General features: G+C 39.3%; 52 protein-coding genes, 2 tRNA genes and 3 rRNA genes (1 of these 57 running past the window's edge). 47 read left to right on the forward strand and 10 right to left on the reverse strand.

Annotation, left to right across the window (positions count from 1 at the left end):
- Window positions 1-4 precede the first annotated feature (4 nt).
- The 13 genes from dnaA to OZX63_RS00065 all read left to right on the forward strand — a co-directional run bounded on the left by dnaA (window position 5) and on the right by OZX63_RS00065 (window position 14,411).
- Window positions 5-1,372 (forward strand): chromosomal replication initiator protein DnaA, encoded by a 1,368-nt coding sequence (gene dnaA, locus OZX63_RS00005; protein ID WP_277132393.1) that lies wholly within the window; start codon window positions 5-7, stop codon window positions 1,370-1,372.
- Window positions 1,373-1,542: 170 nt separating this feature from the next.
- Complete coding sequence (gene dnaN, locus OZX63_RS00010; protein WP_277143508.1) at window positions 1,543-2,673, forward strand: DNA polymerase III subunit beta; 1,131 nt, start codon at window positions 1,543-1,545, stop codon at window positions 2,671-2,673.
- 211 nt (window positions 2,674-2,884) lie between these two features.
- Window positions 2,885-3,106 (forward strand): S4 domain-containing protein YaaA, encoded by a 222-nt coding sequence (gene yaaA, locus OZX63_RS00015; protein ID WP_277143510.1) that lies wholly within the window; start codon window positions 2,885-2,887, stop codon window positions 3,104-3,106.
- Window positions 3,107-3,112: 6 nt separating this feature from the next.
- Window positions 3,113-4,249, forward strand: a complete 1,137-nt coding sequence (gene recF, locus OZX63_RS00020; protein WP_277143512.1) for a DNA replication/repair protein RecF — start codon at window positions 3,113-3,115, stop codon at window positions 4,247-4,249.
- The gene (gyrB, locus tag OZX63_RS00025; protein ID WP_277143514.1) at window positions 4,242-6,206 is read left to right on the forward strand and encodes a DNA topoisomerase (ATP-hydrolyzing) subunit B; all 1,965 of its coding nucleotides are present in this window, start codon (window positions 4,242-4,244) and stop codon (window positions 6,204-6,206) included. Before recF ends, gyrB begins: the two co-directional genes overlap by 8 nt.
- Before the next feature lie 10 nt (window positions 6,207-6,216).
- Window positions 6,217-8,697, forward strand: coding sequence for a DNA gyrase subunit A (gene gyrA / locus OZX63_RS00030; RefSeq protein ID WP_277143517.1), 2,481 nt, complete (start codon window positions 6,217-6,219; stop codon window positions 8,695-8,697).
- Between the two features lie 201 nt (window positions 8,698-8,898).
- Window positions 8,899-9,195, forward strand: a complete 297-nt coding sequence (rpsF, locus tag OZX63_RS00035; RefSeq protein WP_277143519.1) for a 30S ribosomal protein S6 — start codon at window positions 8,899-8,901, stop codon at window positions 9,193-9,195.
- A gap of 47 nt (window positions 9,196-9,242) precedes the next feature.
- Window positions 9,243-9,776, forward strand: a complete 534-nt coding sequence (gene ssb / locus OZX63_RS00040; protein WP_277132406.1) for a single-stranded DNA-binding protein — start codon at window positions 9,243-9,245, stop codon at window positions 9,774-9,776.
- A gap of 22 nt (window positions 9,777-9,798) precedes the next feature.
- Window positions 9,799-10,035, forward strand: a complete 237-nt coding sequence (gene rpsR / locus OZX63_RS00045) for a 30S ribosomal protein S18 (RefSeq protein WP_090093298.1) — start codon at window positions 9,799-9,801, stop codon at window positions 10,033-10,035.
- Window positions 10,036-10,183: 148 nt separating this feature from the next.
- Window positions 10,184-12,202 carry a DHH family phosphoesterase gene (locus OZX63_RS00050; protein WP_277143521.1) on the forward strand — a complete coding sequence of 673 codons (2,019 nt, stop codon included), beginning with the start codon at window positions 10,184-10,186 and terminating at the stop codon, window positions 12,200-12,202.
- 12 nt (window positions 12,203-12,214) lie between these two features.
- The gene (gene rplI, locus OZX63_RS00055; RefSeq protein ID WP_277143523.1) at window positions 12,215-12,670 is read left to right on the forward strand and encodes a 50S ribosomal protein L9; all 456 of its coding nucleotides are present in this window, start codon (window positions 12,215-12,217) and stop codon (window positions 12,668-12,670) included.
- Between the two features lie 39 nt (window positions 12,671-12,709).
- On the forward strand, window positions 12,710-14,095 hold the full coding sequence (gene dnaB, locus OZX63_RS00060; RefSeq protein ID WP_277143525.1) for a replicative DNA helicase: 1,386 nt from the start codon (window positions 12,710-12,712) through the stop codon (window positions 14,093-14,095).
- Between the two features lie 157 nt (window positions 14,096-14,252).
- Window positions 14,253-14,411 carry a CsbD family protein gene (locus tag OZX63_RS00065; RefSeq protein WP_277143527.1) on the forward strand — a complete coding sequence of 53 codons (159 nt, stop codon included), beginning with the start codon at window positions 14,253-14,255 and terminating at the stop codon, window positions 14,409-14,411.
- Window positions 14,412-14,485: 74 nt separating this feature from the next.
- Here OZX63_RS00065 and OZX63_RS00070 read toward each other — a convergent pair whose 3' ends face one another.
- Complete coding sequence (locus OZX63_RS00070; protein ID WP_277143529.1) at window positions 14,486-15,685, reverse strand: DUF2974 domain-containing protein; 1,200 nt, start codon at window positions 15,683-15,685, stop codon at window positions 14,486-14,488.
- Window positions 15,686-15,794: 109 nt separating this feature from the next.
- Window positions 15,795-16,496, reverse strand: coding sequence for an MgtC/SapB family protein (locus tag OZX63_RS00075; RefSeq protein ID WP_277143531.1), 702 nt, complete (start codon window positions 16,494-16,496; stop codon window positions 15,795-15,797).
- Between the two features lie 166 nt (window positions 16,497-16,662).
- On the opposite strand from OZX63_RS00075, the gene OZX63_RS00080 reads away from it, so the two are divergent.
- Window positions 16,663-16,735 (forward strand) — tRNA-Thr (locus tag OZX63_RS00080).
- Window positions 16,736-17,005: 270 nt separating this feature from the next.
- Here the strand turns inward: OZX63_RS00080 and OZX63_RS00085 are convergent.
- Window positions 17,006-17,827 (reverse strand): helix-turn-helix transcriptional regulator, encoded by an 822-nt coding sequence (locus tag OZX63_RS00085; protein WP_277143533.1) that lies wholly within the window; start codon window positions 17,825-17,827, stop codon window positions 17,006-17,008.
- A 163-nt stretch (window positions 17,828-17,990) separates the two neighbouring features.
- Here OZX63_RS00085 and OZX63_RS00090 point away from each other — a divergent pair, with 163 nt between their 5' ends.
- From OZX63_RS00090 to OZX63_RS00135, 11 genes are all read left to right on the forward strand, one after another.
- Window positions 17,991-18,419 (forward strand): hypothetical protein, encoded by a 429-nt coding sequence (locus OZX63_RS00090; RefSeq protein WP_277143535.1) that lies wholly within the window; start codon window positions 17,991-17,993, stop codon window positions 18,417-18,419.
- 13 nt (window positions 18,420-18,432) lie between these two features.
- Complete coding sequence (locus tag OZX63_RS00095; protein WP_277143537.1) at window positions 18,433-18,972, forward strand: hypothetical protein; 540 nt, start codon at window positions 18,433-18,435, stop codon at window positions 18,970-18,972.
- Window positions 18,953-19,756: an AAA family ATPase gene (locus OZX63_RS00100; RefSeq protein WP_277143539.1), complete on the forward strand. Its 804-nt coding sequence runs from the start codon at window positions 18,953-18,955 to the stop codon at window positions 19,754-19,756. The genes OZX63_RS00095 and OZX63_RS00100 overlap by 20 nt, the downstream gene beginning before the upstream one ends.
- Window positions 19,757-19,874: 118 nt before the next feature.
- Window positions 19,875-20,666: a replication initiation factor domain-containing protein gene (locus OZX63_RS00105; protein ID WP_277143541.1), complete on the forward strand. Its 792-nt coding sequence runs from the start codon at window positions 19,875-19,877 to the stop codon at window positions 20,664-20,666.
- The gene (locus tag OZX63_RS00110) at window positions 20,647-21,045 is read left to right on the forward strand and encodes a hypothetical protein (protein ID WP_277143543.1); all 399 of its coding nucleotides are present in this window, start codon (window positions 20,647-20,649) and stop codon (window positions 21,043-21,045) included. The genes OZX63_RS00105 and OZX63_RS00110 overlap by 20 nt, the downstream gene beginning before the upstream one ends.
- Window positions 21,045-21,239: a hypothetical protein gene (locus OZX63_RS09705; RefSeq protein ID WP_348535257.1), complete on the forward strand. Its 195-nt coding sequence runs from the start codon at window positions 21,045-21,047 to the stop codon at window positions 21,237-21,239. The genes OZX63_RS00110 and OZX63_RS09705 overlap by 1 nt, the downstream gene beginning before the upstream one ends.
- The gene (locus tag OZX63_RS00115; protein WP_277143544.1) at window positions 21,240-22,472 is read left to right on the forward strand and encodes a tyrosine-type recombinase/integrase; all 1,233 of its coding nucleotides are present in this window, start codon (window positions 21,240-21,242) and stop codon (window positions 22,470-22,472) included.
- 121 nt (window positions 22,473-22,593) lie between these two features.
- On the forward strand, window positions 22,594-23,055 hold the full coding sequence (locus OZX63_RS00120; RefSeq protein WP_277143547.1) for a MarR family transcriptional regulator: 462 nt from the start codon (window positions 22,594-22,596) through the stop codon (window positions 23,053-23,055).
- A 52-nt stretch (window positions 23,056-23,107) separates the two neighbouring features.
- Entirely contained in the window at window positions 23,108-24,874 is a 1,767-nt protein-coding gene (locus OZX63_RS00125; protein ID WP_277143549.1) for an MFS transporter, read from the forward strand.
- Between the two features lie 622 nt (window positions 24,875-25,496).
- Window positions 25,497-25,847 (forward strand): type II toxin-antitoxin system RelE/ParE family toxin, encoded by a 351-nt coding sequence (locus OZX63_RS00130; RefSeq protein ID WP_277143551.1) that lies wholly within the window; start codon window positions 25,497-25,499, stop codon window positions 25,845-25,847.
- Window positions 25,840-26,121 (forward strand): helix-turn-helix transcriptional regulator, encoded by a 282-nt coding sequence (locus OZX63_RS00135; protein ID WP_277143552.1) that lies wholly within the window; start codon window positions 25,840-25,842, stop codon window positions 26,119-26,121. The genes OZX63_RS00130 and OZX63_RS00135 overlap by 8 nt, the downstream gene beginning before the upstream one ends.
- A gap of 189 nt (window positions 26,122-26,310) precedes the next feature.
- Here OZX63_RS00135 and OZX63_RS00140 read toward each other — a convergent pair whose 3' ends face one another.
- Both OZX63_RS00140 and OZX63_RS00145 read right to left on the reverse strand, forming a co-directional pair.
- Entirely contained in the window at window positions 26,311-26,976 is a 666-nt protein-coding gene (locus OZX63_RS00140; RefSeq protein ID WP_277143554.1) for a CAP domain-containing protein, read from the reverse strand.
- A 522-nt stretch (window positions 26,977-27,498) separates the two neighbouring features.
- Window positions 27,499-27,657 (reverse strand): hypothetical protein, encoded by a 159-nt coding sequence (locus OZX63_RS00145; RefSeq protein ID WP_277143556.1) that lies wholly within the window; start codon window positions 27,655-27,657, stop codon window positions 27,499-27,501.
- 277 nt (window positions 27,658-27,934) lie between these two features.
- Here OZX63_RS00145 and OZX63_RS00150 point away from each other — a divergent pair, with 277 nt between their 5' ends.
- The 12 genes from OZX63_RS00150 (at window position 27,935) to OZX63_RS00205 (ending at window position 38,464) form a co-directional block, all read left to right on the forward strand.
- Window positions 27,935-28,726, forward strand: a complete 792-nt coding sequence (locus tag OZX63_RS00150; RefSeq protein ID WP_277143558.1) for a TraX family protein — start codon at window positions 27,935-27,937, stop codon at window positions 28,724-28,726.
- A 101-nt stretch (window positions 28,727-28,827) separates the two neighbouring features.
- Window positions 28,828-29,121 (forward strand): type II toxin-antitoxin system Phd/YefM family antitoxin, encoded by a 294-nt coding sequence (locus OZX63_RS00155; RefSeq protein WP_277143560.1) that lies wholly within the window; start codon window positions 28,828-28,830, stop codon window positions 29,119-29,121.
- Window positions 29,102-29,368, forward strand: a complete 267-nt coding sequence (locus OZX63_RS00160; protein ID WP_277143562.1) for a Txe/YoeB family addiction module toxin — start codon at window positions 29,102-29,104, stop codon at window positions 29,366-29,368. Before OZX63_RS00155 ends, OZX63_RS00160 begins: the two co-directional genes overlap by 20 nt.
- 120 nt (window positions 29,369-29,488) lie before the next feature.
- Window positions 29,489-30,403 (forward strand): ABC transporter ATP-binding protein, encoded by a 915-nt coding sequence (locus OZX63_RS00165; RefSeq protein WP_277143564.1) that lies wholly within the window; start codon window positions 29,489-29,491, stop codon window positions 30,401-30,403.
- Complete coding sequence (locus OZX63_RS00170) at window positions 30,403-31,176, forward strand: ABC transporter permease (protein WP_277143566.1); 774 nt, start codon at window positions 30,403-30,405, stop codon at window positions 31,174-31,176. The genes OZX63_RS00165 and OZX63_RS00170 overlap by 1 nt, the downstream gene beginning before the upstream one ends.
- Window positions 31,177-31,179: 3 nt before the next feature.
- Window positions 31,180-31,824: a TetR/AcrR family transcriptional regulator gene (locus OZX63_RS00175; RefSeq protein WP_277143568.1), complete on the forward strand. Its 645-nt coding sequence runs from the start codon at window positions 31,180-31,182 to the stop codon at window positions 31,822-31,824.
- 116 nt (window positions 31,825-31,940) lie between these two features.
- Window positions 31,941-32,804 (forward strand): NAD(P)-dependent oxidoreductase, encoded by an 864-nt coding sequence (locus OZX63_RS00180; protein WP_277143570.1) that lies wholly within the window; start codon window positions 31,941-31,943, stop codon window positions 32,802-32,804.
- 14 nt (window positions 32,805-32,818) lie between these two features.
- Window positions 32,819-33,670 (forward strand): aldo/keto reductase, encoded by an 852-nt coding sequence (locus OZX63_RS00185; RefSeq protein ID WP_277143571.1) that lies wholly within the window; start codon window positions 32,819-32,821, stop codon window positions 33,668-33,670.
- A 130-nt stretch (window positions 33,671-33,800) separates the two neighbouring features.
- Window positions 33,801-35,660: a cation:proton antiporter family protein gene (locus tag OZX63_RS00190; RefSeq protein WP_277143573.1), complete on the forward strand. Its 1,860-nt coding sequence runs from the start codon at window positions 33,801-33,803 to the stop codon at window positions 35,658-35,660.
- 395 nt (window positions 35,661-36,055) lie between these two features.
- Window positions 36,056-36,760, forward strand: a complete 705-nt coding sequence (locus OZX63_RS00195) for a YjjG family noncanonical pyrimidine nucleotidase (RefSeq protein WP_277143575.1) — start codon at window positions 36,056-36,058, stop codon at window positions 36,758-36,760.
- A 53-nt stretch (window positions 36,761-36,813) separates the two neighbouring features.
- Window positions 36,814-37,674, forward strand: coding sequence for an aldo/keto reductase (locus OZX63_RS00200; RefSeq protein WP_277143577.1), 861 nt, complete (start codon window positions 36,814-36,816; stop codon window positions 37,672-37,674).
- 25 nt (window positions 37,675-37,699) lie between these two features.
- The gene (locus OZX63_RS00205) at window positions 37,700-38,464 is read left to right on the forward strand and encodes a pyrroline-5-carboxylate reductase dimerization domain-containing protein (RefSeq protein ID WP_277143579.1); all 765 of its coding nucleotides are present in this window, start codon (window positions 37,700-37,702) and stop codon (window positions 38,462-38,464) included.
- Between the two features lie 126 nt (window positions 38,465-38,590).
- Here OZX63_RS00205 and OZX63_RS00210 read toward each other — a convergent pair whose 3' ends face one another.
- A complete protein-coding gene (locus OZX63_RS00210) occupies window positions 38,591-39,601 on the reverse strand; it encodes a D-2-hydroxyacid dehydrogenase (RefSeq protein ID WP_277143581.1) in 1,011 nt (336 codons plus the stop codon).
- Between the two features lie 140 nt (window positions 39,602-39,741).
- Between OZX63_RS00210 and OZX63_RS00215 the strand changes: the two genes are divergently transcribed.
- From OZX63_RS00215 to OZX63_RS00225, 3 genes are all read left to right on the forward strand, one after another.
- On the forward strand, window positions 39,742-40,584 hold the full coding sequence (locus tag OZX63_RS00215) for a fructosamine kinase family protein (RefSeq protein ID WP_277143583.1): 843 nt from the start codon (window positions 39,742-39,744) through the stop codon (window positions 40,582-40,584).
- Between the two features lie 42 nt (window positions 40,585-40,626).
- On the forward strand, window positions 40,627-41,454 hold the full coding sequence (locus OZX63_RS00220) for an exodeoxyribonuclease III (protein WP_277143585.1): 828 nt from the start codon (window positions 40,627-40,629) through the stop codon (window positions 41,452-41,454).
- 321 nt (window positions 41,455-41,775) lie between these two features.
- Window positions 41,776-44,616: a DEAD/DEAH box helicase gene (locus OZX63_RS00225; RefSeq protein WP_277143587.1), complete on the forward strand. Its 2,841-nt coding sequence runs from the start codon at window positions 41,776-41,778 to the stop codon at window positions 44,614-44,616.
- Between the two features lie 87 nt (window positions 44,617-44,703).
- Here the strand turns inward: OZX63_RS00225 and OZX63_RS00230 are convergent, their stop codons facing one another.
- Together OZX63_RS00230 and OZX63_RS00235 are read right to left on the reverse strand one after the other, a co-directional pair.
- Window positions 44,704-45,153 carry a hypothetical protein gene (locus tag OZX63_RS00230; protein WP_277143589.1) on the reverse strand — a complete coding sequence of 150 codons (450 nt, stop codon included), beginning with the start codon at window positions 45,151-45,153 and terminating at the stop codon, window positions 44,704-44,706.
- 140 nt (window positions 45,154-45,293) lie between these two features.
- Window positions 45,294-46,307 carry a serine hydrolase domain-containing protein gene (locus OZX63_RS00235; protein ID WP_348535266.1) on the reverse strand — a complete coding sequence of 338 codons (1,014 nt, stop codon included), beginning with the start codon at window positions 46,305-46,307 and terminating at the stop codon, window positions 45,294-45,296.
- 267 nt (window positions 46,308-46,574) lie between these two features.
- Between OZX63_RS00235 and OZX63_RS00240 the strand changes: the two genes are divergently transcribed.
- The 5 genes from OZX63_RS00240 to OZX63_RS00260 all read left to right on the forward strand — a co-directional run bounded on the left by OZX63_RS00240 (window position 46,575) and on the right by OZX63_RS00260 (window position 52,438).
- The gene (locus OZX63_RS00240) at window positions 46,575-46,988 is read left to right on the forward strand and encodes a peptide deformylase (protein ID WP_277143593.1); all 414 of its coding nucleotides are present in this window, start codon (window positions 46,575-46,577) and stop codon (window positions 46,986-46,988) included.
- A 469-nt stretch (window positions 46,989-47,457) separates the two neighbouring features.
- Window positions 47,458-49,025: ribosomal RNA gene (locus OZX63_RS00245) — 16S ribosomal RNA — on the forward strand.
- A gap of 216 nt (window positions 49,026-49,241) precedes the next feature.
- Window positions 49,242-52,156: ribosomal RNA gene (locus OZX63_RS00250) — 23S ribosomal RNA — on the forward strand.
- Window positions 52,157-52,237: 81 nt separating this feature from the next.
- Window positions 52,238-52,354 (forward strand): 5S ribosomal RNA (gene rrf, locus OZX63_RS00255).
- The 16S, 23S and 5S rRNA genes sit together here with 1 tRNA gene alongside, the layout of an rRNA operon.
- A gap of 11 nt (window positions 52,355-52,365) precedes the next feature.
- Window positions 52,366-52,438 (forward strand) — tRNA-Asn (locus OZX63_RS00260).
- 48 nt (window positions 52,439-52,486) lie between these two features.
- On the opposite strand, the gene OZX63_RS00265 is transcribed toward OZX63_RS00260, so the two are convergent.
- Entirely contained in the window at window positions 52,487-53,413 is a 927-nt protein-coding gene (locus OZX63_RS00265; RefSeq protein ID WP_277143595.1) for a LysR family transcriptional regulator, read from the reverse strand.
- 115 nt (window positions 53,414-53,528) lie between these two features.
- Between OZX63_RS00265 and OZX63_RS00270 the strand changes: the two genes are divergently transcribed.
- Window positions 53,529-55,409: a flavocytochrome c gene (locus OZX63_RS00270; RefSeq protein WP_277143597.1), complete on the forward strand. Its 1,881-nt coding sequence runs from the start codon at window positions 53,529-53,531 to the stop codon at window positions 55,407-55,409.
- A 57-nt stretch (window positions 55,410-55,466) separates the two neighbouring features.
- On the opposite strand, the gene OZX63_RS00275 is transcribed toward OZX63_RS00270, so the two are convergent.
- Window positions 55,467-56,288: a triphosphoribosyl-dephospho-CoA synthase gene (locus OZX63_RS00275; protein WP_277143599.1), complete on the reverse strand. Its 822-nt coding sequence runs from the start codon at window positions 56,286-56,288 to the stop codon at window positions 55,467-55,469.
- A 223-nt stretch (window positions 56,289-56,511) separates the two neighbouring features.
- Here OZX63_RS00275 and OZX63_RS00280 point away from each other — a divergent pair, with 223 nt between their 5' ends.
- Window positions 56,512-57,671, forward strand: the 5' portion of a protein-coding gene (locus tag OZX63_RS00280; protein ID WP_277143601.1) for an SLC13 family permease. It continues 139 nt past the right edge of the window; the window shows 1,160 of its 1,299 coding nt (coding positions 1-1,160); the start codon lies at window positions 56,512-56,514; the stop codon falls past the right edge of the window.

Below are 57,671 nucleotides of genomic sequence, written 5' to 3' on the forward strand. Positions count from 1 at the left end.
TACTTTGTTTGATATTAATAAATTTTGGCAGCATTTTAATAATGAAATGCGTGAGCATTTTAATGAAGTTGCCTACAATGCTTGGTTCAAAAATACTAAACCACTTTCCTACAATAAGGATACGCATGAATTAAAAATTGCCGTGCAAAATCCGGTAACTAAAGGATATTGGGAAAAGAATTTGGCATCGCAATTGATCCAGTCAGCATACGGCTATGCCAATATCGAAATCACGCCTGTTTTTCAAATTGAAGGTGAGCGCAGTACTGAACGAATTGTCACGCCCAAACCGCAAACACAGATTACGCAGCAGCGCCAAAGCGAGCGTACTCATAATGCGTTCGTGCGCAACCTGAAATTAAATGAAAAATATACTTTCGATAATTTTGTTCAAGGTGAGGGCAACAAATTAGCTGCGGGTGCCGCTTTAGCAGTTGCTGACAGTCCCGGCAGTTTTTACAATCCGCTGTTTATCTTTGGCGGTGTCGGACTAGGAAAAACACACCTAATGCAGGCCATCGGTCACCAAATGCTGGCCGAGCGGCCGAATGCCAAAGTCGTTTACATTCAAAGCGAAACTTTTGTTAACGATTTTATCAATTCAATCAAAAATAAGACACAAGATCAATTTCGCGAAAAATACCGCACTTGCGACTTATTATTAGTTGATGATATTCAGTTTTTTGCCAAAAAAGAGGGCATTCAGGAAGAATTCTTCCATACTTTTGAAACTCTTTATAATGACCAAAAGCAAATCGTAATGACAAGTGACCGCCTGCCGACTGAAATTCCGGATTTATCAGAACGGTTAGTTTCCCGGTTTACTTGGGGTCTGCAAGTTGAAATCACGCCGCCAGATCTTGAAACACGGATTGCCATCTTGCGCAAAAAAGCTGAGGCCGAAGATTTAACAATCGATGACAGCACCTTAGATTACATTGCTTCACAGGTCGATACGAATATTAGAGAACTCGAAGGTGCTTTGGTTAAAGTTCAGGCACATGCAACAATCGAACGCGAAGATATTAACGTCGGTTTGGCTCGCGAAGCTCTTGCGGACCTAAAACTCGTCCAAAAAAATCGCGGTTTGCAAATATCTAAAATTCAGGAAGTTGTTGCTAACTACTTTCAGACTTCTACTTATGAATTAAAGGGCAAAAAGCGGGTGCGACAAATTGTGGTCCCGCGGCAAATTGCCATGTATCTTTCTCGTGAACTAACGGATTCAAGCCTACCTAAGATTGGCCAGGAGTTTGGCGGCAAAGATCACACCACGGTCATGCATGCCTACGAAAAGATCAGTCGGGCAATCAAAACCGACTCGGACATTAAAACTGCCGTTTTTGATCTTAAGCAAATGCTTGATCGCTAAAAGTTAAAAAATGTGGACAACTTTTAGCTTTATCCACATTTTTTAAACCGCCCTAATTACGTTATTTTAGGCCTTGCATAACTTCTCAACAGAAATCACAAGACCTACTAATACTACTAAATAAATTATATAATTAAATAAATAAAACATACCTGAAACAGGAGGCCTTCATGAAATTTACAATTAATAGAAATCTTTTCGTTGATAACCTAAACAACGTTATGCACGCCATTTCTTCACGTGCAACTATTCCAATCTTAAGCGGCATTAAGCTTAACTTGACAGATGATGAATTAATTTTAACTGGTAGCGATACCGATATTTCAATTGAATTAAAAATTCCAGTTAGCGAAGATTTAACTGTTGAATCAACCGGTGCAATTGTTCTACCTGCTCGCTTCTTTAGTGAAATTATTCGGCGTTTACCTGGGAAAGAATTTTCACTTGAAGTAAAAGAAAGTTTTCAGACGCAAATTATTTCTGAAAATAGTGAATTCACGATTAACGGTTTAGATGCAAATAACTATCCAAGATTACCGGAAATTCCCGACGAGTCCTCTTTTGTTATTTCAGGAAAAACTTTCCGTGAAATTATCACGGAAACGCAATTCGCTGTTGCCACGCAAGAAAGTCGTCTAGTTTTAACAGGTGTCCACTTCACTTTCAGTCCTGACCGAATTCACGCTGTTGCAACTGATTCACACCGTTTATCTAGTCGAGCATTAACTTTAGAAAATGGTCCGCAAACCAAAACTGATTTGATTATTCCAGGAAAAAGTTTACTAGAACTAGCCCGGATTATTGGTGAAACTAATCCGGAAGTTCGCGTTTGCCCTGGAGATAGTCAAGTACTGTTTGAAATTGGCAACATTCTATTCTATTCACGACTACTTGAAGGCAGTTATCCAGATACTGAACGTTTAATCCCGACTGAAAGCACAACCAGTGTCGAATTTGACCTAGTTGAATTATCAAGCGCGCTTGATCGTGCAAGTCTGTTAACTCATGCTGGTCGCAATAACGTTGTTGATTTAACGCTTGATGTTGAGGAGCAAACGGCAAAATTATCCGGTGAGTCCGCTGAAATTGGTAACGTTGAAGAAGATGTAAGTTTCAAAAACTTAACTGGTAAAAACTTAAAAATTTCGTTTAACCCCGATTATTTGCGTGATGCCTTAAAGGCATCGGTAACTGATTCGGTTGTTATGGAATTTACGCAGCCGCTAAGACCGTTTACGGTTAATCCAGACCAAGCCGACATTGAATTTGTTCAACTAATCACCCCAGTTAGAACTTTCTAAATAAAAAATTATGAACTAAAGGTCATCATCCGATGACCTTTTTTATGTGCCTTTTTTGTTAACGGACAAAATAAGCACGTTGTACTGTTTTAATGACCGTTTACTATAAAATGTTTATTCTGCTAAAAACCGTTTATATGGCTTTATATTAGCTTTTTAAGTTGTCTTTTAGCCTTAAAACGAATATACTTAAATATAGGAAACTAGCGCGATGAAGGTGAGTATTATCAAAGAATTTACAGTAAAAGGTGAGTACATTACCTTAAGTCAATTTTTAAAAGAAGAAAGTATTATTTCTTCTGGTGGTCAAGCAAAGTGGTATTTGCAAGATAATCCAGTTTTGCTAAATGGTGTTAAAGAAAATCGCCGTGGTAAGAAGTTACGTTCAGGTGACCGAGTTGAAATTGCCCACGAAGCATATATTTTTCGGTAGTCTTCAATGTATTTGAAGCATTTTGTGGCGCAAAATTACCGTAATTTGCAGCAATTAAACGTTGAGTTTGATCCTAACGTCAATATTTTTATTGGGCAAAATGCGCAAGGTAAGACAAATCTGCTGGAAGCAATCTATTTTTTAGCATTGACACGTTCACATCGAACTAGCAGTGACAAGGAATTGATTGCCTTCAATCAAGAATATGCCAATGTCACCGGTCATATTTATAAAAGTCAGCTTGATTTAACTTTACGTGTCTTAATTACCAAAAAAGGTAAAAAGGTCTGGATTAATCGTGTTGAGCAGGCAAAATTATCTAAGTACGTGGGGCAATTAAATGCAATTCTGTTCTCGCCTGAGGATTTGGACTTAATCAAGGGGGCCCCGGCCTTAAGACGCCGGTTTATGGATCAAGAATTTGGTCAAATTAATCCGGAGTATTTGTATTTTGCTAGCAAGTACCGGCAGGTTTTGCAGCAAAAGAATAATTACTTGAAGCAATTAGCCAAAGGTCAAGCTCATGATCAACTATTTCTTGATGTCTTAGCCGATCAATTAGCTGGAATTGCTGCCGAAGTAATTGTGCGCCGGTTTAAGTTTCTTAAATACTTGCGCACGTATGCACGTGATGCCTACGCACACATTAGCACTGGTGGTGAGGAATTAACGGTAACTTATCGGCCATCTGTTCCTGAAGTGACAGCTGATGATAGTACGGAAGAGATTTATCAAAAACTCTTGGCAAACTTCAAGAAAAATAAGGCTGCAGAAATGCGAAAAGGAACAACTTTGTCTGGCCCGCATCGTGATGATATTGAATTTGCCTTGGATGGCAAAGATGCTCATTTTTATGGCTCACAAGGCCAGCAACGCACCATTGCACTGAGTGTTAAGCTAGCAGAGATTCAGTTGGTACATCAATTGACTGATGAATATCCTTTGTTATTACTTGACGATGTAATGAGTGAGCTTGACCATAGTCGCCAGAGTGCGCTACTCAATTATATTCATGGTAAAACGCAAACGTTTATTACAACAACAGATCTTACAGGTATTTCCTGGGAAATAATTAAAAAGCCTCAGGTTTACCGGATTAAGTCTGGAAAAATTTATTTGGAAAAAGGAGAATTGAATGGCTGATCATAACGAAGAAAAACTTGATCAAATCAAGCAATACGAAAAAGAAGCTGATAAATATAATGCCAGTCAAATTCAGGTTCTGGGTGGACTTGAAGCTGTTCGCAAACGGCCTGGGATGTATATTGGCTCAACTAGTTCTCAAGGCTTACACCACTTGGTTTGGGAAGTAATTGATAATAGTATTGATGAAAGCTTAGCTGGATTTGCAACTAAAATTGAGATAACGGTTAATGCTGATGGCAGTGTAACTGTTCAAGATGATGGTCGGGGAATTCCAGTTGATATTCAAAAGAAAACTGGTCGGCCAGCTCTAGAAACTGTTTTTACTGTTTTGCACGCCGGTGGTAAGTTTGGCGGTGGCGGCTATAAAGTCTCTGGTGGACTTCATGGTGTTGGTGCTTCGGTAGTTAACGCCTTGTCAACTGAACTTGATGTTACCACGATGCGTGATGGTAAAAAGTACTACATCGATTTCAATCGTGGTCGTGTTAAGACTGAAATGAAATTGGCTGGTACTGTACCTTTGACTGAGCACGGGACCATTGTACATTTTTATCCGGATCCAGATATTTTTACTGAAACCACCAGTTTTGATGACAAAGTTTTGAAAAACCGGATTCGCGAACTAGCCTTCTTGAATAAGGGTCTAAAGCTAACTTTTACCGATAAACGTAAAGAAACCGCTGAAACTGATGTCTATCACTATGAAGGCGGAATTAAGGAATACGTTGCCTTTTTGAATCATGGCACAGAAGTTTTGTTTGATGAGCCAATTTATGTCGAAGGTGACTACAACGAAATTAATGTTGAAGTATCTTTACAATATACAAATGGCTACAAAACAACGTTAATGACCTTTGCTAATAACATCCACACTTATGAAGGTGGGATGCACGAAGCTGGCTTTAAGACCGCATTAACGCGGGTGGTAAATGACTATGCTCACAAAGCCAAAATCTTGAAGGACAAGGATGATAATCTTTCCGGTGAGGATATTCGTGAAGGGATGACAGCAGTTGTTTCTGTTAAACACCCGAACCCGCAATTTGAAGGGCAGACGAAGACTAAATTAGGAAACTCTGATGCCAGAACTGCAGTCGATAAGGCCTTTTCAGAAACTTTTACTAACTTCTTGATGGAGAATCCGCAAGTTGGCCGCAAAATCGTTGAAAAAGCACAGCTAGCTGAACGGGCTAGGACTGCTGCTAAGCGTGCTCGCGAAGTAACGAGAAAGAAATCAGGACTTGAGATTGCTAATTTGCCAGGTAAACTGGCTGATAATACCAGTAACGACCCAAGCATTTCAGAATTATTTATTGTTGAAGGTAACTCGGCCGGCGGTTCCGCTAAGCAAGGCCGTTCTCGGTTAACGCAGGCAATTTTACCGATTCGTGGGAAAATTTTGAACGTTGAAAAAGCATCAATGGACAGAATTTTGGCTAATCAAGAAATTCGGTCATTGTTTACTGCTTTGGGAACCGGATTTGGTGCGGACTTTAATGTTTCAAAGGCTCGCTATCACAAGTTGATTATTATGACGGATGCCGATGTCGATGGCGCCCATATTCGGACGTTACTATTGACGCTCTTTTACAACTATATGCGGCCAATGATTGAAAAGGGATATGTTTATATCGCACGTCCGCCTCTATATCAAGTCCGTCAAGGTAAAGTTGTTAAGTACCTTGATACTGATGAGGAGCTGCATGATTATTTAGGTGCACTGCAGCCAAGTCCTAAGCCACTTGTTCAACGCTATAAGGGACTAGGTGAAATGGATCCAGAGCAGTTGTGGGAAACAACGATGAATCCTGAAAACCGCCGCCTTGATCGCGTTAGTCCAGAATATGCTAAGAATGCTGATGAGGTCTTTGAATTATTGATGGGTAATGAAGTTGCGCCACGGCGGAAGTTCATTGAAACTAACGCAAAATACGTTGAAAACTTGGATGCTTAGGAGGTTTTAAATGGATAACGACAATCAAGGTCAAGATCATAGAATTAGAAATGTTGATCTGACTAGTGTAATGAGCAGTTCCTTTTTGGATTATGCGATGTCAGTTATTGTTGCCCGGGCTTTGCCTGATGTGCGCGATGGTTTAAAGCCTGTCCAAAGGCGAATTCTTTACGGAATGAGTGAGTTAGGAGTTACTCCTGATAAGCCTTATAAGAAGTCTGCCAGAATCGTTGGGGAGGTTATGGGTAAGTTCCACCCCCACGGCGATTCTTCGATTTATTTGGCAATGGCGCACATGGCTCAAGACTTTAGTTATCGCTATATGCTAGTTGATGGTCACGGTAACTTTGGTTCCGTTGATGGCGACGAGCCTGCCGCAATGCGTTATACTGAGGCGCGAATGAGTAAAATCGCCGTTGAAATGCTGCGCGATATTAACAAAAATACGGTTGATTGGCAACGGAACTATGATGATTCTGAAAACGAACCAGTAGTTTTGCCAGCGCGGATTCCGAACTTACTAGTTAACGGGACAAGTGGGATTGCCGTCGGGATGACGACTAATATTCCACCACATAATTTATCCGAAGTTATCAGCGGTTTGCATATGCTGATGAACAATCCGGATGTCACTACCAAGGACTTAATGAAGGCAATTCCGGGTCCTGATTTTCCGACTGGCGGGATTATCATGGGTCGCGGCGGTATTTATCGGGCATACGAAAGTGGTCGCGGTAATATCGTTGTGCGGGCCAAGACCAATATTGAAACTGAAAAAAGTGGTCGGGAACGAATCGTTGTTACTGAACTGCCATACTTGGTTAACAAGGCTGAATTAGTTAAGAAAATTGCTGATTTGGCACGCTCTAAGACAATTGATGGGATTACCGGTGTTCGTGATGAATCCGACCAGACAGGGATGCGGATGACAATTGACATTCGTCGTGATGCAAGTGCCAGTGTTGTTTTGAATAATTTATTCAAATTAACGCAAATGCAGGCTAACTTTGGGATGAACATGGTTGCCATTGTTGATGGTGCACCACATTTCTTGAGTATCAAGCAGATGCTGTCGTATTACTTGGAGCACCAAGAGGACGTTGTTACACGTAGAACAAAATTTGAGCTGGCCAAGGCTGAAGCAAGAGCCCACATTCTTGAAGGTTTGAAGATCGCTTTGGATCACATTGACGAAATTGTTCATATTATTCGTCAAAGCAACTCCAGTGATATTGCTAAAGCTGCCTTAATTAGCCGCTTTGGACTGGATGATAAGCAGTCACAAGCTATTTTGGATATGCGGCTTGTTCGCTTAACAGGCTTGGAACGCGACAAGGTTGAGGCCGAATACAAGGATTTGCAAGAAAAAATTGCGGATTACAAGGATATTTTGGCCAAGCCTGAACGGATCAACGAGATTATCTACAATGAATTGCTCGATATTCAAAAGCGCTTTGGTGATAAGCGGCGGACTGAAATCGGTGCTAGTGAAGTTGTCTCAATTGAAGACGAAGACTTAATTGAAAAGCAAGATGTTTTGCTAACCCTTACCCATAGTGGCTATATCAAGCGGATGCTGATTAATGAATTTAAGACGCAAAACCGTGGTGGTAAAGGTATTAAGGGCATGGGTGTGAAGTCTGGCGATTTCATTGAAAAGCTGATCTATTCAAGTACCCACGACTTACTGCTGTTCTTTACCAACAAGGGTAAAATCTATTCCAAGAAGGCATACGAAATTCCGGAATTTAGCCGGACTGCTCGGGGCTTACCAATTGTTAACCTATTGCAACTTGAAAAAGGCGAGAAGATTCAGACAATTATTAATATTCCTGAAAATGCTGATGACCAGTACCTGTTCTTTATCACGAAGATGGGGACGGTTAAGCGGACACTTGTCAGTGAATTTGCGAATATTAGAAACAGCGGCCTGATTGCCTTGACTTTGCGTGATGGCGACGAATTGACGAATGTTCTAACCACTGATGGCAACAAGGATATTATGATTGGCACGCATCTTGGCTATGCTGTTCGCTTTAATGAGCAGACTGTCCGGGCAATGGGTCGAACTGCTGCCGGTGTTCGCGGGATTAACCTGCGTGATGGCGATTATGTTGTTGGCTCGGGTGTCATTGAAGATAGCGATGAAGTCCTAGTAATTTCTGAAAAGGGGTATGGTAAGCGGACTTCTGCTGCTGAATATCCAGTTAAGGGTCGTGGTGGTAAAGGAATTAAAACCGCTAATATCACTGAGAAGAATGGTCCGCTATCTGGTGTGACAGTTGTTGATGGTACCCAAGATATTATGGTGATTACCAATGACGGCATCATGATTCGCTTCAAGATTGCAGATGTTTCGCAGACCAGCCGCAGCACCTTGGGTGTACGGTTGATTAAAGTTAACGACAACAGTAAGGTTGCTAGCTTAACAGTTGTTCCTGCTGAGGAAGATCAGGAAGTAGCGGCTGATTCTGAGACCGAAGAAGAATAAAAGTGATTTAAATTTAAAAATTATCAGACTTTTAAGCGTACCTATTAGTCGGAGAAATAAAATTCTCTTAGGATCACGTGAATATAGTTTGGTAATTTTTTTGTTTATGTGCTAGAATTAGAGATTGCGAGTAATAAAATTGATTACTCCTTGTTCTTGATTTTAGCAAGAACCATTTAGACCAAAAGGAGGTGCACTAGAATGACAACTACTAAGTACGAAATAACTTACATTATTAAACCTGATATTGATGAAGAATCAAAGAAGGCACTTGTTGAAAACTACGATAAAGTTATCGCAGACAACGGTGGTACAATGGTTGAATCTAAAGACTGGGAAAAGCGTCATTTTGCATATGAAATCGAGAAGTATCGTGAAGGTACTTACCATATCATGACTTTCACTGCTGATAACGCAGACGCAGTTAACGAATTTGACCGTTTGTCAAAAATTGACAACGCAATTTTACGTTCAATGACTGTTAAGTTAGACAAATAATATTACGTTATCGTGATCGTGATTTAGGAAAGGAAGGACCTTGGAGTATGATTAATCGAGTTGTACTTGTTGGCCGTTTAACACGTGATCCTGAATTACGTACTACTGGGAGTGGAATCTCGGTTGCTACGTTTACTCTTGCTGTTGACCGTCAGTATACTAACGCTCAAGGTGAGAGAGGTGCGGATTTTATTAGCTGTGTCATTTGGCGCAAATCAGCAGAAAACTTCTGCAATTTTACGTCTAAAGGATCATTGGTTGGTATTGACGGCCGGATTCAAACCAGAACTTACGATAATAAAGACGGGCAAAGAGTATATGTAACAGAGGTTGTCGTTGACAACTTTGCATTGCTCGAGTCACGCAAAGACCGTGAATCCCGCAGTCAAAATGGTGGTTACACACCAAATAATAATGGGAATTTCAATGGCAACTTTGGTAATCCAAATGCCAATAATTCTCAAAATATGGGACCATCTAATCAGAATAACCAAAATAATAATCAATCAAGTATGCCAAAGGATCCATTTGCTGGATCTGGGGATACCATTGATATTTCTGATGACGATCTTCCATTCTAAACTTATAGAAAGGACCTAGGATATGGCTCAACAAAGAAGAGGCGGCCATCGTCGTCGTAAGGTTGACTTTATCGCAGCCAACCATATTGATTACGTTGACTACAAGGACGTTGATCTGTTGAAACGTTTTATCTCAGAAAGAGGTAAAATCTTACCACGTCGTGTCACTGGCACTAGCGCTAAGAATCAACGTAAGGTAGCTAAGGCAATTGAAAGAGCTCGCATTATGGGCTTGTTGCCATTCGTTACTGAAGACTAATCAGTTGAATAAAAATAAAAATGCGGGAAGTTATTTTCCGCATTTTTTTGTACGCTATTTTAAGCTGGATATTAGGGAGTTTCTTATCAGTTGAATCCAAGGTATAATAATAGTGATGTATTTTACATTAATTTAGGAAGGATCTTGCATGAAAGATTTTTTGCGTAATGGATTTCCTGCTTTTATCAAGGATTCACGGCTGACAGCTTCGGTAATTATTATTTTGGCGCTGTCGCTCTTGGGCAGCATTGTTGCCATGATTATGAATCCGTTGTTTGGTTTGGCAATGGTGCTGATTTTTATTCTTACCGTTGCCTTTACCGTCTATGGAGCGTATGTTTTGGCAGGTAATGCCAATAATTTTGCGGTTAGTCTGTCCTATCGCATTAAGCGTAGTGAACAAGAGGCAATGATTAAGATGCCGCTGGGGATTTTGCTCTATGATGAAGACAGGCAAATCCAGTGGGTCAATCCATACTTGCAGCTTTATCTAAAAGACGATGACTTAATCGGGCGAACCATTGAGGCAGTTGACCCAGATTTAAATAAGTTAATTGATGAGTCGCTGGCGGCCAAGACTGCTGAGAATCAAACAGTAAATTGGGATAATCATCAATTTGAGATGGTTGTTCAAGATAATTTAGGCGTGATTTATCTACTTGATATCACGCGTTATGCCCAGATTGAAGAAAAATACAATGATGAGTTACTGGCAATCGGGCAAATCTTCATTGATAATTATGATGAGCTAAGCGAAGCAATGCATGATCAGGAATTGACCAGCATGAGTTCGTATGTACAAAATACCTTGAGCGACTATGCTAAAAACTTTAATGCTTATCTTAAACGAATTGATGAGGATCACTTTTTATTATTGGTGCATATGCAGGATTTAGCTAAAATGGAAGATGATAAGTTTTCTGTTTTGGATAAAATCCGCCAAGAAACCAGTCGGAATAATACCCCGCTAACTTTATCAATTGGGATTGCCTTTGGCAGCAGTTCAATTACGGAATTGGCTGATCAAGCACAATCTAATCTTGATCTGGCCTTGGGCCGCGGGGGCGATCAGGTTGTCCTGTGCCAGCCGGGTAAGGATGCACGCTTTTACGGCGGAAAGTCGAACCCGATGGAGAAGCGGACACGAGTCCGGGCACGGATGGTTTCACAGGCAATTAGTGAACTGTTCAAGGAGGCTGACCGCGTATTTGTTGTTGGTCATGCCAATCCGGATATGGACTCAGTCGGTAGTGGTATCGGCGTTGTTAAAATTGCCCAGCTGCATGACGTTAAGGCTAATTTTGTTCTAGATGTTAATAAGACCAACTATGATGTTGGCCGATTAATCGTTAAGATGCAGCAGGCAGAAGAAGATGCGGACTTGTTCATTGCGCCTAAAGACGCTCTGGAAAAGGTAACAGATAAATCAATGCTGGTCATGGTAGATCATTCTAAGTACTCAATTACTTATTCTAAGGAATTGTATGACCGGTTGAAGAATCGAATTATCGTAATTGACCACCACCGCCGCGGCGAGGAATTCCCAGAAAATCCGATGTTAACGTATGTCGAGCCGTATGCTTCATCTGCGTGTGAGCTGGTGACAGAAATGATTGAGTACCAGCAGCCAAGTTCTGGTAAGCGGGTCTTAACCGACTTAGAGGCAACGGCAATGCTTGCCGGAATTACCGTTGACTCTAAAGAATTTTCACTAAGAACGGGAACCAGAACCTTTGATGCGGCGAGTTATTTGCGCTCAATCGGTGCAAGTTCAACTGGGGTCAGTGAGCTGCTCAAGGAAGATATTGATAGCTTCTTGGAGCGCACAAGTTTAGTTGCCAGCTTAAAGATTATCAACTCCAACATGGCCGTCATGTGTGGTCCAGAAAAGAAAATTATCGATCCCATTGTAACGGCGCAGGCAGCCGATACGGCACTTGACTTAGAAAACGTTGAAGCAAGTTTTGCGATTACGCGGCGTGACAAGGATACGGTTGGGATTTCTGCACGCTCGATGGGCAGTATTAACGTTCAAGTGATTATGGAAAAGCTTGGTGGCGGTGGTCATTTGTCCAATGCGGCGACGCAGATTAAGGACGTGACGATTGAACAAGCTCTTGCAAAATTGACGGATGCAGTTGATACTTATGAGAAAGAAAACGAATAAAGGAGATTACAAATGAAGGTTATTTTTACTCAAGACGTAAGAGGCCGTGGTAAACGCGGTGAAGTTAAGAATGTTCCTGATGGCTATGCCCAAAACTTTTTGATTAAGCGCGGCCTAGCTAAGGCTGCCACTAAAGCTAATATGCACACGCTGGAACGGGTTGCTGCCAACGAGCAAGCTGCTTATGAAGCCGATAAAGCTGAAGCCGAAAAGGTTAAGGCAGAACTTGAAAAAGACGAAACAGTTGTTAACTTTAAGTCAAAGGCCGGAACAGATGCTCGGTTGTTTGGTTCTATTTCAGGTAAAAAAATTGTCGAAGGCTTGGAAAAGCAATTTGGCATTAAAATCGACAAGCGTAAATTAAACCTGCCTGAGCCGATTAAATCTTTAGGTTACACAAATGTACCTGTTAAGTTGTTTAAGGGCGTAGAAGCTAAAATTCGCGTTCATATCACCGAGCAAGATTAGTGTCCGGTCTAGATTTTAATAAAAAAGTGGTCATAACTAATGGATAATATTGTTTCGCAACAAATACCGCATGATGATGAGGCGGAACAAGCAGTTTTAGGGGCAATTTTTATTGATCCAGAGGCAATTGCGGATGCAAGTGCCATATTACAGCCCGCCGATTTTTATAAACGAGCAAACCAGCTGGTTTTCCAGGCGATGCTGGATCTGTCAGATCGTGAGGATGCAATTGATCCATTAACGCTGCAGGATGAATTAACCAAAAAGAAGCAGCTGGAAGATATTGGCGGGATTGCGTATGTTTCGGAATTGGCGTTAGCAACGCCGACCGCCGCCCACGTTACTTATTATGCTAAGATTGTTCACCGGAAAGCACTGCTTCGGCGGCTAATTTCTGCTAGTCAAAAGATTATTACAACCGCCATTCAAGATTCCGATGATGTGACTGACATTTTGGATAATGCCGAAAGCGAGATTATGAATGTCTCCTCGGAAAACAGTGCAAGTGGCTTTCGCGGAATTAAGGAAATTGTTAATTCAACGATTGAAGAAATTAACAACATACCCGAAGACGGCAACATGGTCACGGGATTGCCAACGGGTTTTGCTGAGCTCGATAAGATGACGACGGGATTTCACGATGATGAATTGATTATTATTGCGGCGCGTCCCGGTGTCGGAAAAACGTCCTTTGCATTGAACGTTGCCCAGCACGTTGGTCTGCATACTGATAAATCGGTTGCCATGTTTTCCCTAGAAATGAGTGGCGAGCAGCTAGTCCAAAGGATGCTAGCGTCTGAAGGACTGATTAACTCCCAGCATTTGCGGACAGGTCAGCTGGATGAAGAAGAATGGCGCAAGCTAATTGTGGCCTCGGGCTCACTTGCGACGGCTAATGTCTATATTGATGATACGCCGGGAATTAAGATGAGTGAAATTCGGGCACAAGCACGGCGTTTGGCCAAGGAAAAGGGCAATCTGGGATTAATTGTGATCGATTATTTGCAGTTAATTGAAGGTCCCCGCAGTGAATCGCGCCAGCAAGAAGTTTCGGCAATTTCACGACAGTTAAAGAAGTTGGCGAAGGAACTGCATGTGCCTGTAATTGCCTTGTCGCAGTTGTCACGGTCAGTTGAGCAGCGGCAGGATAAGCGGCCTGTACTGTCAGATATTCGGGAATCTGGGTCAATTGAGCAGGATGCCGACATTGTTTCTTTCTTATATCGGGATGATTATTACCGTGATGAACAAGATGACGATGATCATAATCAGGGTGAGGTCGAAGCAGAAGATGATAATGGCGAGGTTGAGGTCATTATTGAAAAGAACCGGTCAGGTAGCCGGGGAACGATTAAGCTCATGTTTTCTAAGCCATATAACCGTTTTTCTAATCTCGACTATAGTCACGATCAGCCAAATGAATAAAAATGATAAAAGTCATGGAGTTTAGATAATTAATTCCATGACTTTTATTGATTTAGCAACTTTTGTCAAAAATTAAGGCCTTTTAAATGACATTATTTAATTATCATTGTATTATAAAAGTATGGTTGTAAGATAAATTTAGAAAGGACTTAAAATTATGGCTAACAAAGGTTTTAAAGATAAAATTGCTGGCAAAGCAAAAGAGGTTGAGGGCAAAGCTCAACAAGCCGCTGGTGATGTTAAGGATAAGGCAGCTAAGGCTGCAGATGATGCCAAAGATAAGTTCGATGACGTCAAGGACAAGATTAAAAAATAATAATTACTAGTAAAAGAGCTCAGAAACAATTAAATTTCTGAGCTCTTTTTGTTACACATGAAACATGTGCAAAATCAGTGTAATTTTTGTTCAACATCTGGTGGCAATTTTAAGTCAGGATGCTGAGAATCATAGAATTCGTAAAAGATAGGGCCTTTATTTGAGTCGTTGCTCTTAGGATAAAGTTCATAATTGTTGACCTTCAGTGGCAAAGTCATGTTGTTTTTGTAAGAATTCCAAATATTACTGAAAATTTGGGTAATCAGCTTACGTTCATCGGGCTCAAGTGACATTAAAATTCGTCCGAAACGATAAGTTCCCAGCAGTTTGTTGCTAGTTAATTGGTGCAACTCATTGATATCGGCATTTTCAAACGCTTCAAACAATGCAGAAAACGATTCACCACGGTCGGATTTGGGGATCGAACGATTGAAGGTGATTAAAGCATGGCGAATGACGCGACTGCCAGCTGTTAACCCATCGGCAAGTGTGAAACTGTCGCGGCCAACTGACCAGCGCCGCGGGTCATGCTGATTGCGCATGGCGGCGTTGCTCTTAACAACTAATGTGTGCTCAGGGTGATCTAGCATGGCGCCGAAGATTGAGGCTTGAGGGATGTAAGTTTTCATCTTGGACATTGAGCGAATGAAGCCAGGACTAGTGTAGACTTCACGGAAGAAGCCAAGGCCATCAAAGCTCAATGCCTTAATGATTCGGTCTTGAATCTCTGGCTTGACAGCACTTAAGGCATATTGGGCAAAGTTGCCGCCCTTGGAATGCCCGACAAGATAGATACGCTGGTCGGGAAACTTCTGGGCAATGTCTTCAAGATATTCAGCTGCCACGTTCTGCCCGTAAATTTCCGGCAGATAATTCATCCGCATGTCCTCGTTCCAGCCAATCATTGAACCATCGGTGCCGCGATAAGCAATAACCATTGTCTGCGGATTGATGGCAAAAGTGGCAGCGGTAAATTGTAAAGGATGCGGCTCTTTTTCTAAGCGATCAGTCCAATCGAGGATTTTCATACCGCCAATGCGTGGACTTTCCGGCAATAATAGCACCTCAGCGCCAGTTTCAGAGTGCATTTGGTGCTGAAACGAAGGCAACTGCCGCAACTGCTGTGCAACGTCACCCAAGGTGTGTCCGACAGCCGAGGTATCAGCGGGGAGGTAAACAATTGATGAAAGCAGCGCTGCATCAACACTATTAAAAGGTTTCTCTTTGAATGAAAGATCACCGCGCCAACGTAAATAATCGAGTGAACCAGCCATAAAATTCTTCCTTTCTGATTAGGTAATAATTACTATTGTAGTTAATTTGATTTGTAAATACCAAAATAACGGTATAAAAAAGGCAATAGTTAGACTATTGCTTATAATTTTATTTACCCATGCTTGTGTAACTAATCCGCTTGATGTCAGGATATTTACGCAGAGACATGATAATATCATTTTCATCAATGTTATTGTTAATAATCCCATCAACAAAAAAGATAATTCGTTCATCATTAACGTACAAAATTTTAACAGAAACATTTTGGACATGACTGGCCTTTAGCTCATCCTCAATTGTCTCCAAAATATGGTGCTTGTTGACGGCTTCAATCTGAATATTGAACCGAATGTGCATGATGATTTTATCAATCAAGCTATCATCATGGAATAGCATTTGGATAAGAAAGAGAAAGGCGGTCAGGGAAATCCCTAAGAAATACAGCCCAGAGCCAATTGCCATCCCAATTGCGGCAGTTGCCCAAATTCCGGCAGCGGTTGTCAGACCGGAAACCTGTTGCTTTTTAATTAAAATCGTCCCGGCACCAATAAAGGAAATCCCAGAAACAATCTGGGCCGCGATTCTTGACGGGTCAACCGCCACATCGTTAAGTTTTAATAAATCGTAAAATCCATATTTGGAAATAATCATAAATAATGCTGACGAAAAAGCGACGACAATGTGGGTTCTGACCCCAGCGCTCTTTCGTTGAATTGCTCGTTCGTAACCGATTAATGCTCCGCAAAGCGAGGCCACAATGACCCGCATTAGCCATGGTAGCTGCGAATTAATCGGTGTTAAGTTAGCCATCATATCACTCCGTTCTTAAATTATATTTTATAATTATACTCTATCCTTTACGTTGTGAGAATAAAGATCAAAGAATAGTTATAACAAAAATTTAGAAAAAGTCAAAAAATACTTGCGTAATTGTTACGAATATGGTTTAATTAATATCGTTGTCAAGTAAGACAATGCTGACTTAGCTCAGTTGGCAGAGCACGTCATTAGTAATGATGAGGTCGGAGGTTCGAATCCTCTAGTCAGCATAAATTTTTATAAATTAGCTTTAAGAAGTCTATTATTGAGGTTCTATAAATACCTTGATGATAGGCTTTTTTTCTTGTTTTTGATTTTTAGTTGATACTTATGCAAAGTTGTTAATATTTAATTTTTGCCACACAAATACCACAAAAGTTAAATTTGATAATTTTTGTGTGGTGAAGATATTATTAAGCTGCTATAAATACTGGTATAACAGAATTTATAAGATATATTTCTGTGTGGTAAGAGATATAGCATAATAAAAAGCCCGAGCATTATTGCTCGGACTTGACATTTTTTCCAAAACCTAATTTAGAAATTGCTTTGTTTAGCTTATAAATCTTTTCGTCAATATTTTCATCTAATTCATCTTTTGTTTTTTTGCTATTTTGCCATTCATACACATCTAGTTTTAAGTCCGAACTAAATTTTTCAATTGTGTTAAGAAGGCTATCAGTATCATATTTTAACTTATCTTGTTTGTATTGCTGTTCTATTCTTTCAGTGACTTTTTCAGAAAATTTTTCTTTATTTAAACCTATTAATGTTTTTTTGAATTTGAAATCATTGTATAAAAACTCAAAAGTTTTTTTCCAAAATTTATCAATTTTTTTAGAACGAGGGAAATGTGCCTTTATTGCTTCCCTACTAACCTCTCCTGTGTTGTCTTGATAAAAGATGAGGGGATTGAATTTTGGTGAATCATATAAAATGTTTGAATAATACATGCGTTGGTTAAGATCCAGGTAAGAATCGATTAATCTTTTAAGTTTATAAGGCATTTTTTGAGGATCTTCTTCAAGTGTAATTACATAATTTGAATATGAATTAAAATATGCGTTATGCAAAGTATTAGTTAATGTTTCATCAATATCCTCTTCATTTATACCTTTCCCTGCTAAATAGTTTTGAGGAACATTTAGTGCTTCAGAAAGTTTATTAAGAGTATCATCACTGGGAGTATTTATACCTAATTCGTATTTTGCTATTCTGGCTCTTGAAATATTTATATTTTTTTCTTTTGCCAAATAATCTGAAAATTCAGCTTGAGTCATACCTAATTTTTGTCGAATTTCTTTAATTCTTGGTAATGCCATAATTTTCTCCATTCTCGGGTTAAATAAATTATATCATGATTGCAAAATGATAGTTAAAGGTATATATTTAGTTTAGCGAACAAAAAGTTCGCAAATGTAATATTTTTTATTTATTTTTAATTTTTTGTGATTAAAAAGCAACTGTAGAAAGAAAGGAAAATTTATGTCAAGTAAAGAATTCTCAACAGAAGCTGAACAAATTGAAAGTAAAAGTACACCAATTTTAAGTAAGCGATTGGAATCTGCGTCAGTATTATCAGTAATTGGCAAGGTATTTATTTTGCAAGGAGGCTATATTGATAAAAGTCAAGATTTTAAAGATAAAAGTAAAATCAATACCAGTGCAATTCATGAAGTTGCGGTAATTTCTAAAAATGCTAAATTACCACTTGCCACACGATTACAAGTAAAGGTCAAAGAAGGTGATCTATTAAAAGAAGAAAAAGATGCAGCAAGTTTATTGTTGGGTGTTAAGCATGTAGTAGTTGCATTCGATGAAATTAATCATTGGATTTATAACGGTAAGGAAGGATTGAATGCCAAGAGTGTTCGAGTTTTAAATATGACACCAGAAGAAGCAATGAAAATTTAAGGAGTTGGTAAAAATGAAAAATAAGAAGATTATTTTTGATACAAAAAACCCGTTGTGGTTAAGCAACGGGTGGAGAATATTAGTATTTGTGACTGCAGCAATCGTAATTTTGGTCGATTTCGGCTTGCTGACAGTTCATATCATCACCATTAGAAATATATCTAATTTGGTATATCCTCTACTATTTATGATACTACCATTTTCGTTAGTTTTGATAAAATTTTTGCTTCAAGTCAAATACTACTTTCCTTTAAAAAAAGTTGTTAGATCAGCAGGATTAATTGATTATGAACAGGATGGTACTGATCAAGGTATTAAAAGGATTGTTAATGCTGTAAAAATTGAAGTCGAGCAACATAACAATAATATTTATATTACTTTTCTTACTGATGGTATTAAAAATAGTGAAAATGCTAGGCAGCTTTCAGGTATTTTGTCTGATGTATTTAAGATGAATTGTACGAAAGTAGACGATTTTTTTGGACAAATCACTTATAAGTTATACAAAATATCAGATCACGGAGAGAAGGTCAGTGACAGTGACTTTTTCTAAAAGTAAAGGGTATATCACTCTAACATCAACAATTAAACTTAATTTTCGAGGAAGCCCTGGGCTTCTTCTTGTTGGTCGTTCTGGTATGGGTAAAACGCAACTGGCAACATATATTTCTTTAAAATTTATGTCGCAAATGCAAGGCGGTTTATTAATCGTTGACAATAAACGTTCAGATTTATCTACTTTAAGTAATTATCTTAATAACGGCGAACAAGTTGTTGCTACTACTGTGGGGCAAACTGCAAGGTTATTAAGAAATATGGTTGATAATATGAACAACCGTGCTAGTCATTTTAGGGGCAAATTTGGTCAAGATTGGTTTGATTATAATTTGCGACCATATTTGATTTTAATTGATGAAGTCGCAGCATTAATGGCAGAAGCGACTACTAAAGAAAAAAATGAATTAATGTCCTTATTACGTCAATTAATTTTAAAAGGACGGCAGGCAGGAATTTTTGTTATTCTTTCTGCACAACGATTAGAAGCAACGGTAATAGATCGTTCTTTAACTTTACAATTAGGCAATCGCATTATTATGGGCAATGCTGACAGCGAGACTTATCGCATGGTATTTCCTGGAATTGATACAAAAGAATTGCCTAAAATACCAAATAAACCAGGTTTTGGCTTAATTGAGATGGATGGACAAGCTAATATTTTGCCCGTTCCTTTTGTCGCACCTGATATGTCTAATGTTAATGTACCTAATGTAATTAGTAAGCTAGAAAATAATTTGAATTTAGATAGCTTTGCTGATGAAACAGGTTATTGGCAGTAATTAAAACGTTAGGTAGCCCGCTGGCGGGAACTGTGTTCCCGAGTAGCACGTCCAAGCGGAGCGTGCGGGCTACCCCCGTATAATAATATGGGGGTAACGGAAAATCTTTGAGGCAAAAATGCAAGAAATTAATATGATTAGCATTGACCAAATTAGATTTTACATTCCGTATGTCGCAAATAAATTTCATATCGAAGATATAGATGAATTACGGTTAGCCAATAAAATTTTTGCTCTTTCAGATTATTTTGAAATTAAAGCTGAAAGTAAGGGGCAAAATGGCTATTCAAAAAGCTATAATTTTGGTTCTAATGAAAAGAAGTATATTTCGGTAATGTGGAACCCTGACAGAAAAGACATGGGAATTTCAATTGATTTTACTGCTGTTGGCAAGGCTGTCTATGAAGCATTGGTTGCTGATTATACCGGTTTAAAAGTTGATTGGCAGAATCTTATTAAGCAGGTTTGTTTAGAATATCAAGGTCATATTTCGAGAATTGATATTGCAACTGATTTAATTGACTATAATTTTTCAGTTGATTCAATTGCTAAAAGAATTATGAATCAAGAATTGATATTTTTAAATAAACAAGGCAATCGAATTCCGTCGGGACGTTTGAAATTTATTAGTAATGCTGAAAAAGTAGAAACTATTTATGTTGGTGCTAGAACCAGCGATTGCTTTCTAAGAATTTATGATAAAAAGATTGAGCAAGATCGACCTGATGGACGTTATCGGAGTATGGCTAAAGGCTGTCATGATTGGTTACGTTTTGAAGGTGAATTTAAAGGTAAGACTGCTCATCAAATAGGTGAGTTAGTAGCTAAATTGAATAAGCAAGATATTTATTCAGACTTGTTAGGAATTGTGTTAGAGCGGTGGTCGCTAGTTGAATACAAAAAAGATTAATGAAAAATACAATCTTGCACCAGAATGGAAAGTTTTAACAGAATTAGCGAGTGGACTAGGAATTAATAACTTGGATCAAGAAAAAGCTAATTTAGATTTGTCGTTAAATAAAACAATAATGTGGTTTTTACTAGGTGGAGCTGCAGGTGTTTTGTATTTAATTAAAGATAATTACGGACAGGTAGGTTTAAATCAGTTTTACCAATTTTTAAATTCATATCTTGATAAACCTAACCAAATAGGCGGTATTAAGTTATCAGATTCGTTAATTAGAAAATCGCAATTCATTAAAACTGAAAGCGTTAGGCAAGATTTTTCAAGAATATTAAACAATTTACAACAAGAATTAAAAGATAGAGATACAGGAAAGGAAAAATAATGTTTGGTGATACATTATTGAACGCACGTCAAATAGCACAAAAGTTAGGCGTGAGTTATACATATTTTTTTAAATTAATTGATAACGGGTGCCCATATCATCAATTAACAGAAGATGGACGTAAATATTATGTCTTTGATGAAGTTCAAACTTGGCTTCTCTCTAAGCGAACATGTAAGGTCGTGAAGAAGTAGATGGCAATCACGTTAATTAAGACTGGTAAGAATGCTGGTAAATATCGCGTTAGAATACAACCAACAGATAATGAAACTGGCAAGACTATTTCTGTACCAAGTAGAATTACTAAAACGACTAATAAACGTGAGGCTAAGCAATTAGAAGAGAAGATGTGGGTAAATTATCGTGAACGCAAAAATCTTGCGTTAGACGTGTTAAATCAGCCACTTGCAGAGGCTTTAAATCGATATGTTGAAGAAGAATATCGTTCAGGTCGTTGGTCGTCAATTACTACGTATGATAATTGGAAGTATACGGTTAAATTAGTATCACACTTCTTTGGTAAAAAGAAGGTTTATGCAGTTAAAGAAAAAGATATTCGTAATTTCGCAAGAGAATATGTTAGAACACACAAGGTGACTGTTACAGCACATAGTACGATCGCTAGGCAATTACAAAATTTACGAGGCTTCTTTTTCAGTTTGCAAGATTATGGCTTGGAAAAGAATCCAGTACCAATTAAGGCATTATCAAAATTTTTTAGACGTGATGAAATGGTGTCACCAACTAAAAAATATGTTTTTACAAAAGATGAAATTGCTAAGATTGAAGCGGAAATTTATCGCCAGTTAAATGCAACTAGTGTCAGTTATTGGACTACAAAAATTGCAATTTTAATTGCTTTGCAAACTGGTATGCGACCACAAGAAATTCAAGGACTTAAATGGTCTAATTTGATTGATGATGGCAAGTACAAAGTTTTTAGAATAAATAATTCATGGAATGAAAAAGAGAAGCAATTTAACGGTCATTTGAAGAGTAGGCCTAAAGGTGAATTTCGGCTAACCTTGCCCCTTCCTGAACCACTTTTGCAGTTGTTGGAGAAGTTTAAACATTGTCAGAATAGATTTCTTTTTGAGCATGATATGGCTAATAAAAATGATTTGATCATGTTGAACATTAAAGATTATCGTTTGTGTGCTTTAGGCTATCCAATAGTTCAACATAGTATGAACGATATGTTGAAAGAAATTTGCAACAAAGTGGGAATTGATAGTAAAGATTGTAATATTAGCATGTACACTTGTCGTCATACGGTGGCAACTAAATTGGGTAATACTCCAGGTATGTCTTATCCATGGGCAGCAAGTCGCATGGGTCATACAGTTAAAATGTTTATGAAAACTTATGTGCATGTTGATGAGGACAGAAATGTTGAAATGTCAGATTTAGTTATGAATGATAATTAAATATAATTTGTTAAATGACAGACTTAGGTCTGTCATTTTGCTATAAAGGTGTAGACAGCGATAATTAAAAGATTTATAATTATTTTGTTTCATAGTGAATCAAAAAGAAAGAGAGAAACTTATGTCTTTAGATCTAACTAAACAACTAATTGCTACGTTTAAAAAAGCAGTAAATTCGTATAATCAACTAGAACAAACGACACTAAAATTTGGTACGAAATATGAATTGCATCCTGCGGAGATAGATACAATTGAATTAATCGCACAAAATGAAAATTGTAATTTAATTACTTTAGCTAAAATTTCTGGTGTTACGCGGGGGACTACATCTAAGATGGTTCGACGTCTTGTAGATAAGAGAATGGTCATAAAAGAATATGCTCCAGATTCAGAAAAAGAATACATCTTGCAATTGACACACCAAGGCAAAATTGCCCAAAGTAATCATCAAAAATACGTTAATGAAATTGATGAACAAATTAGTGTTATTTTTGCTGATTTACCAGATAGTGTTTTAAAAGAAATTTTAGCTAAAAGTAATGAAGCGGCCAAGTTGTTAAAACAGATTGCTGACAAAAGATAAAAAATTTTATTATTTTTGTTGCATTATGAATCAAAAGCCGAGGAGGAAATTTATGAATACGAAATTCAAAAAAATAGGTGGCATAATTGCACTAGCTCTGATGATGTTTATGACAACGTTGGATACAACTATTGCAAATATTGCTTTGCCAGCAATTAACAAGGCTTTTTCAAGTAGTTTAACTGATAGTAATTGGATTAGTACAGTTTATCTTTTAGTATTATCTGTTTTTATGATTCCAGGCTCAAAATTAGCCGATCAATTTGGTAGAAAAAAGTTAGCGGCTATTGGTTTAATAATTTTTGGAATTGGTTCATTGGTAAGTGGTTTGGCACAATCATTAAGAATATTAATAATTTCTAGGTGCTTTCAAGGCTTTGGTGGTGCTATTTTAGCTCCAATCGTTGTGCCGCTTGCTGTCAGTCTTTTTGGTACTAGAGAAAAAGCTCAGGGTAGTATTGGTCTACTAGGTGGAATTTCGGCAGCTGCAGCAGCTAGTGGACCACCAGTAGGTGGCTTATTAATTCATTTGTGGTCTTGGCGGACAATCTTTTTTATTAATTTACCGTTGGCAATCATCGCGTTTTTATTGCTCTTATCATGCTTTACAGAGTCTTACGATTCAAGTATTTCTAAGAAAATAGATTGGTTAGGATTAATCTTCTTTAGTTGGAGCTTATTTGCACTAACTTTAGTACTGTTAAAAGCATCAACTTGGGGTTGGTCTTCCAAAACAGTAATTTGGCTTTTAATAAGTTCAGTTATTGCTTTTGTCTTTTTTGGACTAGACGAGCATTATAATACTGAACCATTAATTGACTTATCCTTGTTTAAAGATATGACTTTTACTTCTTCAGCGTTGGTCTATTTAGCGTGTGGATTTACTATTGTCTGCTCTAGTGTTGTCTTTAATCTATATTTAGAAAATATCCTAAATTATTCTACGCTGAATGCAGGTTATATTATTATGTTTAGCTCATTGACGGTGATGGTTGTTGTCCCGCTTGGAAATAAATTAGGTAAAGAATTTAATTATCGTTGGCCAGTGACAGCGGGAGCCGTCTTGATGTTTGCTAGTCTGGTGCTTTTAACGCAGCTTAATTATCAAATGACACGCTTTCAAATGATCTTTACGATGATTGTTTTAGGAGCTGGTTTTGGTTTAGCAGGGCTTTCACAGATTTCTGCAGTGTTACATATCTCTGCTCAAAAGGTTGGAATTGGTTCGGGAATTGTTAATGCAATTAGACAGCTAGGGTCTTGCTTAGGAATAGCTTTATTAATTGGCGTCTTGAATAATAATATGACTTCATCTGTCAAATCTGTTAGACAAAGTGCTTTGCAGGAAGTTCAAACAAGTTATCTAGCTCCGGATATTAAGCAGGCAGTAAAAAAAGAAATAAAAGAAACTGCTTCTTCTGATGGTAAAATAACCAATTACACAATTGATTACAAGAAATTAAAACATGCGATTGTTTCAGAAAAGACTGTTCCTAGATTTCCTAAAAAAACACAGATTAACAAAATTATCCAAGGTAATCAAAAAATGTCCAAGGTAGAAATTAACTTGGGTAGGTTAACTAAAAATAATCCGATGTTATCAGGAACATTAAATAAATTGGCAAGTAAACAAAATTTAGAAACACACTATTTAGTTATGATCAAACAGAAACAAATATTACAATCAATTTTGTCAAAAATATTTTCTATGAAGCATAGAGAAACTACTAAAGCATTTAATAAAACATTTATATTAGGTGCATTTTGTTTAATTGTATTTATTCCAGTAGGATTATGGTGCGATGTAAAGCGTCAATAGCTAGATATATAGCCACAATTAATACCACAGCTAAATATTATGACTAATTTCAAATATTGAAGTGATAATAGTATTGTTTTATAGCCTCTATGCTTCTAGTCAGCATAGAGGTTAATAGACTTAAGTAAGATAATCTTAACTAGTTGATAGTTAAGATTATTTTTTTGTTTATGAAAACCTATATGCATGTTGATGAAGATAGAAATATTGAAATTGTCAGTTTTAGTTATAAATGAGAGTTAAAGTAGCAAAGTAAATTTAACAATTTATTTTTTAATTGAAATTGTTTATCATGATATTAAGAACAGGTAACTAGAGTATCTGTTAGATGTTGATCTAAGATAGGTGGGTTAGACTTAATTGCACTTACTTAGGGAATCTTAATAGGGTTGTGTGTGAACACCTCAAGCTAACAATAAAACACTCTTTATGGAAATATTTTATAAACTCTTAACTCTTTTGGGGTAAGAGTTTTTTGGTTCTTTGTCAAATTTTGTTGATGAAGATAAATAATGAATTAGATGCACTTTAAGCCACACAATTATTTTATTAGTGACTAAAGATATATTACTTTGAGGTAAATTAGTTTGCTATATGATAGCAAGTAAGCTATCATATAACTATGAAAAAGATTGAATTTGAATATTATAACTGGCAAGAATTTAAAGTGTTTTTAGATAGTTTACCTGTTAAAGAAGCAGCAAAGTTATATGCCACGATTAATAATATTGAACTCTATGGTTTGCAAATAGCTAGTCGGCAAAAGTGGATTAAAAAGTTAGAAAGTAATTTGTTTGAAATTCGCAGCCAATATTCTTCGAATATTCAAAGAGCGATTTATTTTCATTTTGAAAATAATCATTATGTTATAACTCATGCCTTTACTAAAAAGGATCAAAAAACTCCTGTAAAGGAAATAAATAAAGCTAAGACTAGACGTATGAGTTTTGAAAGAGGTAAAAATAATGAGTAAGATTGATGAATATGCGCGTGAACGTAGTAAACATGATCTTGAATTTGCTAAAGAAGCAGCTCAAGATAATATAAATTTTGAAGTTGCGGTTCAGGTAAGAAATTTACGAGATAGTTTGGGATTAACACAAAGAAAATTTGCTAAATTAGTAAATAAACCGCAGTCGACTATTGCACGAATTGAGAATGGTTCGATGAATGCTTCAACAAAATTATTGAGTGAGATTGCTCAGGCTACTAAGCAAAAGGTAAAGATCGAATTTATGCCTGCGTAATCCACTGAATGTTTAGCAAGCCACAAGCATTAGTTTGTAGCTTTAGCCAGCATAGAGGTTAATAGACTTAAGTAAGATAATCTTAACTAGTTAATGGTTAAGATTATTTTTATTAGTAAAAGTAATTTTTGGAATAGCTATAAAAAAGCAACAACTAGGTTATCTAGATGTTGCTAATGATGAAACTAATTAGTATTCTGTTACTGATTCTGAACTATGGATTGATGGTGTGGGGTTTAAATGATCGTTTACTAATCTTACGCCAATACCAATGCGTTTAGCTTTTGGATTAAGTAGTGTATCTCTATGTGCCCAGTATGGTCCATCATTATAAATATATCCCATTATTGATTCATGTGCTGCTATTTTGTTGGTGTATTTGGATGGATCCATTACGTATAATTTCGTTTTATGTTTGAAATTCAGTCCTACAGCACCTTGATTGCATACTTCACCAATAAAATCATGTTGGATATTATATTTGTCAAAATATTTATTAATGTATGGTGTTTTATCTTTATCTAAGTGTACTATATCGGCATCATTTTCACTTTCAGGATTGGCAAATGCTTTTGATAATAGGACAGTACGATCTTGTGTTGCTTTATCATATTGAGGGTCTTCCTTTAGAGGTTGTAATCCTCGATTAGTTCGTTCTTTGTTTAATTCTTTAAGAAATTCTTTTCTAAATGCTGGAACGCTTAGCTTAAATTTCTTTGTTTTTGCCTTATGCTTTTTAGATTTAGCTGCTTGTACAATAGTTGGCTGTATGCTAGCCAATAAACTCGGTGCTAATGATCCACTAAATAATAAAATAGTAGCTGTAATTTTAGTGATATTTTTTATTGTTTTCATGATTATTGTCCTTCCATGGATAGTTATTCTTATTATATATTAATTTTTAAGGAGTGTTGAATTTTTTATGAATTTAAATAAAGATCAGTATAATTTAAAAGTTTGCTGATAGGTTTTAGCTTTATGCTGCCTAAAGCAACAATTTTTAAACTAAACCGCTGATATCATGATAACTATAGTGAAGATTATTTTGCTTTAAATTTCTTTTAGACAGTTTTTGATTTATTAAAAGTATTTAACCTTTGAATGCAAAAGCGTTTAAAAGTATTAAATTTCCTAATGTTTTCAGCGTTCAAAAGTATTAAATTTTCTGATGTTTTCAGTGTGTAAAAATATTAGATTTTTTAAAGTTTTTCGGCATGTAAAAGCATTGTTTTCTTAAAGCTTTCTGTGCTAGAATGACTTTATAAAACAAAAGAAGCCCTGATACCAACAGGACTTCTCAACATGAGTTTCCGCATTAAGCGGTGACTTAACAGTAATTTGATTAATAACCGTTAGTGTCTTAAGCTAAAGCGGTTATTATTTTGCCCTAAATTTCTTCCAGGCAGCTTTTAATTCACTCAAAGCGTTAATTAACTTAGCAATTTCAGTAATCAACAAATTTAATTGTCTAACCACTGTTACCAATACCAAGATAATCACTGCAATGATTGAACCCAAAGCAATAACAGTATCCATGTGGGTACCTGACTAATCCTTTCCACCGAATTCTAAGGTTTATAGTTGTTACACCATAAGCACCACATCCTCAGTCTAAAAATTAGTCACCGCTATCTAGCTTCTACTCATGTTCGCTAATATTATAGCAAAGATAGAATTAAAGAAATAGATATTATGGCAATTTGCTAGTAATAGTAAGCTTTCAATTAATTCACATTCTGAGCCCTAACATTTGGGTTCACCTATCTCCCTATGCTACACTTGAACGGCTATGTGTTAGGAAAAGGAGAGTACTATGCAAATTGCTAAAAAAGTACGAGGATTAACTACTTTTGATTTAAAAGTAATTGGTGTTATTTTAATGGTGGTTGACCATGTCCATCAGATGTTTTATCCGTTAGGTGCACCGAATTGGCTGGACTGGTTTGGTCGGCCAGTGGCCACTATTTTCTTTTTTACCAGTGTAGTTGGCTTTAGTCACACGCATGACAAGAAGAAATATATGGAGCGGCTGTATCTTTCGATGGTACTAATGGCGCTGTTAACAACAGTTTTACAAAAAACGATTAGCTTCGATCAGGTACAGTTAATCAATAATATTTTCCGTGACTTGTTCATTGGAACAATGTTTATGGCTGGTGTTGATCAATTTGCGGCCGCTAAGGATGGCGATAAGGCGAAACATATTAGTTTAGGAATTTTATGGTTTGCCCTACCATTTATTTTTTCAGTTATTACAACAATGATTGTTGGTGCGCAGAGTGTACCACTCTTAATTAAACAAATTGCGATTGGCATTTTTCCCGCAATTCTTCTGGCCGAAAATAATATTATGGTGTTGCTGATCCCGCTGCTGTATGTTTTTAGAAATAACAAGAACATTCAATGTCTCTTGATTGCAATTACTGCTTTGCTTTATGGCCTAAGTGGAACAACTCAATGGATGATGATTTTTGCAATTATTCCAATTTGGCTTTATAACGGCCAAAAGGGCCCGGGCATGAAATATTTCTTTTATATTTTCTATCCAGCTCACATTGCATTGCTGTACTGCCTCGCCGCATTTTTATATAAAACAATTGCTTAATAATATTTATGGGTGCTCCTTTAAGGGAGTGCCTTTTTTAATATTGTTAGTAATTGCTATAATGTACAATTATTAGTACAATTAATATAGAGGTGATTGTAATGGATGCGGTAAACTATAGTAATTTTAGAAAGCATTTGAAAGATTATTTTAAGCAAGTTAACGATCATAGTGAGCCATTAATTGTGACTAATAAAGAGCCCGAAGATAATGTTGTGGTGATGAGTAAGCAAGAATATGATTCTTTAGTTGAAACTCTAGATATTGAGTCGAATAAATATTTAATGGCTAAAATTCGCAATGGCCAAAAACAGGTTGATGCAAATAGAGCTGTTCATCATGAATTAATTGATCCAGATTATGAGGTAGATACTGATGATATTAAGCTGGACTGACGAATCATGGGATGACTATGTTTATTGGCAGAAGCAGGGAGATAAGAAAAAAATCCGGCGGATTAATAAGTTAATCAAAGATATTGAACGGCATCCTTTTGAAGGACTTGGGAAGCCAGAGGGATTAAAGCATGATCTGTCTGGGTACTGGTCGCGAAAGATAGATGCAAAAGATCGAATTATCTATAAGTGTTCGGTGAATGAGCTAGTTATCTATTCTTGTAAAGACCATTATGATGATCATTAAGAATAACCTTAATTTACATTTGTAAGTTAAGGTTATTTTTTTCTTGCATCTTTTTCCTTATAAGTTTACACTGTAAATTATTAAATTTATGTTTACGATGTAAACAAGAACGGAGAAATTATGGTAGAAGCTATTAAATTAACTAATGTTCATAAAAAGTTTAAGGATCATCAGGTGCTGAACGGAATCAATTTCACGATTCAGGCTGGACAAATCATTGGCTTGCTTGGTGCTAATGGTGCTGGGAAATCCACGCTGATTAAAATAATGACGGGGTTGCTCAAGCCTGATTCCGGCAGCGTGGAGTTGTTTGGACAGTCCTTCAAACATAATTCGCGTAATTTGCGCAAATATTTAGGAACTGCCCCGCAGACTTTGGGTATCTACGATCAACTAACAATTAAGCAAAATTTGATGAATTTTGGTCGTCTAAGTGGCTTGAATGGTCAAAAGCTGCAAGACAAGTATCAGGAAGTTTTACCAATTTTTGATTTACAAAACTTAAGTAATGACAAAGCTGCCAACCTTAGTGGTGGGCAGAAACGGCGACTGCACTCAGCAATTGCACTGATGAACGAAGCAAAAATTGTTTTCTTAGATGAGCCGACCGTTGGCGCCGACATTGATTCGCGTAACCGAATTATTCACGCTGTGCAATCACTTAGCAAGCGCGGCATAACAGTAATTTACACGACGCACTATTTGCAGGAGATGGAAAGTTTAAATGCCGATATCATGTTTCTCAATCATGGGCAAATTATGGCGCAGGGCAAGATGGACGAAATTATTAATCGGTACGCTAAACCCACAATTAAGCTGTATTTTCAGGGACAGCCACCTCAGATTAAGGGCTGGCAAAAGGAGAAAAATTGTCTGATTAATAAGCATCTATCAAGCGGCCAAAATTATTTGGAATTAGTTAAGGGTGTTTTGAATCAGCCAGAACTTCAAGATCAGCAATTATTGGATTTGAAAATTATCCCGGCAAATCTGGAATCAGCCTATCATTCACTATTAAAATTGGAGGTAAGATAATGAGTATTAAGCAAATTTGGAATGTTATGAAGTTAAATTTACGGTTGCAGCTTAGTGATCCCACAATCAAGTTGATTATGATCTGTGTTCCCTTAATCATGGTGCCGTTCATGCGGCCAGCTGCCAAAATGCAACTAATTGTTCAAGGCTATATGCATGCAAATGGGGCCGAGCAGGTAGTACCAGGATTGGCAATTATGTTTTCTTTTTTGTCAGTCCAAGTAATTGTTCAAATGTTCTACCATGAGAGTGACTGGAATACTTGGGACCGGCAACAAGTATCAGCGACGACAGTTAACGAAATTATTTTTGGTAAAGTTGCAGTTGCATATCTAATCCAAGTCTTTCAATTGGCAATTGTGATTTTACTGAGTCAATGGCTATTTAATTTTAAAATTAACGGTAGTTGGCCAGCATTTATTGCGATCATCATGTCTTTTGCGGCAACGTTAACCTTTTTCGGTGTTTTAATTGTCAGTTTGACTAATTCCGAAGAAGTTGCACTGTCGCTGTCGAATCTGTTGGGGATGCTAATGTCGGGACTAGGCGGCAGTTTATCGCCAACTAGTACCTTTCCTCATTGGGCTAAGCAGCTGGCTAAATTTGATCCAGCATATTGGGCAATGACAGGAATTAAAAAGATTAGTCTTGATGCCGGAACAATGGCCAATATTCATAAAAATTTGCTTATTTTATGGATTATCACGGGAATTTTTTGTATAGTTGCCATAATTGGGTTTCACTTTAAACCGTTAAAAGAGGGTAACAACTAAACAATGAAAGCAACGAAGTCTACTAAAAAGCCATTAACAGAAGAGATAATTATCAATGCCAGTCTAGCGCTAATTAAGGAAATTGGATTGGAAAAATTTTCAATGCGTAAATTGGGTCAAAAATTAGGTGTTTCACCAATGGCAATTTACCGCTATTTTCCTAATCAAGGGCAGCTATTTGACCGCTTGGTAGAGAAGGTTTGGCAACAAGCCTTAACTATTTCTAGTGACTTGTTTGCACACGCGACAACATGGCAAGATAAAGTAGTAGCTTTGATGTTACAGGTTAAGCAGACTTTGATTGCTTATCAAGAATTAATGCCCCTAATTTCGACACACCCACTAGCAACTAAGAAGGAATTTGTTTTAATTGAGCAGGTTTTGCTTAAGCTAAAGGAAGGTATGGCAGAATTCAATAAAAATACTGTCTTTTTATTGAATTCATTGGTCTTCTATACTATTGGTTATGTCTGGGCAGAAGCAGTCGAGCCTAAAGAGGGCGGCGAGGTGAACGTTGACTTAATGGCAGAATTGCAGCAGGGCTCGCCGATTTTTCAAGAATTATTTTCAGCTTTATTAGGAGAAGAGCGCCATGATGACCAGCAATTCCTAATGGGAATTAATGCAATTTTAAATGGTTGGCAGTAGGCAAAAGCAAACGGCAAAGATGGTCCCAAATTAATCGAATAGTTAAAAATCAAAAAGAAAGTGCTATCATTAAGTAAAACCATTGATATTTTGATGCTTTTAAGGAGGGAATTATCATGAAAATTGGTTTTATCGGAACGGGTGTCATGGGTAATGCTATTTGTCTAAATCTACTTAAAGCTGGCTATGAGCTGCTGGTTTATAATCGCACTAAGTCTAAAACTGATAATCTGGTTGCCAAGGGTGCAACTTGGTGTGACAATCCGCAGACTGTTACAGAGGGAGCCGATGTGATTTTCACGATGGTTGGTTTCCCGCGTGATGTTGAGCAAGTTTATTTTGCTAAAAATGGCATTATGGCTGCAAGCGTTAAAGGTAAGATTTTAGTTGATATGACAACGTCCAAGCCTAAATTGGCGCAAAAGATTTATCAAGCAGGTGCTGAGGCAGGCGCTCAGGTACTGGATGCACCTGTATCTGGTGGTGATTTAGGCGCTAAAAACGGTACTTTGACCGTGATGGTTGGTGGTGATAAAGCAGCCTTTACGACTTTAGAACCAGTTTTTAAGGCAATTAGTAGTATGGCACAATATTTTGGCCCAGCAGGTGCCGGTCAAAACACGAAGATGGCCAACCAGATTATGATTGCTGGTACGATGACGGGCATGACCGAAATGCTAGTTTATGCGCAAAAAGCAGGATTAGATCTACCGGCAGTGGTCAAGACGGTTGGCGGCGGCAGTGCTGCTAATTGGAGTCTTAGCAACTATGGCCCGCGTGTCTTAAAGGGCGACTATACGCCAGGCTTTTTCAGTAAACACTTTTTGAAAGACTTACGGATTGCTCTTGAAACCGCTGAGGAAATGGATATTGAATTGCCAGCAACGCAAAAGGCCAAAGATCTGTATGAAATTTTAGTTGATGAAAAAGACTTGGGTGACTTGGGCACGCAAGGTTTGATTAAGTTGTGGTGGAAGTAGACTAGGAGAATTGAATGAAACAAGTAGAAATTAATAACCAAATGGTGCCAGCAATCGGAATTGGTACGTGGCACATGGGCAGCGACCAAACTAAGGAAGCTGCAGAGCTTGCCGCAATTCGTGCCGGAATCGAAGCAGGTGCCAAGCTGATTGATACCGCGGAAATTTATGGCAAGGGTGCATCTGAAACTCTAGTAGGTAAGGCAATTAAGCCATACAACCGTGAAGAATTGTTCGTTGTTTCAAAAGTTTGGCCCGAAAATGCGACTAAGCAGGACTTAGAAAAGCACCTAGATGCCAGTTTAGAGCGGCTGCAGACTGATTACCTAGATATGTATCTGCTTCATTGGCGCGATCAGGTGCCATTAGAGGAGTCCATTGCCGAGCTTGATCGGATGCGTGAAAAGGGCAAGATTAAGTCATGGGGTGTGTCCAACTTTGACGTAGCAGACTTAGAAGAAGTCGAGGCACTTCCTGCTGGCAAGTATTTAGCTGCTAATGAAGATCTCTATAATCTGAATGCGCGCGGGTTAGACTTTGATTTGATTCCGTGGCAAAAGGAACGCAATATTCCACTGCTAGCTTATAGTCCTGTTGGCGGATTGCATAATAACTTGCATGCCGATATGTTAGATAATCCGGTAATTAAGCAAATCGCCCAAAAGCACAACGCTTCAGTCTACCAAGTGTTACTTAGCTGGACAATTCGCGATGGAATAACGATTGCAATTCCGCAAACAGCCAATGCAGAGCACATGAAAGATAACTTTGCTGCTGGAAATTTGGAATTAACAGCTGATGATTTTGCGGCGATTGATGAGCAGTATCCACGGCCAACACATAAAATTCCACTTGACTTAGATTAATGTACTAAAGAACTCGATTTGAGTTCTTTTTTTATGCATCTTTTCATAAATAGATATTATTTTTTTAGTTATTCAGTATTTATTTTGGTAAAATATATAAGTTAACAAATTTTATTGGGGGAGTAAATTAATGGATTTATCGCTTGTTATTGTGTCTGTAGCTGCTTTTTTGACACCGACACTGCTGGCGCGGTTCAAGGTGTCACTGATACCCACAACCGTTGCGGAAATTATTGTGGGCGTAATTTTAGGTAGAAGCTGTTTTAATATTATTCATATTAATTCTGTTTTGAATACTTTGAGCACGTTGGGCACGATCATGTTGCTGTTTTTAAGTGGGATGGAGATTGATTTTTCATTATTTAAAAAGAGCAAGCCAACGACTGTCTTAGCTGCTAAAAAAGCACAAAATAAGACAAAAGAGACACCTTTAAAAAGCGCAATTATCGCCTATTCACTAACAATTGTTTCGTCTATTGTTTTGGGAGTTTTGTTTAAAGTTTGCGGCTTATTTTCAGATGTCTTTTTGTCAGTGATTCTATTTGCGACGGTTTCGCTTGGCGTAATGATTAGTATTTTGAAAGAAAATAACTTACTTGGCCAATCATACGGCCAAACCTTGCTGCTGTTTGGTGTGCTAGGTGAAATCATTCCACTGCTTGGATTAACGATCTATTCTTCAATTAAAAGTGGCAATGGTGGTACGTTATGGCTACTCTCACTAGTGTTTTTAGCTGCGGCATATTTGCTAGCACGGTTTCGCAATTTCTTTAATGTGTTTGGCAAATTGACTAAATCGACTACGCAACTTGATATGCGTTTTGCCTTTTTGGTAATTGTGATCTTGGTTGTTTTGGCAACATCCGTAGGTGCTGAAAACATCTTGGGAGCGTTTCTTGCGGGGATTGTAATCAAGCTGCTGGAGCCTGAAGAAGCAACCGAAGAAAAATTAAATGCAATTGGTTATGGCTTTTTAATCCCATTTTTCTTTATTTTAACGGGTGTGAAATTGAACTTAATTGCGTTACTTGGCTCAAAAGCAACGTTAACACTGATTCCACTGCTATTAGTTGCATTCTTAGTGGCTAAAATGCCGGCATATTACAGCTTTAAGCAGTTATTTTCTCAGCGTAATGCATTAGCTGGGACCTTTTTAGTTGAAACAACGATGACACTAGTTATTTCTGGTGTGGCAGTTGCGCAAAATATTCATGCGTTGAATAATCAGCAAGGTGGTGCCCTGACTTTAGCTGCAGTGCTAACCTGCTTAATTGGGCCAATGCTTTTTAAGAAGTTATACCAACCGAAAGACGAGCAATTACCGAAGACAATTGTTCATATTATTGGTACTACAGTAACTTCTGTTGCCACGTGTCACCAATTACCACACGATTGGTATGATACGAGCTTGTATACGCGGCATCCAGAAAGCTATGAAACTTATAAAAACTCGGCACCAGTCACCCTGTTAGATACGATGGAACCAGCTGCCTTAATTAAACAGGGCATTTTCGATACCGATATTTTGGTAATTACGGACTTGCATTCCAAGATTAATTATAGCTTGGCCGTAGCCGCTAAAAAGTATGGCGTTGAACGGGTTTTAGTCAGACTTGATGACCCTGATCCTAATGAAATTGATGTCATGAAAAAAGAATTAACTAACTTGAAAATTGAATATTTCAATACTTTCGATACAGGAGTTGGCGTTTTTCGAACAGCAATCGAATCGCCAGAAGTTTTACGCTTTATTACTTCAACGACGTCAAGCTTGTTTGAAGTAACGATGACTAATGCACGCTTTGATGGTAGTTTGATACCAGATTTACCTGAAACTGATGAGGTCGTAATTAGTAAAATTGTTCGTAATGGCAAGTTTGTTGATCCACGAGATGATTTGCGCCTGCAACTTGGCGATCACTTGATTATGGCGGGACCACGTGAGGTGGTTTCGCGCTTGCGATTACTACTTGATAACCAGTTAGGATAAAAATAGCAGCTCACGATTGAGCTGCTATTTTTATATGATTGCAAAGGCAAGGCAAATGATTGCTGCTAAGATAATTAACGGCAGTACCAAGTGAATGAAAAAGGCGATGATAATTCCACAGGCTAGCAGAAAAAAGAAAATTTTAAATACTCCAACACCAAGCCTAAGTAACAGCCAAGTTATTAAAAAGATCAGTAAAAGCGTTAGCATAATCAATTCCTCCAATTAAATTAAGAACTATTATAACTGGTTTGAGTAAAAGAATGCAGAAAAAAGAACAACTTTAAAAATAGTTAATCATCTACTTTTGGACAAAAAATTGTTATAATATTATCCCAACCATTTTTGGGGCAAGCAATTATTACCCAGGAAATAATGTGAAAGGATGACAGCTTTTGAAATATCAACAAATAATTTTTGACGTTGATGATACTTTAATTGATTCAGCTGCTACCGAAAATTTTGCACTACATCATCTTTTTGCTGCACATCATTGGCAATTAACGCCAAAACTGCAGCAGACTTATCATAAATATAATCAGGGACTGTGGCGCCAGCTTGAATTAGGTGAGATTACCTACGAAGAATTAAGTAAGATTACGTTTAGTCATTTTCTTAAAGCTAATTTAGGCTTAGAAGTTGACGGCTTAAAAATCATGGACGAGTATCGCTCATATTTTGGTGAAGCACATCAGCTTTTGCCGGGAGTTGAGCACACATTGAAGTTAGCTCGTAACCTTGGCTATCAGCTAACTGTTTTGAGTAATGGCGAACGATTAATGCAAAATCACCGTTTGGAACTTGCTGGAATTAAAGATTATTTTGACTTGATTGTTACTTCACAAGAAGCTGAAGTTTCTAAACCAGATAAGCGAATTTTTGATTACTTTTTTGCGCGGACAAAGGTTGCTCCTAGCAAAACAATTTTCTTTGGCGATGGTCTGCAATCTGACATTCTAGGTGCTGAAAAATATGGCTTTGCGAGCATTTGGTATAACCATCGTCATCGCACAAATAAGCTTAATTTGCATCCGATTTTTGAAGTCGATACTTATCAGGACTTCGACGCTTTGCTGCAAAATAACTTAATGCATTTTTAACAAGCTGGCAGCTTGGGGTTATGTATAATAAAGGTGAAAGAGAGGTCGGACTTATGAATAATATTAATTCTCTAACTGATACTTATGAATTAAATAATGGTGTGAAAATACCTGCTGTTGGCTTCGGCACCTGGCAGACCCCTGATGGTGAAGTTGCGCAAAATGCTGTGATGGCAGCAATTAATGCAGGTTACCGGTTAATTGATACTGCAGCTGCTTATGGCAACGAGCAGAGTGTTGGCAACGGTATAAAGAAGAGCGGCATCAACCGCTATGATTTGTTTGTTGCAACTAAATTGTGGAATACCGATCATGGCTATCAGCAAACTGCAGCTGCAATCGATACTAGCTTGGAAAAATTAGGGTTGGACTATCTTGATTTGTACTTAATTCACTGGCCTAATCCTGTTGCAATTCGTGATCATTGGGCTGAGTTAAATGCTGAGAGCTGGCGGGCAATGGAAGATGCTCTGAAAGCTGGTAAAATTCGAGCAATTGGTGTTTCTAATTTCAGAAAAAATCATCTTGATGAATTACTCAAGACTGCAGGTATTCGTCCAGCTGTTAACCAGATTTACTTGAATCCAAGCGATATGCAAAAAGAAGTAACTGACTACGATGATGAATTAGGAATCTTAAACGAGGCTTATAGTCCGTTGGGTACAGGTGGCTTGCTTGCAAACGAAACAGTTTCTGAAATTGCTGGTCACTATGACAAGAGTGCAGCTCAATTATTATTGCGCTGGTCAATTCAGCACGGCTTTTTGCCATTGCCGAAGTCGGTTCACTCAAAGTATATTGAAGCTAATACGGAGATTTTTGACTTTTCAATTAGTGAACAGGATATGTTGAAACTAGACGGATTACATGGTGCTGCCAAAGTTGCACAGGATCCAGATAAGACAGACTTTTAGTTATATAAGAAAAGAGTTATTGTAAATGAAGATTGGCTTTATTGGTGCTGGCAAAATTGGTTCATCGATGATTTTAGGCTTATTACAAGCCGGGATTTCGGGAAAAGATCTTTATGTCTTTGACGGTGGCCACCAATCCGCACAACAGCTTGCGGCTGAGAACAGCTTGCAGTTAGTTGATGACTACGCTGACTTTAATGGCTGCAGTGCGGTAGTTGTTGCAGTTGGCGGACCAGTGATTAACACAATTTTACAAAAGTTAGGTCAAGTCTATCACGGCATTATGCTATCAACTGGTGGCGGCGACTTAGTAAAGGTTAATCAGGAAGCAGCTGACAATACGGCATTTGCCAAAATCGTCCCGAACACTCCTGTGCAAATTGGGGAAGGGATAACTGCTGTAAGTTTTATTCCTAATGAAAAGCAAACAGTGATTGCTGCAGTTAAGGAAATTTTAGGTAAACTTGGGGACGTATATGTTGTTCCAGAAAGTCTTTTGGGAATCTATGGGACAGTTTCTGGTTGTGCGCCTGCTTACGTTGACTTAATGATTGAGGCATTGAGTGATGCTGCTGTTCAAAATGGTGTTAAGCGTGCAGAAGCCTACCCAATGATTGAAAAGATGATTTTGGGGACGGCTAAGTTAGCATTAACTACTAAAAAACTACCTGAGGAATTAAAAGATGAGGTAACAACTCCTGGTGGTACTACTATCAAGGGTGTTGTCAAATTAGAAGAGGCTGGCTTTAGAAATGCATTAATTCAAGCAATTAATGCATCAGCTAATTAATTAAAAAGGCGAAATGTTTCATATGGAACATTTCGCCTTTTTTGTTGGGATAAGTAAAATAGCCACTGGCAAATTCTGCTCAATGACTATTTTTAGTTACATGTAAGAAAGGAAAGGAATAAATAATTAGAACTCTTTGTCTAAATCAACAGGAGTATCAGGAGTTTCACCCTTAATCAATTTTAAGTTATTATCAAATGCTTTAACAACCATGTTGCGAACAGCGTGAGTGGTGTAGAAAGCAGTATGTGGTGTTACCAAAACATTTGGCCGTGCAATTAAGTCAGCCAAGCGCTTGTCAGGTAATTCTTTGTTGCTGAAGTCGTTGTTGAAAATACCAACTTCGCTTTCGTAAGTATCCATTACGAAGCCAAAGATTTTACCTGAGTCTAAGCCGCGGATAACAGCATCGGTGTCGACTAATGGACCACGTGATACGTTAACGATAACAACGCCGTCTTTCATCTCTTTGATTGAGTCATCATTAATCATGTGAACGTTTTCTGGAGTGTCAGGAACGTGCAATGAAATAACGTCTGATTGAGCATAGATTTCGTCAAGTGTATCAACGTAGTAACCTTGCTTTTCAAGTTCAGGATTTCTATAGATGTCGTATGCGATGACTTTAGCGCCAAATGCTTCCATCAGCTTCATAAATACTTGACCAATGTGGCCAGTACCGATAACACCAACAGTTTGATCACGAACTTCGCGGCCGATTGTTGGTGCCCAACGGAAATCGTGACGGGCAATCTTTTCATCCATGCGCTTGTCTTGACGTAAAAGACGTGCAGCTTGAACAACAGCGTGCTCTGCAATTGCATTTGGTGAGTATACAGGAACGTTAGTTAACTTAAAGCCTAATGATTTAGCTTTTGGCAAGTCAATGTTGTCGATTCCGACGTTCCGCAGTGACCAGTTGTGAATGCCCAATTTATCTAGGGCTTCGATTGTATCTGCCTTGTAGTCTAATTGCTGGTAAGTAACAACCCCATCAGCACCTTTAGCTAATTTGGCAGTTTCGGGAGTCAATAATTGATCAGTGTAATCAACATCAATGTCCTTGTGTGCGTTTTTCCACTCAGTAACGTATGGTTCTTCATCTTTACGAATAGCATAAGCAAAAATTTTAGTCATAAAATTTCAACCTCCATAAAATTAATATTATTGTCTCTTGTGCTATTATACACTTGTATTTGGACAATGGCATAATAAACTTGTGAAAAAATTAATTTTATTAATAAACGTTGAAATAACAACAAAACGGAGTAAATAAAATGATCATAACAAAGCAATGGCTTAGGCAATTACCAGTCAAAAATATTCAAGTATGTAAAACTATTCACGGAGGGGATACGAATAAAGCATATCAAATTAAAACGCCTGAAAAGACTTACTTTATGAAGGTTCAGCCTCATAGTGCTGCAACTTATTTTGATCATGAAGTGCGGGGACTAAAAGAAATAGCAAAAGCCGGCGTTAATACGCTAGAGCCGCTTTTTCATGGGCAAATTAATGATGATGCGTATTTGCTTTTGAATTGGCTTGATACAGATGTCGGCAGTCAGGCGGATTTAGGTCGGCAGGTGGCAAAATTGCATCATTTTCATAATGATAAGTTTGGCTTTGGTGATCAATTGCAGAATCGGGTAATGATTAAAAATAATCAGTGGAACCAAAGCTGGGCGGATTTTTATATTAAGCAGCGACTGGAGCCGGAAGTAGCGAGTGCGCGAAAACTTGGTTATTGGAATGATACAAGAGAAGAGCATTATCAGCGGATGGTGGCGCAATTTTCTGATTATTATAGTAAGCACGAAGTGACGCCGAGTTTGTGTCACGGTGATTTGTGGTTTGGCAATGTCTTGTTTGCTCATGGTGCGCCGTATCTGATTGATCCTGACGCGATATATGGCGATCGCGAATTTGACCTAGCGATGACGACCGTGTTTGGTGGTTTTAGCAACCAGTTTTATCGTGCGTATTATGAGGAGTACCCGTTTGATGCCGAGCTTGCACAGCGGCTAAATTGGTATCGCTTTTATTATTTGTGCATGCATCTTTGCTTGTTTGGCGAAAGTTACGGCAGCGCGGTTGATGATATTTTGAGTCATTTTTAAAAAATATTATAATGAAAGAGATAGATAAAAAAGGAGAATAAAATGATCTTAATTTCGTGGAATATTGATTCACTGAATGCAGCTTTGACAGGGACTTCCGCACGAGCTGAAGAAACGCGGAAAGTTTTGACCAAAATTCATGACCAAAATCCGGATGTGATTGCAATTCAAGAGACCAAATTGCGCGCAACTGGTCCCACTAAGAAGCATCAGGAAGTTTTGGCAGCACAGTTTCCTGAATACGATTATGTGTGGCGGTCATCTGAAGAACCCGCACGCAAGGGTTATGCCGGCACAATGTATTTATACAAAAAGGACTTAACTCCAAAGGCAACTTATCCAGAAATCGGTGCACCAGAACCGATGGATCAGGAAGGTAGAATTATTACGCTGGAGTTTCCTGAATTTTTTGTGACGCAAGTTTATACGCCTAATTCCGGTAGTGGCTTAAAGCGGCTTGATGAGCGACAAATTTGGGATGAAAAGTACGTTGCCTATTTGCAAAAGTTGGATCAGGAAAAGCCAGTTTTGGCAAGTGGTGACTACAATGTTGCCCATACGGAGATTGATTTGAAGCATCCCGACAACAACCATCATTCTGCTGGTTTTACTGATGAGGAACGGGTTGATTTTACTAAGTTACTTGATGCTGGTTTTACCGATACTTTTAGAAAAGTTAACGGCAATATTGAAGGTGTCTATTCATGGTGGGCTCAACGTGTCCGGACGGCCAAGGCGAATAACTCTGGTTGGCGGATTGATTATTGGATTACAAGTAATCGCATCGCTGACAAGGTAGAACGTTCAGAAATGCTTGATACGGGTGCGCGAGCTGACCACTGCCCAATTTTGTTAGAGATTAAATTATAAATCTTTCTTACTAATTAATTTTTGTGCTATTTTTGAATATACAAGTCAAAAAGCATATACTTAGATAGACTTGCTAAAGTCAATTTAAAATTGTAAGGAGGAATGTTTCATGTCATGGGTTAATATTGTCCAAGGTGCATTGGGAATGGCATCTGGTATTTTAGGTAATGTAAGTGACTTCTTTAATGTTTTCCGTTAATTAGAGTTACTGAAAACATCCAGCTTTTAGCAGCTGGATGTTTTTTTGTTGCCAAATCATGCCAAATTTAAAAGGTAGGTTTCGGCTTTTCTTTTGTGTAAAATTAACTTGAGGCGATATGAATGAACGAACCACTGCAAGATGCAATTTTGAATGGTTTATATGACGCAACTTATCCGGGTCATGAACTACTTAGTCCAAAACTACTACAAAATACCAAGAATGATAAAATCTGGCTGACATTACGCCAAGAATTGTTGACGTGTCGTAATTTTACTTGGGCTGTTGCCTTTATTACGCAGGACATGTTAGTGCCCTTTAAGGTTGTGATGGCTGACTTAGCGGTTAAAGGCATTAAAGGGACAATCATCACCGGTGATTATTTAGCTTTTAATAATCCGCAAGTGTTCCATGAATTAATGAAAATCCCCAATTTAACAGTTAAAATTGCCGCAAAAAATGGTTTTCACGCCAAGGGCTACCTGCTTGAACATGATAACTGGCAGACAATAGTAATCGGCAGCGCTAATTTTACTAGGGCGGCTTTACTTAGCAATTACGAATGGGCGCTAAAAGTTAGCTCACGTGAAGATGCGGCATTGGCGGGGCAGCTGGCATCCCAACTGCAACAATTACAAGAAACTAGTGTGCCGTTGACGCCGCAATGGCTTCAAGCATACGAGGCTAATTGGGTTAAACCTGTGAGCAATTCATTGCCGCGAGTAAAGCAGGCTGCTTTAATTACACCTAACCAAATGCAAACGGCGGCGTTAAAAGAATTAAAGGCGCTGGTTGATGCTGGACAAAAACGCGGCTTAGTTGTTTCGGCAACGGGAACTGGGAAAACTTATCTTGGTGCTTTTGCCGTGAAGGATTTTGCACCGCGGAAGTTTTTATACGTTGTGCACCGTGAGCAAATTGCTAAAAAGGCCTTAGAGAGTTTTTACCAAGTAATCGGCGGTGAGCGTAGTAATTATGGCTTATTGACCGGGCACAAGCATCAGCTTGGTTGCCAGTATTTGTTTGCGACTGTCCAAACTTTGAGTCAGCCGGAGCTGCTGGCAAGTTTAGAGCAGGATGAATTTGATTATATTTTAATTGATGAAGCTCACCGAGCTGCTGCACCTAGTTATCAGCGTGTGTTTGACCATTTCACACCGAAATTTTGGTTAGGGATGACGGCGACACCAGAAAGAATGGACGATCAGGATGTCTACCAACTGTTTGACTATAATTTAGCTTATGAAATTCGTCTTCGGGATGCTTTAGAAGAAAAAATGCTGGCACCTTTTCATTACGTTGGGGTCGAGGATTATGAAGCTGACGGTGAAAGCATTGATGAGACGACTAATCTGCGTCATTTGGTGGCACCTAAACGTGTTGATTATGTGCTAAAGCAGATTGATTACTATGGCTATTGCGGTAATCAGGCGCGTGGCCTAGTCTTTTGCAGCCGGCAGGAAGAGGCGCGAGAATTAGCGCAACTGTTTACTGCTAAAGGGCATGCAGCAATTGCCTTAACTAATGAAGACAGTGAAGCTAGGCGTGCACAAGTGGTTAAGCAGCTTGAAACGGGGCAAATCGAATATATTGTAACTGTTGACCTATTTAACGAGGGCATCGATATTCCGTCGCTCAATCAGATTGTGATGCTGCGGAATACGCAGTCGAGCATTGTCTTTATCCAGCAGCTAGGACGAGGACTGCGTAAATTCCCGGGGAAAGATTATGTGACGGTCATTGATTTTATCGGTAATTATAAAAATAATTACTTGATTCCGATTGCGCTTAATCAAGATTCCAGTCGCAGTCAGGATAAGGCACGTGAAGAAAGCACATTGCCAGGGTTAATTGATGTATCGACGATTAACTTTAGTCGAATTGCTTCGGAAAAGATTTTGGCGTCACTTGACCAAGTTAAACTTGATGGCCTAAAGGAATTGCGGCAGTCATATCAAGACTTGCAAGAAAAAATCGGTCGGCCGCCACTACTGTTTGACTTTTACCAACATGGCTCGACTTCGCCCGAGGTGTTTGCTAATAATCATAGTCTGCAGCACTATGGCCAGTTTTTAAGTAAAATGGGCGAGACAGTCGAACTTAATAAATATGAAAATGCCGTGTTGTCGTTTGTGACTAAGGAGTTGCTAAACGGCAAGCGGCCGCATGAACTGCGCTTATTGCAGTTACTACTTGCAAAAGGGCAGGTTAGTCAGGAAGAATATGAGCAGGCGTTGCGGCGCGATCATGCCTATGTTGATGCGGCGGTATTAACTTCGGTTGAAGCGATTTTGTCGCTGTCCTTTTTTGATATTAAGCAGGGAAAAACAACTAAAAAGGCGCAATATGGTGATCAAGCACTAATTATGCGGCCAAATTTGTTGGATTACTGCTTGGCCCCACAACTGCAGCAGGCATTAGAGGCGAATATGACGTTCAAAAAATTGTTTGTGGATGTGGTTAAGACAGGCTTATTGCTTAACCAAGAATACGATAATCAAGCGCAATTCACGCTTTATCAGCAGTATGATCGTAAGGATGTCTGTCGCTTGCTTAACTGGCCCAAAGATGTATCGGCACCAATGTATGGTTATCGCGTTGATGAACGAGAAACACCGATTTTTATTACTTACAAAAAAGATTCGGCTGAAAAGCGTAATGCGGTCTATCATAATACGTTAGAAGACGGGCGGAGCTTGCGCTGGTATACGCGCTCGCCGCGGCATCTTGACTCGGATGAGGTGCAGCGTTTGCTTAATTCGTCGCAGATGAAGCTGCATTTATTTGTTAAGAAAAGTGATGCAATTGGTAAGCAGTTCTTTTACTTAGGTGAGGCTGATATTCAAAAAGAAACGGTGAAAGAAGAATTGCTGGGACCAAAAAAGAAGGCGGCAGTGGGGATGAATTTACTATTGAAGCACCCACTGGAAGCCAGAATGTACGAGTTATTATTTGCGGAATAAAACGGGTCTAGAAAAATTCCTTAGACAAAAAACAGATCAAGAATTTCTTTTTAGAAAAACCTGGTCTGTTTTTTAGCTGCTTTAATTTTAGTTAATGAATCCACGGTTAGGTGAATAGAAACGATTGATTTTATGGTTGAAGTAATATAATGCTGCGCCTTTTCCTCGTTTGAAGATTAGCATTTTATATTTTTTGCCATTGTAGGTAATGCTCTTAATGGTTAGGTGAGGCTTGTACGAATCATATTTTGACCAAACAGTACATTTGTTTTTACCTGTCTTTTTAACGGTAACTGGTTCTCTTAACCCGCTAATAAGAGACTTTTTGGTTTTAGTTGTGTAACTTGCTTGAGTATGTGCAGTATATTGGAGAATATAGTATTGACCATAGCCCTTTTCGTACCACTTACCACGAAACTTTTTGGGTACAGTATTAGTAGTGGCAGCTTCAACAGATTGGTTAGTAAAGTATGTACTAGTAACAGTAAGTAAACTTATTCCAGCTATGATGGTGATTAAAAACTTCTTGAACTTCAAAATTATTCCTCCTTAAAATTAATATTTTCTATTTAATTTTATCATCTTTATATAAATACATAAATGCATTTTAAATATTTTATGAATAAGAAGAACAATAAAAAAGCTTCCTTTAATGGAAGCTTTTTTAGTTTATTTAACTATCTTGAAACAAATGTGTTTGGCTTGAGATGTTGTAAGATGGCGTAACCAACGTCTTTTTCGTCATTTTCACTGTTATCAGTTTGGTTAAGAAACATGACAATTCCGTTTTGATTATCGGTTGTTAGTTGTACCCAAGTACCAAAATGGTTACCGCTAAGACTGCCATAGGCCAGCTTCAGTGCGTCATTATTCTTGAGGTACATGCCGCCAGAATAAGTGCCTAGTTTACTCTTTAGGTGAGTTAGGTAGCTGAAATCATCTTTACTAAGAATTGAGCCATCAGTTAAGCCGACTTGAATCTTATAATATTCTTCCGGCGTTGAGAACAAATTGCCAGCACCAGGAATTTGGGAAGCCAGTGACCGTTTAACATAAGCAGACTTTTGGTAGTTTTTACCGCCATTGGAATAATATGAAATTGGGTCTGTCATGCCAGCTGGAATATCTTGGTATAGGTAGGTACTTTTAAGACCGAGCTTGTTAACAATCCGATTTTTGAAATTTGTTTCGTAAGACTGACCAGTTAACTGGCGGATAATACCAACCAGTAGGATATAGTTGCTGTTATTGTACTTGTAAGTGCCAACTGGAGCTGAAGTTGAATTGTTAATATTGTTAACGACCCAATTAACGGCGTTATTTTCGGAATAATTATAGCCGCGGTCGATTTCGGTGCTGCTGGCAGTAATTCCGGAAGTATGAGTCAGGAGGTTACCAATAGAAATTTGGTCAGCGTTTTTTAGATTAGGGTACCAGCGAGAAATTTTGGTGTACTGCGAGAAAGCATTGTTGGTATGTAAATTCTCATTGATTAATTGAATGATCATTGCGCCAGTGATTACTTTTTGCAATGATGCGGTTGGATAAACAACACTATTGTCGCCGTTGCCAATGCGTTTGCCGTACCAGGCATAGCCGTAACTAATTGGTTGCACCTGTCCGTTTTTAATCACGGCAACGCTGCCGCGCATGTGATGCTGACGTAATGTGTTTCTGACAAAAGTGTACATGTCATTTTGATTACTAGTGGCAGTTGCCGCTTCAGTTTGGCTGGCACTTGCTGTTAGTGGGGCGGTAATGCCCAAGGTTAGGGCGGCCGCTAATGTAATGATTTTATGTTTCAAGATTTAAATTTGCTCCTCTCGAAGATATAGCTGTATTATAAGACGATTATGTTAATAAACGTATGCAAATTTATTAAAATTGTTTAACAATATTAATTACTAATAGAAGTAACAAGTAAATTAATTTTAGATATATATGGAAGGAAAAATAAAATGGCAGCTAAAATGATTATCCACGACACTCTGTTTTTAAAGCAAAAAGCGGAGCAGGCGACAAAAGAAGATTACCAAGTTGCAATTGATCTGCGCGACACATTAATCGCTAAGCGGGAGTCAGCTGCGGGACTTGCGGCCAATATGATTGGTATTAATAAGAAGATTATTGCTTTTTATATGGGAGATTTGCCGATTGTAATGATTAATCCACGAATAATTGCTAAAAGTGGACGATATTCGGTCCAAGAGGGATGCCTTTCTTTATTTGGTTTAAGAAAAACTGTCCGTTATCAGACGATTACTGTTGAATATCAGAACCTAAATTTCCAGACGCAGAAACAAAGTTTTTCAGGTTTTATTGCAGAAACAATTCAGCATGAGGTGGATCATTGTGCTGGAATCCTGATTTAATGAAAAGTTTTTTCATTAAAAAGCATTGATATATCAAGCTTTATTATTATTTCTAAAAAAAGTAGGCAAAAAAGCTTGCAAAAGTGAAAACAAGTTGGTAATATTAATAACTGTCGTCGGGCAAGACAAGTCAAGGCTTGTCAGACCGGGCGGCGAAAGAAAATTAAACAAAGGTCTTGACAATAAGATTTAAGTTTAGTAAGATAATAAACGCTGCTGAGGAAAGCAAGATTTCTTCAGGAGCGGGGCAGAAAAAAGTTCTTGACAAAAGAAAATACATCTGCTAAAATAAAACAAGCGCAGTTGTAAAGCGATTTACAGCAGCGGGTAGTACCTTGAAAACTGAACAATGTTTTCGCAAAGTGTGCGGGTGTAAGAACCCAAAACAAAAAAGCGAAGTCAATTTCGCAAGCAAATAAATCCGAGATGCAAATCTTGGAACGAATGAGCAAACATTCAAACAAACATTAAAAATGAGAGTTTGATCCTGGCTCAGGACGAACGCTGGCGGCGTGCCTAATACATGCAAGTCGAGCGAGCAATTTTAGTTGAATACCTTCGGGTAGGACATTAAAAGCGCGAGCGGCGGATGGGTGAGTAACACGTGGGTAACCTACCCTCTAGATTGGGATACCATTTGGAAACAGATGCTAATACCGAATAAGAAGTAAGATCACATGATCTAGCTATGAAAGGCGGCTTTCGAGCTGTCACTAGAGGATGGACCCGCGGTGCATTAGCTAGTTGGTAAGGTAACGGCTTACCAAGGCGATGATGCATAGCCGAGTTGAGAGACTGAACGGCCACATTGGGACTGAGACACGGCCCAAACTCCTACGGGAGGCAGCAGTAGGGAATCTTCCACAATGGACGCAAGTCTGATGGAGCAACGCCGCGTGAGTGAAGAAGGTTTTCGGATCGTAAAGCTCTGTTGTTGGTGAAGAAGGATAGTTAGAGTAACTGCTAATTATTTGACGGTAATCAACCAGAAAGTCACGGCTAACTACGTGCCAGCAGCCGCGGTAATACGTAGGTGGCAAGCGTTGTCCGGATTTATTGGGCGTAAAGCGAACGCAGGCGGGAAGACAAGTCAGATGTGAAAGCCCTCGGCTCAACCGGGGAATTGCATCTGAAACTGCCTTTCTTGAGTGCAGAAGAGGAGAGTGGAACTCCATGTGTAGCGGTGGAATGCGTAGATATATGGAAGAACACCAGTGGCGAAGGCGGCTCTCTGGTCTGTAACTGACGCTGAGGTTCGAAAGCATGGGTAGCGAACAGGATTAGATACCCTGGTAGTCCATGCCGTAAACGATGAGTGCTAAGTGTTGGGAGGTTTCCGCCTCTCAGTGCTGCAGCTAACGCATTAAGCACTCCGCCTGGGGAGTACGACCGCAAGGTTAAAACTCAAAGGAATTGACGGGGGCCCGCACAAGCGGTGGAGCATGTGGTTTAATTCGAAGCAACGCGAAGAACCTTACCAGGTCTTGACATCTAGTGCAATTCATAGAGATATGAAGTTCTCTTCGGAGACACTAAGACAGGTGGTGCATGGCTGTCGTCAGCTCGTGTCGTGAGATGTTGGGTTAAGTCCCGCAACGAGCGCAACCCTTATTATTAGTTGCCAGCATTAAGTTGGGCACTCTAATGAGACTGCCGGTGACAAACCGGAGGAAGGTGGGGACGACGTCAAGTCATCATGCCCCTTATGACCTGGGCTACACACGTGCTACAATGGTTAGTACAACGAGGAGCGAACCTGTGAAGGCAAGCGAATCTCTTAAAGCTAATCTCAGTTCGGATTGCACTCTGCAACTCGAGTGCATGAAGCTGGAATCGCTAGTAATCGCGGATCAGAACGCCGCGGTGAATACGTTCCCGGGCCTTGTACACACCGCCCGTCACACCATGAGAGTCTGTAATACCCAAAGCCGGTAGGATAACCCTTCGGGGAGTCAGCCGTCTAAGGTAGGACAGATGATTAGGGTGAAGTCGTAACAAGGTAGCCGTAGGAGAACCTGCGGCTGGATCACCTCCTTTCTAAGGAAGAGCGAATAGGTGGAGAGTAGAGATACTAGAGGAAGCCTAGGAGCAACGGAAGCACACGGAGCGAGAACATTGTTTAGTTTTGAGGGTAGTACCTCAAAAGAGTTAGTACATTGAAAACTGAATATAATCCAAGAAAAAACCGAGACACAATCAAAGAGAAAAGAAACAGATTGCAAGAGCGACCGAGAGAGTAGATCTTAAGAGTAAGGTCAAGTAAAGAAGGGCGCACGGTGAATGCCTAGGCACAAGAAGGCGAAGAAGGACGCGACGAACGGCGAAATGCTTCGGGGAGCGGTAAGTACGCAGAGATCCGGAGGTATCCGAATGGGGAACCCAATATGAGCGATCATATTACTAGCTGATGAATACATAGTCAGGTAGGGCAAGACGCAGTGAACTGAAACATCTAAGTAGCTGCAGGAAGAGAAAGAAAAATCGATTTCCCTAGTAGCGGCGAGCGAAGAGGAAAGAGCCCAAACCGATTGATTTATCAATCGGGGTTGTAGGACTGCAATAAGGTAGTGGAAGAGATAGCAGAATTATCTGGGAAGGTAAGCCAGAGAGGGTGAGAGCCCCGTAAGCGAAATTGAATTCACGCCGAGCAGGATCCTGAGTAGGCCGGAACACGAGGAATTCCGGTTGAAGCAGCGAGGACCATCTCGCAAGGCTAAATACTAATTTGTGACCGATAGTGAACCAGTACCGTGAGGGAAAGGTGAAAAGAACCCCGGAAGGGGAGTGAAAGAGAACCTGAAACCGTGTGCCTACAAGTAGTCAGAGCCCATTAAAGGGTGATGGCGTGCCTTTTGTAGAATGAACCGGCGAGTTACGTTAACTAGCGAGGTTAAGTCAGAAAAGACGGAGCCGCAGCGAAAGCGAGTCTGAAAAGGGCGCGATAGTTAGTTGATGTAGACCCGAAACCAAGTGACCTACCCATGGCCAGGTTGAAGGTGCGGTAAAACGCACTGGAGGACCGAACCCACGTAAGTTAAAAATTGCGGGGATGAGCTGTGGGTAGCGGAAATCAAAAAATTCCAAACGAACTTGGAGATAGCTGGTTCTCTCCGAAATAGCTTTAGGGCTAGCCTGGTGCGAGGATGATAATGGAGGTAGAGCTCTGTTTGGACGAAGGGCCCGTCAGGGGTTACTGAATTCAGATAAACTGCGAATTCCAGATATCAAAGCACTGGAGTCAGACTGCGAGTGATAAGATCCGTAGTCGAAAGGGAAACAGCCCAGATCACCAGTTAAGGTCCCAAAATCTATGCTAAGTGGAAAAGGATGTGGAGTTGCGTAGACAACTAGGATGTTGGCTCAGAAGCAGCCATCATTAAAAGAGTGCGTAATAGCTCACTAGTCGAGTGACGCTGCGCCGAAAATTTACCGGGGCTAAGCATAGTACCGAAACTGTGGATGTGTAGTAATACACGTGGTAGGAGAGCGTTCTAAGTGCGGTGAAGGCTAATCGAGAGGATAGTTGGAGCGCTTAGAAGTGAGAATGCCGGTATGAGTAGCGAAAGATAGGTGAGAATCTATCCGCCGAAAGACTAAGGTTTCCTGGGGCAGGCTCGTCCGCCCAGGGTAAGTCGGGACCTAAGGTAAGGCCGAGAGGCGTAGCCGATGGACAACAGGTAGAGATTCCTGTACTGCGTTAAATCGTTAATAGCGAAGGAGGGACGCAGGAGGCAAGGAACGCATGGCGCTGGAAGCCATGTTCAAGCGATAAGTGAGAGAGTGAGTCAAATGCTTGCTTTCGATAATCACAAGTCGTGATGAGGAGCGAAATAAAGTAGCGAAGGTTCTGTAGTCACACTGCCAAGAAAAGCTTCTAGTGAGAGATAACGTACCCGTACCGCAAACCGACACAGGTAGTCGAGTGGAGAACACTAAGGTGAGCGAGAGAACTCTCGTTAAGGAACTCGGCAAAATCGCCCCGTAACTTCGGAAGAAGGGGTGCTGGTGTAACAGCCAGCCGCAGTGAATAGGCCCAAACAACTGTTTATCAAAAACACAGGTATCTGCAAAAGTCGTAAGACGACGTATAGGTGCTGACACCTGCCCGGTGCTGGAAGGTTAAGGAGAGAGCTTAGTCGTAAGACGAAGGTTCGAACTGAAGCCCCAGTAAACGGCGGCCGTAACTATAACGGTCCTAAGGTAGCGAAATTCCTTGTCGGGTAAGTTCCGACCTGCACGAAAGGTGTAATGATTTGGGCACTGTCTCAACGAGAGACTCGGTGAAATTATAATACCCGTGAAGATGCGGGTTACCCGCGACAGGACGGAAAGACCCCATGGAGCTTTACTGCAATTTGATATTGGGTAGCTGTTAAACATGTACAGGATAGGTAGGAGCCAGAGAAGATAGGACGCTAGTCTTATTGGAGGCAATGTTGGGATACTACCCTTGTTTGATGGCTACTCTAACTAGTATCTCTAAGCGAGATATAGGACAGTGTCAGATGGGCAGTTTGACTGGGGCGGTCGCCTCCTAAAGAGTAACGGAGGCGCCCAAAGGTTTCCCTCAGAATGGTTGGAAATCATTCACAGAGTGTAAAGGTATAAGGGAGCTTGACTGCGAGAGAGACAACTCGAGCAGGGACGAAAGTCGGGCTTAGTGATCTGGTGGTACCGCATGGAAGGGCCATCACTCAACGGATAAAAGCTACCCTGGGGATAACAGGCTTATCTCCCCAAGAGTTCACATCGACGGGGAGGTTTGGCACCTCGATGTCGGCTCGTCGCATCCTGGGGCTGAAGTTGGTCCCAAGGGTTGGGCTGTTCGCCCATTAAAGCGGCACGCGAGCTGGGTTCAGAACGTCGTGAGACAGTTCGGTCCCTATCCGTCGTGGGCGTTGGAAATTTGAGAGGAGCTGTCCTTAGTACGAGAGGACCGGGATGGACATACCGCTGGTGTACCAGTTGTCTTGCCAAAGGCATAGCTGGGTAGCTAAGTATGGCAGGGATAAGCGCTGAAAGCATCTAAGTGCGAAGCCCCCCTCAAGATGAGATTTCCCATACGAAAGTAGTAAGACACCTCTAAGACTAAGAGGTAGATAGGCTAGGAGTGGAAGAGTCGTGAGACTTGGAGCGGACTAGTACTAATCAGTCGAGGACTTGACCAGAGCTTGAGCAATCTGGGATTGTGAGTAAGGATTTTCAAGAGATTATATTTAGTTTTGAGTGTAAGAACTCAAAAGAAAAAGTACGGTGGCAATAGCAAGAAGGAAACACCTGTAACCATGTCGAACACAGTAGTTAAGCTTCTTCACGCCGAGAGTAGTTGGTGGGAGACTGCCTGCGAGGGTAGGACGCTGCCGTGCTTTTTTAATATTCCGGCTTAGCTCAGTTGGTAGAGCGCTTGACTGTTAATCAAGATGTCGTCAGTTCGAGTCTGACAGCCGGAGCAAAGTGAGAGAAAGAGGACCTAGGGTCCTCTTTTTTGTGCGCTATTTTTATCTGATAATTGGTTGAATCTGTAATTCTTGAAACTTCGTAATTAAATTACTTAGGCTAGGACTTAGAACCTGTTCATGTTTTACAGCAATGAAATACTTTATTTCAATCAGTTGTGGATCTAATGGTAAAAGATTGATTGGCGTTTGCGCCATTCGCTTAATAATACTGGCAGCTGAAATTGTTAGGCCGACACCTTTAATTGCTAAATTAGTAGCAGTGATAATGCTGTTACTTTCTAAAATGATGTTAGGTTTAATATGAAACTTTTGAAAAGCACCGTCAACTTGATGTCTGATTGCAGAATTAGTTGAGCTGACTACAAAAGGTTCTTTGAGCAGATCAGTAATTTGATATTCTGTTGGACTTAAAATAAATTTGCCTTTTTTGAAGTAAGGTGAAGAAGGTGGAATGATAACAAAATACTTTTCACTACCGTTGACATAAAAGTCTAATCCATGATTAAGTGATTCAGGTGTTTGTCCAATGTAGCAGTCAATTTGTTCATGTAATAATTGGGCTTCATTCTTTCTGGGAAATGATTCAAACAATTGTACTTTGACATTAGTATTATCAATTAAAAAGTTTGGCAGTAATTCGGGTAGTAAAAATGTTCCCAAACTTTCTAAAATACCAATGCGAATGATTTCTTTATCTGGATGGATGTAAGGCGTCAGCTTTTGGGCTAAGTTTTGCTTGTTTTGAATTGTTGTTTCTAAGTATTTATAGTAAATTAGGCCTGCTTCAGTTAGAGTAAAGGGAATATTATTGCGATTAATAATGGGAGTTCCCAATTGTTGCTCAATTCGCTTAATTAACTGCGTTAGATAGGGCTGGGAAATATATAATTCGTGTGCAGCTCGAGTAAAATTGCTTTCTTTAAGCAAAGCATCAAGATAGTGTAATAAAATTTCTGGATTTTTCATTAAGTTCCTCCGATAACAAAAGTGTTATGACTTGCTTGCCATAAAAGTATTTTACGATTTAGTCAAATATTAGTAAACTTTATTTATTAAATGTTGCAGAAGGGAAGCAAAAATAATGAAACCAGGTACATATAATGTAAAAGCAAAAGGTCACGGCGCTAGCTTCATGCCAATGAAAGTGACCCTTTCTGAAGACAAGATAACTGATATTACAATTGATTCCAGTGGTGAAACTAAGGGTGTCGCTGATAAAGTTTTCGAGCGTTTACCAAAGCAAATCATTGATAATCAAACTTTAAATGTTGATGCTGTCAGTGGTGCAACGATTTCAAGTAAAGGTGTGGTTGATGGGATTGCTGAAGCAATTACCGAAGCCGGTGGCGATGCTCAAGAATGGCAAAACCGCGCTAAGCCAAGCGTTGGTGACAGTGAAGATGCTGAATATACAACTGATGTTGTCGTAATTGGTGCTGGTGGTGCTGGACTTGCCGCAGCTGCAAAAACAATTCAAAATGGCAAAAAGGTTATTGTTTTAGAAAAATATCCACAAATTGGTGGTAACACTACCCGTGCTGGTGGTCCATTAAACGCTGCAGAACCTGACTGGCAAAAGCAATTTAAGGCACTTCCGGGTGAAAAAGAAAGCTTGATTAAGTTAGCAGAAACCCCAATTGATGAGATTGATCCCGAATTCCAAGCAGACTTTGAAAAATTACAAAAGCAAATTAAGGCTTATGTAGAGTCTGGTGACGACTACCTCTTTGACTCAGTCTTATTACATGAAATTCAAACTTATTTGGGTGGTAAACGGACAGATTTAAATGGTAATGAAATCCACGGAAATTATGCCTTAGTAACCAAATTAGTTAATAATGTTTTGGACTCTGTTAAGTGGCTAACAGATTTGGGTGTTAAATTCGATCGTAGTGACGTTACAATGCCAGTTGGTGCTTTATGGCGCAGAGGTCATAAGCCAGTTGAACCAATGGGTTATGCTTTTATCCACGTTTTAGGTGACTGGACTAAGGCTCATGGTGCAACAATTTTAACTGAGACAAGAGCCAAGCATTTGATTATCACTGACGGCCAAGTTACAGGCGTAATTGCTGAAACCGGCAGCGGCAGCAAGGTAACAATTCACGCGCAAAAAGTCATTTTAACTTCCGGTGGTTTTGGCGCAAACACACCAATGGTGCAAAAGTACAACACATACTGGAAACATATTGATGATGATATTGCTACAACTAACTCACCAGCAATTACTGGTGACGGGATTGCACTTGGTCAAGAAGCAGGTGCTAAGTTAGTCGGCATGGGCTTTATCCAATTAATGCCAGTTTCTGATCCAAAAACTGGTGAATTGTTTACCGGATTGCAAACACCGCCAGAGAACTTTATCATGGTTAACCAAAAGGGTGAGCGTTTTGTTAATGAATTTGCGGAACGTGATACCTTGGCTCAAGCTGCAATTGCTAATGGTGGCTTGTTCTACCTGATTGCTGATGAAAAAATTAAGGCAACTGCTTACAATACAACTCAAGAATCGATTGATGCGCAAGTTGAAGCAGGCACGTTGCTCAAGGCTGATACACTTGAAGAATTAGCTGAAAAAGCAGGCATGGATCCAGCCGTCTTAGTATCAACGATTAAGAAATATAATTCTTATGTTGACGCTGGTAAAGATCCTGAATTTGGTAAGAGTGCCTTCCACCTGAAGTGTGAGGTTGCACCATTTTACGCAACACCGCGTAAACCGGCAATTCACCATACTATGGGCGGAGTTAAGATTAATCCTAAGGCGCAAGTGCTTGATGAAAATGACCACGTAATTAACGGTCTGTATGCTGCTGGTGAAGTAGCTGGTGGGTTACATGCAGGTAACCGCTTGGGTGGTAACTCCTTGGCTGATATCTTTACTTTTGGTCGCATTGCTGCCGACACTGCTTGCAGTGAAATGAAAGAAACTGATACAGCAACTGGTGCGTCAGCACATTAATAATTAGTAAATAAAAAATAATAGCTAACCTTTTTTGGTTAACTATTATTTTTTTGCTTATAAATAGCCGCGCTCGAGCCCGATAAAAATCGTCACAATTAATAAATCGGCGCAGCCACCTAGGCTGTAGTTGTGTTCTAGACATTCCTGATTGAGCTGTCTTAATTTTTGTTTGCCAGCATCAGTTGCGTAGCCGCCCAAGGCCAAATACGCAGCTGCTTCTTTGTGCAGCCAATCAATTACTTGGGCATTGCCAGCACGCTTAATTAGATTGCTGTCGACAGCACTGGTAGCAATTTTCATTAGTGTATCTAATAGTCTTGCTTGAGTAGTGCCAGTACTATTTTTTAAAAAAGGTAGGGCAATTTCTTCAACAATTGGGTAGCCCTGCTCGGCTTCTGCCCGAGCACCACCATAGCCATACTCGGCATATTCTTTCTCGCCAGCAGTTTGCGGTGAACGGATGTGACCTAAATCATGCTCGACTAGGCCGTGGCACATTTTTCGAATAGTAGTAAAGAGTTCTGTGTGGTGAGTTTGGCTGTAGCTTTCAGCACAAGTAAAAATCCCTAAAGCAAAAATTGCTCCCTTGTGCGTATTAACTCCTTGAGTCGCCGCAAGCATCGCTGTTTCAGCGGCAATGCCCTTGCGGCGCAATGCGAAAAACATCTGCGTTAAGTCAGATCCCGTAAAAGTTTGGCCGATTTCAACTGCGTCACTGAAGTATTGCGTCAAGCTAAGGCTGCTGTCAATAAAAGTATAAATGTTCATATCAGGGTGCGGGCCGGGACTGCCGGGGTCAACCAGACCAGGTTTAGGTCCTGTTGTAACCTCATAAAATAGTGCCCGCAGCGCATTTTGCGTAATTGAATTTATCATAGATTAATATCTTACTTATTAAATTGTGTTCTAAAATCCGACTATCTGTAGTAACATAGTCTTTTATGCTATTTATAATTTTTTATAAATTATAAGGTAATTTGAGAATAACATAATTCAAAAAGTGTCTCAAGTTGATAAAGATTATTAAAAATGTCGCAAAACTTGGCGAAGTAAATTTATTCGTTAAGAAATATTGATGTCAGTTTAGAAGGAGAGAGAAATGGTTTTAACATGGTGGTCGGCGCTGCTGGGATTGATATTAGCAATTATTTTAATATTGAAAAAATTAAACCCTGTTTATTCGCTGATTTTGGGGGCAATCCTAGCTTGTTTGATAGGTGGGGCTAGTTTAACACAGACGATTAATATTCTGGTGGCCGGCGGTCAAAGCGTTATGGGCACGATCTTACGCGTCCTAGCTGCAGGGATGCTGGCTGGTGTCATGATGGAATCTGGCGCGGCCAATATTATTGCTAAAACAATTGTAAATAAGCTTGGTGACAAATTAGCGATTTTTGCGTTAGCACTTGCTACAATGGTGATTACGGCTGTCGGGGTTTTTATTCCGGTAGCCGTTTTGATAGTTGCTCCAATTGCTTTAGAGGTTGGTCAAAGAATGCATATCTCTAAGTTGGCGCTGCTTGTTGCGTTATCTGGTGGGGGTAAGGCGGGAAATATTATTTCGCCTAATCCCAATACAATTGCGGCGGCTAAAGGCTTTAAGGTGACATTAAGTCAGTTGATGATTGCCGATTTTATTCCTGCGCTTGTTTCGCTTTTAGTGACGGTAGTTGTTGCCAGTTTAATTAAAGGTAAGGGGTCAGCTGTTACTGATCAAGATTTGGCAGGTTTGAGTGCTGAGGATAACACTGATGCTTTACCATCTCTAGCTTCAGCGTTAGTTACTCCGATTTTGGCGATTTTGTTATTATTAATTAACCCAATTGGGTCGATTTTTAATTTGACCGTTTTAACTAAAATAAATCTGGATGCAATGTATGTTTTGCCAATTGCCAGTATCATTGGTGCGCTCGCCATGAAGCAGGGCAAAAAATTACGCGATTATGCGCAAGCTGGAATTGGCCGGATGACCGATGTTGTGTTAATTTTAATTGGGGCAGGTGCAATTGGTGCGACGATAACTAATTCAACCTTACCCAAGTTAATCATTATGTTAATCAAGTCCTCAGGGATTTCAGGGGTCTTTTTGGCTCCAATTTCGGGTATCTTGATGGCAGCTGCGTCGGCCTCGACATCTACTGGTGTCATTTTGGCTACCGGCTCGTTTACTAAGGCAATTCTGGGATTTGGCATTTCACCTTTGGCTGGTGCCGCAATGGTACATACGGGCGCGATTGTCATCGACCATTTGCCACAAGG

The organism is Lactobacillus sp. ESL0700, from assembly GCF_029392095.1.
In the GTDB taxonomy this organism is placed as follows: domain Bacteria; phylum Bacillota; class Bacilli; order Lactobacillales; family Lactobacillaceae; genus Lactobacillus.

Bases quoted from the DNA above. Each gene is read 5' to 3' on its own strand.
- OZX63_RS00220 (WP_277143585.1), top strand. From the start codon at position 40,627: ATGATCTTAATTTCGTGGAATATTGATTCACTGAATGCAGCTTTGACA.
- OZX63_RS00240 (WP_277143593.1), top strand. From the start codon at position 46,575: ATGGCAGCTAAAATGATTATCCACGACACTCTGTTTTTAAAGCAAAAA.
- gyrB (WP_277143514.1), top strand. From the start codon at position 4,242: ATGGCTGATCATAACGAAGAAAAACTTGATCAAATCAAGCAATACGAA.
- OZX63_RS00165 (WP_277143564.1), top strand. From the start codon at position 29,489: ATGGTAGAAGCTATTAAATTAACTAATGTTCATAAAAAGTTTAAGGAT.
- OZX63_RS00275 (WP_277143599.1), bottom strand. From the start codon at position 56,288: ATGATAAATTCAATTACGCAAAATGCGCTGCGGGCACTATTTTATGAG.
- OZX63_RS00125 (WP_277143549.1), top strand. From the start codon at position 23,108: ATGAATACGAAATTCAAAAAAATAGGTGGCATAATTGCACTAGCTCTG.
- OZX63_RS00185 (WP_277143571.1), top strand. From the start codon at position 32,819: ATGAAACAAGTAGAAATTAATAACCAAATGGTGCCAGCAATCGGAATT.
- OZX63_RS00270 (WP_277143597.1), top strand. From the start codon at position 53,529: ATGAAACCAGGTACATATAATGTAAAAGCAAAAGGTCACGGCGCTAGC.
- OZX63_RS00105 (WP_277143541.1), top strand. From the start codon at position 19,875: ATGCAAGAAATTAATATGATTAGCATTGACCAAATTAGATTTTACATT.
- OZX63_RS00170 (WP_277143566.1), top strand. From the start codon at position 30,403: ATGAGTATTAAGCAAATTTGGAATGTTATGAAGTTAAATTTACGGTTG.
- rpsF (WP_277143519.1), top strand. From the start codon at position 8,899: ATGACAACTACTAAGTACGAAATAACTTACATTATTAAACCTGATATT.
- OZX63_RS00115 (WP_277143544.1), top strand. From the start codon at position 21,240: ATGGCAATCACGTTAATTAAGACTGGTAAGAATGCTGGTAAATATCGC.
- OZX63_RS00215 (WP_277143583.1), top strand. From the start codon at position 39,742: ATGATCATAACAAAGCAATGGCTTAGGCAATTACCAGTCAAAAATATT.
- OZX63_RS00070 (WP_277143529.1), bottom strand. From the start codon at position 15,685: ATGGCTGGTTCACTCGATTATTTACGTTGGCGCGGTGATCTTTCATTC.
- OZX63_RS00160 (WP_277143562.1), top strand. From the start codon at position 29,102: ATGATATTAAGCTGGACTGACGAATCATGGGATGACTATGTTTATTGG.
- recF (WP_277143512.1), top strand. From the start codon at position 3,113: ATGTATTTGAAGCATTTTGTGGCGCAAAATTACCGTAATTTGCAGCAA.
- OZX63_RS00205 (WP_277143579.1), top strand. From the start codon at position 37,700: ATGAAGATTGGCTTTATTGGTGCTGGCAAAATTGGTTCATCGATGATT.
- OZX63_RS00190 (WP_277143573.1), top strand. From the start codon at position 33,801: ATGGATTTATCGCTTGTTATTGTGTCTGTAGCTGCTTTTTTGACACCG.
- OZX63_RS00135 (WP_277143552.1), top strand. From the start codon at position 25,840: ATGAGTAAGATTGATGAATATGCGCGTGAACGTAGTAAACATGATCTT.
- dnaN (WP_277143508.1), top strand. From the start codon at position 1,543: ATGAAATTTACAATTAATAGAAATCTTTTCGTTGATAACCTAAACAAC.
- OZX63_RS00095 (WP_277143537.1), top strand. From the start codon at position 18,433: ATGAAAAATAAGAAGATTATTTTTGATACAAAAAACCCGTTGTGGTTA.
- OZX63_RS00175 (WP_277143568.1), top strand. From the start codon at position 31,180: ATGAAAGCAACGAAGTCTACTAAAAAGCCATTAACAGAAGAGATAATT.
- OZX63_RS00075 (WP_277143531.1), bottom strand. From the start codon at position 16,496: ATGGCTAACTTAACACCGATTAATTCGCAGCTACCATGGCTAATGCGG.
- OZX63_RS00090 (WP_277143535.1), top strand. From the start codon at position 17,991: ATGTCAAGTAAAGAATTCTCAACAGAAGCTGAACAAATTGAAAGTAAA.
- OZX63_RS00150 (WP_277143558.1), top strand. From the start codon at position 27,935: ATGCAAATTGCTAAAAAAGTACGAGGATTAACTACTTTTGATTTAAAA.
- OZX63_RS00130 (WP_277143551.1), top strand. From the start codon at position 25,497: ATGAAAAAGATTGAATTTGAATATTATAACTGGCAAGAATTTAAAGTG.
- OZX63_RS00140 (WP_277143554.1), bottom strand. From the start codon at position 26,976: ATGAAAACAATAAAAAATATCACTAAAATTACAGCTACTATTTTATTA.
- OZX63_RS00120 (WP_277143547.1), top strand. From the start codon at position 22,594: ATGTCTTTAGATCTAACTAAACAACTAATTGCTACGTTTAAAAAAGCA.
- OZX63_RS09705 (WP_348535257.1), top strand. From the start codon at position 21,045: ATGTTTGGTGATACATTATTGAACGCACGTCAAATAGCACAAAAGTTA.
- OZX63_RS00210 (WP_277143581.1), bottom strand. From the start codon at position 39,601: ATGACTAAAATTTTTGCTTATGCTATTCGTAAAGATGAAGAACCATAC.
- rplI (WP_277143523.1), top strand. From the start codon at position 12,215: ATGAAGGTTATTTTTACTCAAGACGTAAGAGGCCGTGGTAAACGCGGT.
- yaaA (WP_277143510.1), top strand. From the start codon at position 2,885: ATGAAGGTGAGTATTATCAAAGAATTTACAGTAAAAGGTGAGTACATT.
- OZX63_RS00235 (WP_348535266.1), bottom strand. From the start codon at position 46,307: ATGTACACTTTTGTCAGAAACACATTACGTCAGCATCACATGCGCGGC.
- OZX63_RS00050 (WP_277143521.1), top strand. From the start codon at position 10,184: ATGAAAGATTTTTTGCGTAATGGATTTCCTGCTTTTATCAAGGATTCA.
- ssb (WP_277132406.1), top strand. From the start codon at position 9,243: ATGATTAATCGAGTTGTACTTGTTGGCCGTTTAACACGTGATCCTGAA.
- rpsR (WP_090093298.1), top strand. From the start codon at position 9,799: ATGGCTCAACAAAGAAGAGGCGGCCATCGTCGTCGTAAGGTTGACTTT.
- OZX63_RS00265 (WP_277143595.1), bottom strand. From the start codon at position 53,413: ATGAAAAATCCAGAAATTTTATTACACTATCTTGATGCTTTGCTTAAA.
- dnaB (WP_277143525.1), top strand. From the start codon at position 12,710: ATGGATAATATTGTTTCGCAACAAATACCGCATGATGATGAGGCGGAA.
- OZX63_RS00155 (WP_277143560.1), top strand. From the start codon at position 28,828: ATGGATGCGGTAAACTATAGTAATTTTAGAAAGCATTTGAAAGATTAT.
- OZX63_RS00085 (WP_277143533.1), bottom strand. From the start codon at position 17,827: ATGGCATTACCAAGAATTAAAGAAATTCGACAAAAATTAGGTATGACT.
- OZX63_RS00065 (WP_277143527.1), top strand. From the start codon at position 14,253: ATGGCTAACAAAGGTTTTAAAGATAAAATTGCTGGCAAAGCAAAAGAG.
- OZX63_RS00180 (WP_277143570.1), top strand. From the start codon at position 31,941: ATGAAAATTGGTTTTATCGGAACGGGTGTCATGGGTAATGCTATTTGT.
- OZX63_RS00225 (WP_277143587.1), top strand. From the start codon at position 41,776: ATGAACGAACCACTGCAAGATGCAATTTTGAATGGTTTATATGACGCA.
- OZX63_RS00200 (WP_277143577.1), top strand. From the start codon at position 36,814: ATGAATAATATTAATTCTCTAACTGATACTTATGAATTAAATAATGGT.
- OZX63_RS00145 (WP_277143556.1), bottom strand. From the start codon at position 27,657: ATGGATACTGTTATTGCTTTGGGTTCAATCATTGCAGTGATTATCTTG.
- gyrA (WP_277143517.1), top strand. From the start codon at position 6,217: ATGGATAACGACAATCAAGGTCAAGATCATAGAATTAGAAATGTTGAT.